Raw genomic sequence first — 56,042 nt, forward strand, 5'->3', positions numbered from 1 at the left:
ATGCGGAGATGGGCGTTGCCCCGGCGCGAGGGAAGCGCCATTCACTCCGCCATGGAGATTCCCACGGACATTCCCCGCGCCGCGCTGGTGACGGGCGGCGCGAAGCGGCTCGGCCGGACGATGGCGCTGGCGTTGGCGCAGGCGGGGTTCGACCTCGCGATCCATTGCGCGACGAGCGTGGACGATGCCGAGGCGACGCTGGACGAGATCCGCGCGCTGGGTCGGCGTGCGGTGGTGCTGCGTGCCGCGCTGGGCGCGGAGGCGGAGGTCGATCGGCTGGTGCCTGATGCGACGGCGGCGCTCGGGCCGATCGGCGTGCTGGTGAACAACGCGTCCACCTTCGAGCGCGACGAATGGTACGATGCAACGCGCGAGAGCTGGGACCGCCACATCGAGCCCAATCTGCGGGCGCCCTTCGTCCTAACGCAGGCTTTCGCGCGGGCGCTGCCGGCCGATGCGGCGGGCGTGGTGGTGAACATGCTCGACCAGCGGGTCTGGTCGCTGACGCCGCATTTCGTGTCCTACACGGTCTCGAAGGCAGGGCTGTGGACGTTGACGCAATCCCTGGCGCTGGCGCTGGCGCCCCGCATCCGCGTCAATGCCATTGGTCCGGGACCGACGCTGCCGAGTCCCCGCCAGTCTCAGGACCAGTTCGACCGCCAGGCGCGATCGGTGCCGCTGCGGCGCGCCACGTCGCCGGATGAAGTCGCCCGGGCCCTGCTGGCAATTCTCGCCTTGCCGTCCATGACGGGGCAGATGATCGCGCTCGATGGCGGCCAGCACATGCAGTGGTCGCCCGGCCGGGGCGGGGAGCCCGAAGAATGACGATCCAGCCCGACGCTGCCGCCGGCATCCGCCACGTCTTCGTCCGCGGCCTGACGGTGCAAGCCCGGTTGGGCGTGCATGCGCACGAGAAAGCACAACCACAGAGGGTCATTCTGGGAGTCGATCTCGCGGTGCGCGATCCGTACGCACCAGCCGCGGAAGGACCCGATGAACTTTCACGGGTTGTCGACTACGGCGCGGTCGCGGAAACCGCGAGGCGCATCGCATGCGCGGGACACGTTCGTCTGGCGGAGACCCTCGCTGAACGCATTGCGCTCGCAATGCTCGATGATGATCGCGTAGTGCGTGTGCGGGTCTCAGTGGAGAAGCCGGACGTGCTGCGCGATGTGACCAGCGTCGGCGTTGTCGTTGAAAGGACGCGATTTTGAAATGGATCGCTGGCGGATTTTGTCCACTGCCCGGCCGACACAAAATGGAGGGAAGGCAGGTCAAGCGAAGAATCCGTCTTGACGCCATCCAAGCTGAGGGGCCTCCGATTTTATCTTTTAATATCAGACAGATAAACTCTCAGATCGGAACCGCCTAAATCCAGGGCAGCTCGATGAAACCCTTTTGTAACCACGTACCGAACGCATTCGCCGGGCTTTCACCCACAGAGTTATCCACAAGACTCGTGGACAATCATCCGCCCTGTGCCCGTCCATTGGTCGAACCATGACGCAGGTCAACGAACCTCCCGCGCCGATCGATGGGTTGACGGTCATCGAGGCCGCCCTGCCGACTCTGCCGCTCGCTCCTGGTGTCTATCGGATGCTCGATGCCCGGGGAGATGCCCTGTATGTCGGAAAGGCGCGGTCGCTGCGGCGGCGCGTCACCTCCTACACCCAGCTGCCGCGCCTGTCGGAACGACTTCGGCGCATGGTGTTCGAGACCCGCAGCCTCGAAATCGTGACCACGGCGTCTGAGGCCGAGGCGCTGCTGCTTGAAGCGAACTTCATCAAGCGCCTGCGGCCACGCTTCAACATCGTCCTGCGGGACGACAAATCCTATCCGTGGCTGCTGGTCTCCGACGACCATCCCTATCCGCAGATCGCCAAGCATCGCGGCGAACGACGCAAGGGCGCATCCTATTACGGTCCCTTTGCCTCCGCCTGGGCAGTGAACCAGACCATCACCGCTCTCCAGCGCGTCTTTCTGTTGCGGTCGTGCCGCGACACCGTGTTCGACAGCCGCACGCGGCCCTGCCTGCTGTTCCAGATCAAGCGCTGCTCCGCACCCTGCGTCGAGCGCGTCAGCAAGGACGACTACGCCGCGCTCGTGCGCGAAGCGAAGGAGTTCCTGTCGGGCGGCACGCCAACCATCCAGAAGCGCCTCGCCGCGGAAATGGAGGAGGCAGCGGCGAATCTCGAGTTCGAGCGCGCCGCCGCGCTGCGCGACCGCATCCGTGGCCTGACGCATGTGCAGGGAACGGATCGCGTCAACCTAGACGGCGTGGGTGATGCGGACGTCGTCGCGCTGCACCAGGCGGCGGGGCAGACTTGCGTGCAGGTCTTCTTCTTCCGCGGGGGGCGCAACAACGGCAATCGTCCGTACTTCCTCAGCCACGGAAAGCAGGACCAGTCGCCGGAGGAGGTGATGGGTACTTTCCTCGCGCAGCTCTATGACGACCTGCCGCCGCCGCCGTTGGTGCTGCTCTCGCACGACCCGCCGGAATCGGCGCTGATCGCAGAGGCGCTGTCGCTCAAGGCCGGCCGCCGGGTGGAATTGCACCGCCCCCAACGGGGCGACAAGAAGGATGCGGTCCAGCACGCGGCGACTAATGCACGGGAGGCGCTGGAACGGCGCCTCGCCGAAGGCACCGCGCAGGCGCAGCTGCTCGACGGCGTTGCGTCGCTGTTCAACCTGCCGGCACCGCCGGAGCGCATCGAGGTGTACGACAACAGCCACATCCAGGGCGCCAATCCCTATGGGGTGATGGTCGTCGCCGGGCCATCGGGCTTCATGAAGCAGGCCTACCGCAAATTCTCGATCAAGGTGGCGGCGGGCAATGACGACTTCGCGATGATGCGCGAGGTCTTCGAGCGCCGCTTCGGCCGCGCCCTGCGCGAGGATCCGGGGCGCGAATCGGACACCTGGCCGGACCTGGTCCTGATCGATGGCGGCGCCGGCCAGCTTTCGGCCGCGCGCGAGGTCATGGCCGAACTGGGTGTCGAGGATGTGCCCCTCGTCGCCGTCGCCAAGGGCCCCGATCGGGACGCCGGCCGCGAATGGTTCCACATGGCCGGACGCGAACCGATCCAACTGCCCCCGCGCGACGCGGTGCTCTATTACCTGCAGCGCCTGCGCGACGAGGCGCATCGCTTTGCCATCTCGACCCACCGCGCCGGCCGGTCGAAGTCGCTGACGAAATCGGAACTGGATGACATTCCCGGCGTGGGCACGGCGATCAAGCGGCGGCTGCTCAACCATTTCGGCTCGGCACGCGGGGTGCGGAATGCGGCGCTGACGGACTTGGCCGCGGCACCCGGCATCGGCCCCGCGGTCGCGCGGCGCATCCATGAGCATTTCCACCCCGGCGCCGCTGTGGCCCCGCGCGATGGGACAGGGTAATCAGGCCACGCATGCCGACCGACCTGCCAAACCTGCTGACACTGTCCCGCATCGCGGCAATCCCCGTGCTTGTTGCCTTTGCGGCGATCGGCACGCCCTGGGGCGACATGGTGGCCTGCGTCATCTTCTCCGCGGCCGCCATCACCGACTATTTCGACGGCAAGATCGCGCGGGACCGCGGGGTCACCTCCTCCTTCGGCCGCATGCTGGACCCGATCGCGGACAAGCTGCTGGTCGGCGCGGCGCTCATGCTCCTCGCAGGGCTCAACCGCCTGTCCGATGCCGCGCTGTTTCCCGCCATCGTCATCATGCTGCGCGAGATCATGGTCTCCGGCTTGCGGGAGTACCTCGCGGAGCTTCGCGTCGGCCTGCCGGTGACGAGGCTCGCCAAGTGGAAGACGGGGTTCCAGATGGGCGCGCTCGGCACGCTGCTCGCCGGCGATACCGGCGCCTCGGTGATCGGCCTCGGCGCGCTCCCGGTGTCGCTGATCGGGGAGCTTTTGCTCTGGGCCGCGGCGGCGCTGACGCTCGCCACCGGCTGGGACTATCTGCAGGCGGGGCTGCGCCATGCGGGCCAGGCGGATGCCGCCAATGGCCACGGCGCCGGCCCTGGCGACAATACCGTCGCTCGCCCTTGAGCGCGGCGGGCGGCGAGCGCATCTTCCCCCCATGATCGCGGAGCGAAACACGATGCGGCGCGCATCCCGACAAGGCGGTGTCCTGCTGGCGACGGCCCTCCTGGCCGGCTGCGGCCCGGATTGGCAGCCTTCCTGGAACATGGCCAGCACGCCGACGGTCGAAGGGGACAGCCTGACCATCCGTCGCGTGACCGGTGAGGAAGCCGAATTCACCCCGCTGCAATCCGAGAGCATCGCCGGCTTGCGACAGGCGGTGGGCACGCTGCTGAACCGCGCGCCGGAAAGCCCCTCCGCTGCCGTCACCGGCGTGCCGGATTATCGCCCGGTACCGCGCCCGGAAGTCGATGCGGCGACCCGCCGTGGATCCTCCACGCCGCCCGACGTGGTGGCGGTGCCGGAACCGCAGCCGACGCCGAACCCCCGGCGCCCCGTGCCGCAACCCGTCCCGATGCCCCCACCGCGCGCGGTCGAAGGCACGCCCGTCCCGCTGCCCGGCCAGCCCGGCGGCACCGTCACCGGCGGCACCGGACGGGTGCAGACCTTCAGCCAGCCGAACGACCCGGCCGGCGGCGTGATCGTGCGGGACGGCGGCACCACCACAGTCATCCAGCCGGGCGGCCGCGTGACGACCATCCCGACACCGCGCTGATCCCATGCGGGTGCTCTACTTCGCCTGGCTGCGCCAGAAGGTCGGCATCGCCGAGGAGGATGTTGCGCCCCCCGCCGAGGTGCGCGACGTCGCTGGCCTGATCCGCTGGCTCGCCGCGCGATCCGCAGCGCATGCGAATGCATTCGCCGACCCCCGCCAGGTTCGCGCCGCGGTGAATCAGGATTTTGCGACGCCCGAGCATCCTGTCGCGGCGAATGACGAGGTCGCCTTCTTCCCCCCGGTCACCGGGGGCTGACGATGGCCAGGATCCTGGTGCAGGACGCGGCCTTCGATCTGGCCGCCGAGACCGCGTCGCTGAGCGCCGGTCGCATCGATGTCGGCGCCGTCGCATCCTTCCTCGGTATATGCCGCGGCGACGACGGCCTGACGGCCTTGGTGCTGGAGCATTATCCCGGCATGACCGAGCGCGCGATCGGCCGCATCGCCGACGAGGCCGAAAGGCGCTGGCCGCTGACCGGCTGCACGGTCATCCACCGCACCGGCCGCATCCTGCCCGGCGAACCGATCGTGCTGGTCCTCACCGCCTCCGCCCACCGCGCCGCCGCACTCGAGGCCTGTGCATTCCTGATCGACTGGCTCAAGACCAAGGCGCCCTTCTGGAAGCGCGAGGAATTCGCCGGCGGCAGCCATCGCTGGGTCGAAGCCAAGGGTGAGGACGACCTCGCCGCATCCCGCTGGACCGGCGCCGCGTGACGACGACACCCCCACATCTCGATGCCGTGGTGATCCCGTGCCGCGACATCGCCCGCCAGCGCGGCTTCTATGAGCGCATCCTGGAAGGCGCATCCGTGGAGGCCGGAAGCGGCTGGCTACGCTTCGACCTCGGCCATGTCAGCCTGGCGCTGCGATCCCGCGGCGACGCGCTGTTCCCGCGCGAGGGGCAACCGGGTGTGATGCTCGCCCTCCGGCTGGAATCGCGCGACGAGGTCGAACGCTGGCACCGGCGGCTGCTGATGGCGCAGGTCGCCGTGCTGGATCCGCCCCGGCCGCTGCCGTCCGGGGAGCTGGCCCTTCACGCGGCGGACCCGGAAGGGAATGTGCTGTGCCTGTTCGCGGCGTAAGGACGCGTGCATCGATCGTGGCCGGCGCGTAGCAGGAGCATGCTGCTACGTGGATCGCTGGCGGTGGGGGACCGGAGAGGGGCGTCGCCCCTCTCCGGACCTCACCCCACCAAAGGCCGAAGGGCCTTTGGAAACCTCGAATTGGCATCGGGCACCAGCGCTCGGCGTTCAGGGCTGCGTGGTCCGGGCGCTGCGGAGGCGTCCGGCGGGGCCGGGTGTCAGATACCGGCTTTCAAGGGTTTTGCGGGATGCGGGTCGTGGAGGGGCAAAGCCGCTTTCCGGCCTGCGCTGGAGCTTCGCGCGTGAAAATCTGCGAGCTCACCAATGTCGACTTCTCCCTGCGCCACTTCCTGTTGCCGCTGATGCGCGGGCTGCGCGACCGGGGGCATGAGGTCGTCGGCGTCTGCGCCGAAGGCCCGCTGCTCGATGCGCCGCGGGCCGAAGGATTCCGAATCGAGGCGATGCCGCTCGCGCGCAGCCTCAATCCCGTACCGCAGGCGCGGGCCTTCAAGGCGCTGTACGACTTCTTCCGGCGCGAGAAGTTCGACCTCGTCCATGCGCACATGCCGATCAGCGGGCTGCTGGCGCGGCTGGCGGCGAAGGCGGCGGGCGTGCCGCGCGTCGCCTATACCTGCCACGGCTTCCTGTTCAACCAGCCTGGACCCCGGTGGCGGCGGTCGCTGTCGCTGCGGATGGAACGGCTCGGCGGGCGGATGACCGACGTGTTCCTCACGGTCAGCGAGGAGGAGGCCGAAGATGCGCGGCGGCTGGGCATCCATGCCGGCGCCATTCCCGTCCTGAACGGCCGCAGCCCGGCTGTGTTCCATCCCGATCCGTCCGCGCGTGCGGTGCTGCGGGCTGAATTCGGGGTGCAGGAAACGGATTGCGTCGTCACCGTCGTCTCCCGCCTCGTGCGGCACAAGGGGCACCCGGAACTGCTGCGCGCCATGGAGGCGACGCCGAACAACGCCGTGTTGTGGGTGGTGGGGGAACGGCTGACGAGCGACCACGGGGAGTCGCTGGACCCGCATTTCGCCCGCGCCGAGGCGGTGCTTGGGCGGCGCGTGAAGCGCCTGGGCTACCGTCACGACATTCCGGCGATCCTCGCGGCCTCGGACGTGTTTTGCCTGCCGTCGCATTTCGAGGGGCTGCCGATGTCCATCATCGAGGCGATGCTGACAGGGCTGCCGGTGGTCGCAACGGATATCCGCGGGCCGCGCGAGCAGGTGCGGGACGGCGAGACCGGGCTGCTGGTGCCCCCGATGACCGATGGGCCGCTGGCGGCGGCATTGTCGCGCCTGGCCGAGGACCCGGCGCTGCGCGCGCGCATGGGCGCCGCGGCCCGGGCGATGGCGTTGGAGAAGTTCGACGAAGCGAAGGTGGTCGGACGGACGATGGACCTGCTGGGGGCGTAGGCCGGCGCGGCGGTGCCGCCGCGCCGGTGCGTGCTTCAGCGCCAGCCCAGCGCCGGCGCGACGTTCTTCAGGATGCCCTCGATGACATGGGCGCAGTAGTCGACGCCGAGCTGGTTCGGAATGGTCAGCAGCAGCGTGTCGGCCTCGGCGATCCCTTCGTCGGCGCGGAGTTCCTCAATCAGCCGTTCGGGCTCGGCGGCGTAGCCGCGGCCGAAGATGGCGCGCGTCTTCTCGTCGATGAAGCCGATCTGGTCCTCCTCCTTGCCGCGGCCGAAATAGCTACGGTCGCGGTCGTCCAGCAGCGGGAAGATGCTGCGGCTGACGGAGACGCGCGGCGTGCGGTCGTGGCCGGCTTCCGCCCAGGCCTCGCGATAGGCACGGATCTGCTTTGCCTGCTGGATGTGGAACGGCTCGCCCGTCTCATCGTCCTTCAGGGTGGAGCTTTGCAGGTTCATGCCCTTCTGCGCCGCCCAGATGGACGTCGCGTTCGAGCTGGAGCCCCACCAGATGCGCTCGCGCAGGCCTTCGGCATGCGGTTCGGGCCGCAGCAGGCCCGGCGGGTTGGGAAACATCGGGCGGGGGTTGGGCCTGGCGAAGCCCTCGCCGCGCAGCACGTCGAGGAACACCTCGGCATGGCGCCGGCCCATATCCGCGTCCGTTTCGCCTTCCGCCGGGGCGTAGCCGAAATAGCGCCAGCCATCGATCACCTGCTCGGGCGAGCCACGACTGAGGCCGAGCTGCAGGCGGCCGCCGCTGATGAGGTCCGCCGCGCCGGCGTCCTCCGCCATGTAGAGCGGATTCTCGTACCGCATGTCGATGACGGCGGTGCCGAGCTCGATCCGCTTCGTCTTCGCCCCCATCGCCGCAAGCAGCGGAAAGGGTGCCGCGAGCTGCCGGGCGAAATGATGGACGCGGACATAGGCCCCGTCGGCGCCCAGTTCCTCTGCCGCAACGGCGAGGTCGATGGATTGCAGCAGGGCGTCACCGGCCGAGCGCGTGCCGGAATGGGGCGAAGGCGCCCAATGGCCGAAGGAAAGGAATCCGATCTTCTTCATGGTGAAAGCTGGTCCGTGCTGGCGGGTTGGAAGACCCCGCCGGAGAGGTGGGGCGACCCGATCGGGTCACCATGTTGCCCGCTGATATGGCATCGGCCCCGGCGGCGCCCCAATCACCGGGACGGATGATGGTCATGGACGGAGCGGCGCATCTGGCTGGATGCCGAGGCGACGAGCCGTGTCCGAGGACCCCGGCCCCCTTTCAGTGCAGCCCCGCTCCCCTCGCCTGGATTCGCTATCCCCGCCGGTGGCATGCCACGAAGTGTCCGGCCCGCGCCTCGCGCAGCGGCGGCGAGACCTCGCGGCACATGCCGGTATCCGCGATCGGGCAGCGCGTATGGAAGTGACAGCCGGAGGGTGGGTTCAGCGGGCTCGGCACGTCGCCCTTCAGGCGGATGCGCTGGCGTTTCACCGTCGGGTCCGGGATGGGCACGGCCGAGAGCAGCGCCTCGGTATAGGGATGCAGCGGCGTGGTGTAGAGCTCGCGCGACGACGCGATCTCGACGATGCGGCCGAGATACATCACCGCGACGCGGTCGGAGATGTGCTCCACCACCGACAGGTCATGGGCGATGAACAGGAAGGTGAGGCCGAACTTCGCCTGAAGGTCCTCGAGCAGGTTCACCACCTGCGCCTGGATGGAGACGTCCAGCGCCGACACCGGCTCGTCGCAGATGATGAGCTTCGGCGAGACGGCGAGCGCGCGAGCAATGCCGATGCGCTGCCGCTGGCCGCCGGAGAATTCATGCGGGAAGCGCCGCATGTGGTCGGCGTTCAGCCCGACGGTTTCCAGCAGCTCGACGACACGCTCCTCGCGCTCGCGCGCGTTCTTCGCGAGGCCATGGATGATCAGCGCCTCCGCGATGATGTCCCGCACCGTCATCCGTGGGTTCAGGGAAGCGAAGGGGTCCTGGAAGATGATCTGCATGTCGCGCCTGAGCGCGATCATCTGCCGTTCAGTCAGCGCCGTGATGTCCTGGCCGTCGAACCAGACCTGTCCCGAGGTCGGTTCGATCAGCCGCAGGATCAGGCGGCCCGTGGTGGACTTGCCGCAGCCGGACTCCCCGACAAGACCCAGCGTCTCGCCGGCAGCGAGGTCGAAGGACACGCCGGAGACGGCATGAACCTCGTTCACCGTGCGCCGCAGGATGCCGCCCTTCACCGGAAAGCGCTTCACCAGATCCTGCACGCGCAGCAGCGGCTCGGTCATGCGGCGATGGCCTCGGCGTGGATGCAGGCGACCTTGTGGCCCGGCGAGAGCTCGCGCAGCGCCGGTTCCGCCGCCCGGCATTCCTCGGTGGCGTGGCGGCAGCGCGCGGCGAAGCGGCATCCGGGCGGCGGGTGCAGCAGGGACGGCACGGTGCCGGGGATGGCCTCCAGCCGCTGATGTTCCGTCGCCGCGAGGTCGAGCCGCGGGATCGAGCGGATCAGCCCCTGGGTGTAGGGATGCAGCGGCGTGGCGAAGAGCGGGCCGACCGGCGCTTCCTCCACCACCTTGCCGGCGTACATGACGATGACGCGCTGCGCGTTCTCGGCCACGACCCCCATGGCGTGGGTGATCAGCAGCACCGCCATGCCGATGCGCTGCTTCATCTCCGCCAGCAGATCGAGGATCTGCGCCTGGATCGTGACGTCTAGCGCGGTCGTCGGTTCATCCGCGATGACCAGCTTCGGGTTGCAGGCCAACGCCATGGCGATCATCACGCGCTGGCGCATGCCGCCGGAGAACTGGTGCGGATAGTCATGCACGCGGCTCGCCGGGTTCGGGATGTTCACGAGCGCAAGCATTTCCGCCGCGCGATCCATCGCCGCGCGGCGCGACAGGCCCTCATGCTGGCGGACGGATTCCGCGATCTGCTCGCCCACCGTGTAGACCGGATTCAGCGAGGTCATCGGCTCCTGGAAGATGAAGCCGATCTCCTTGGCGCGGATGGCGCGCATCTGGGCGGGCGTTGCCGGCACCAGGTCGCGTCCCTGCCAGACGATCGATCCCGCGACGATCTTCCCCGGCGGCATGTCGATCAGCTTCAGCACGGTCTTGGCGGTGACGGTCTTGCCGCAGCCGGATTCACCGACGATCGAGACCGTCTCCCCGCGATCCACGCCGATATCGACGCCGTCCACGGCGCGAACCCAGCCGTCATCGGTGCGGAAATGCACCTTGAGGCCGGAGATATCGAGGATGCGGCTCACTGCACGCGCCTCGGGTCCAGCGCGTCGCGCAACCCGTCACCGACGAAGTTGATCGAAACGACGGTGAGGAAGATCGCGATGCCCGGCGCCAGCGCCCAATGCGGCGCGAAATCCAGATTGTCCTTCGCATCGAACAGCAGCCGTCCCCAGGTCGGGACATCGGGCGGAAAGCCGAGGCCGAGGAAGGACAGCGTGCTTTCCGCGATGATCGCCGCCGCGATGTCGATGGTGGCGGCGACGATCACCGGCCCCAGCGCATTCGGCAGGATATGGCGGATGATGAGGCGCGACCGGGATGCGCCGAGCGCCCGCGCCGCCTCGACGAACTCCTTCTCCCGCAGCGAGAAGAACTGCGCGCGAACCAGCCGCGCCACCGGCATCCAGTTGAACGCGCCGATCACCGAGACGATGAGGATGAACACCCCCATCTCCAGCCCGACCACATCGGTGAGCGACTGGCGGAACAGGTAGATGATCAGCAGCAGCAGCGGGAGCTGCGGCAGGGACAGGAACAGATCCGTCACCCACATCAACGCCGCGTCCGTCTTGCCGCCAGCCATCCCCGCCGTGCTGCCGACCAGGATGCCGAGCCCGACCGCGACCATCATCGCCGTGAACCCGACGGCAAGCGAGATGCGCCCGCCATAGAGGATGCGCGCCAGCAGATCCTGCCCGAGATCGTCCGTGCCGAGCGGATGGGCGAGTGACGGCCCCTGCAACGTCGCCGAGAAGTCGATCTCGTCGATCGGCAGCGTCCAGAAGAACGGGCCGATCAGCACGCCGAGGATCAGCATCAGCAGCACGACGGCGCTTGCCACCGCCAGCTTGTGCTTGCGGAAGCGCCGCCAGGCCTCCTGCCACGGCCCGACATGCGGGCGACGGGCGGGGCTAGCGGTAGCTGATACGGGGATCGAGCCAGCCATACAGGATGTCCGCCACCAGGTTGAAGAAGATGACCAGGCAGGCGAAGACGAAGGTCACGCCCATGATCACCGGTGTGTCGTTCGCGAGGATCGCGCTGATCAGCAGGGAGCCGATGCCTGGCACGCGGAAGATCTGCTCGGTGACGATGGCGCCGCCGAACACCGCGGGCATCTGGAGCGCAACGAGCGTCACCACCGGGATCATCGCGTTGCGCACGACATGCCGGATGGTGATCCGCCGTTCGGGCAGGCCCTTCGATCGCGCCGTCGTCACATGGTCCAGCCGGATCACGTCGAGCACGGCGGAGCGCACGTAGCGCGTCCAGGCCGCGCCCTGGAACAGGCCCAGCACCATGATCGGCATGATCGACTGCTTGAACATCTCCCACCACCAGCGCCAGCCGGTCGCCTCGATATCCGACCGGAACACGAAGGGCAGCCAGCCGAGATGGATGGAGAACAGCAGGATCAGCAGCAGCCCGGTGAAGAAGGTGGGCAGGGAGAAGCCAACGAAGGCAAGCGTGTTCGCCACCTGGTCGAACACCGAATAGGGTCGCGTCGCCGCATACACCCCGACCGGCAACGCGATGCACAGGGCGAGGATCTGTGAGGTGCCGATCACCGCGACCGTCGTCGGCAGCCGTTGGAGGATGAGCTGATCGACCGGGATGCGGCTGACGAAGGAATACCCCCATTCGCCGCGGAGCATGGAACTCAGCCAGGCGAAATAGCGGATGTGGACGGGGTCATCCATGCCGAGGCTCGCGCGCAGATGCGCGCGGACATCGGGCGGGATGGCCGGATTGGTCGCCAGCTCCTCGAACGGGTCTCCGGGCGCGAGCGCCAGGACGGTGAAGAGGATCACGCTGATCCCGAGCAGGCTCGGGATCGCGATCAGCAGGCGGCGGATAAGGTACTGGGTCACGCCAGAGGAATCAGGTCTGGCGCCACCAGTCGCGCAGCAGCCAGGTCGTGCCGTCCCAGGCGGACAGGACGTGGTGCAGGTTGTTGAGGCTCGCGCTCACGGTCGGGCGCTTGACCAGCGGGATGATGTGGTTGCTGGACACCACCAGGTCGTTCATGCGGATGAACATCGCGGCGCGCTTGATCGGATCGAGCTCACCCTGCGCCTGGCGGTACAGGGTGTCATACTCGTCATTGCGGTACCGGACGATGTTGCGCCCCTGCCAGTTGTTGGCCTTGGCGGAGCATTCCCACGACACGTACTGGTTCATGAACCGCTCGGGGTCCGCCTGCGGCATGGTCGTCGTGTACATCTGCATGTCGGCATAGAGCTTGACGTAGGTGTCGGGATTGCCGACGTCGGAGGAGAAGAACACCGACCCGTTGACCGACTTGAGTTCCAGGTCGATGCCGGCCCGCTGCGCCGCCTGCTTGTACACGGCCTGCGTGCGTTGGCGCGGCGCGTTGACCGAGGTCTGGAACACGAACTTCAACCGCACGTCGCCCTTGGCGCGGATGTTGTCGCGGCCGCGCGCCCAGCCGGCGCGGTCGAGTATTTCGTTCGCCTTCTGGATGTTGAATTCCCAGCGCATGTTGGGCGAGACGAAGCGCGGCGGGTTGTTCAGGAAGTTCGCCGTCGCCGGACCACCGCGCCCGTAGATGTGCTGTTCGAGCGCATTGCGGTCGATCAGCAGCGCCATCGCCTCGCGCACCGCGGGGTCGCGGAAGGCGGGGTGTTCGGTCTTGATCGAGGACCGCTCGCCATCGACCTCGCGGTTCGGATCAGTGGTGTTGAGCTGCACGAATTCGATGGCACCGCCATCGACGATGTTCACCTTGCCGCGCCCGGCTTCCTCGAGGCGCTTCAGGATCGCGTCCTCGACCTGCATGTTCCAGGCATAGTCGAAATCGGCCGTCTGCAGCACGGCGCGCGCCGCCGAGACGGCATCCCCGCCGCCCTTGATCTCGAGCGTGTCGAAATACGGGCGGTTGTCGAGGTAGTAGTTCGGATTCAGCTCAGCGCGCAGATTGTCGCCCGGCGCGAAGGACACGAACTTGTAAGCGCTGGTGCCGACCGGACGCAGGTTGTTTGGCGCGTCGCGCGCATTCGCGCCCGCATAGTCCTTGAACAGGTGCTTCGGGATGATCTGCCCGATCGCGGCGACGAAGGCATCGGCCCAGAACGGCGTCGGCTGGTTGAACTCAACCCGCACGGTGAAGTCGTCCACCTTCACCACGTTGACGTCGCGATAGGAGCCCGATGTGACCGCCGCGACGGCCGGGTTCTTCGCGAATTCCCAGTTGAAGACGACGTCGTCGGCCGAGAATTGCTGGCCGTCGTGCCACTTCGCATCCCGCCGCAGCTTCCAGGTGACGGACCGCCCGTCCTCCGCGAGGCCGCGGTTCTCGACCGAGGGAATTTCCGCGGCGAGGATCGGATGCAGCGTACCGTCGGACGCCCAGCCGGCGAGGGGCTCGTAGAAGACGCGGCTGGCATCGGCATTGGTGGTGCCGGACCCGAAATGCGGGTTCAGCAGCGTCGCCGCCTGCCAGTACAGGATCTTCAGCGCGCCGCCGCCGCCCCGCCGCGCCGGACCGTAATTCGGCACGGATTGCGCCGAGGCCGGGCTCGCCACGCCGGCGATGGCCAGAAGCTGGGTGGCCATTGGCGCGGTTAGGCCGACAGCAGCCATGCGCCTCACGAAGCCGCGTCGCGACAGGGTGCCGCGCTGCACGCGGCCGATCATCTGACGCAGGTCGTCGTCGCTCATCGCTTGTCTCCCAGTTCTGTAACAGGCGATGATTCACCGGCCTCCCTGCGGCCCGGTGCCATCGCCATTCATTCGGTCGTCAAAAACGCTACATGATTGGCCGCCACCGTCACTACGGGATTTTTGCCCTTCGGCCGTCTCAGGCGCGGCCGCTGCCCATTTCCTGCTCGACCACGCTCACCCAATAGGCGACGCCGAGCGGGATGATGTCGTCGTTGAAGTCGTACAGCGGCGTGTGGACCTCAGGCGAAGTGCCGTCAGGCCCCTTGCCGCCGCCAAGGAAGATGAAGGCGCCGGGCCGTGCTTCGAGCATGAGTGCGAAATCCTCCGCGCCGGTGATCGGTGGGATGGTGGCGACTTCGCCTTCGCTCAGCACCGCATTCGCGGCATGGCGCGCGACCTCCGTCTGCTCCGCGTGGTTCACCAGCGCGGGTACGCCGCGGCGATAGACGGCCTCGGCGGTGCACCCGTAGGACGCGGCGAGGCCGTTCGCGAGTTCGATGACGCGCTTCTCCAGCGTGTCGCGCACGGCCGGAAGATAGCTGCGCGCCGTGCCGGTTATGGTAATTTCCGCCGGCATCACGTTGGGCGAGACCGGTGATCCGCCCTGGATCGACCCGACGCTGAGCACCGCCGCTTCGATCGCCGGCACGTTGCGACCGATGATGGTCTGCAGCGCCAACACGAAATGCGCCTGGACCACCGTCACGTCGGTCGCGAGATGCGGCGAGGAACCGCCATGCCCCCCCGTGCCGCGGAAGGTGACGAAGAAGCGGTCCGAGGCCGCGAGTGCGGGCCCGGGCCGGATGCCGAAGACGCCCGCGGGCATGGTCGGTGCGTTGTGCAGGCCATAGACGGCATCGCAGGGGAAGCGGTCGAACAGCCCGTCCGCGATCATCGCCTTGGCGCCGCCGCGACCTTCCTCGGCGGGCTGGAAGATGAGATGGACGGTGCCGGCAAAGTCGCGATGCTGCGACAGCCAGCGCGCCGCGCCGAGCAGCATCGTCGTGTGGCCGTCATGCCCGCAGGCATGCATCACGCCGATATTCGTCGACGCATAGGGCTTGCCGGTCTGTTCGGTGATCTGCAGCGCGTCCATGTCGGCGCGCAGCCCGATGACGCGCTGGCCCGGCCTGATGCCCTTGATGGTGCCGACGACGCCGAGCTTGCCGACGCCTTCCGTCACCTCGATGCCCAGCGCGCGGAGTTCCCGCGCCACCAGCGCGGCGGTGCGCGTCTCCTCCATGCCGAGTTCGGGATGGGCGTGGATGTCCTGGCGGATGGCAGCGAGGTCCGGCAGCCACGCCTTCACGCCATCGATCACGGGGTTGGTCATCGGGCGGGCCCTTTCCATGGCGGCTGCCGTGATGAAAGGCGCAACCGGCGGGCAGGGCAAGCGGTTGCCGAACGCGCCGGGACAGCGCAGGCTTTGGTCCGTCCCAAGAACGAGGCGAGGTCCATGGCCGATCCCATCCTGTTCCCCGGCGCCGTCGAATGGTCGGGCGAGAACCCCGGTATTTCCCTGAAGGAGGACCCGGCGGGAGCCTTCACGACGCTTGCTTCCTTCTTTCGCGTCGTGCTGTCGCCGCATGGTCGAGGCCACGCGCTGGTGCTGCTGCAATCGCCCGGTGAGACGGCGCCGCCCGCCGATCGCGCCAATCTGTGCCTGACGGACAATGAGCGGCTCGCCCGCTGGCTGGTCGCCGACTACGTTTCCCATTTCGGGGCGTGGCGGGGGCTGCCGGGGCTGTCCGGGCTGCAGTACCGTCGGCTCGACAGCGTCACCCCGGCTGGCAACGCCATCACGAGCTACAGCGAAACGGTGCGCGCCGGGGATACGACGGTGGCGCTCGCCTGGTCCGGCCTAGGCACGCCGTTCTGCTTCGCGTTGACGCCCGGAAACTCCGCCACCGGCAAGCACCACATGCCGAGCCTCTTCGTCGGCTGCGACAAGGCGACGGTGACCGTGAACGGTCGCGAGCGTCCGGGCGCGCCGATTCCGCGCGACATCGCGGGGCAGCGGATCTCGACGGCGATGCTGGCCTTCTCGGAGACCTGGATCCGCGCCTGAGTTCAATGCAGGAGGTGTTCGTACAGGATTGCGCTGCCCAGCGCGATCAGCGCGACGCCGCCAACACCTTCGGCGATGCGGCCGAAGCGGGCGCCGACGATGCGGCCGACCAGCGTTCCGCAGGTTGCCATGACGAAGGTTGCCAGCCCGACCGCCGCCGCGATGATCCAGATGTTTGCATCGATGAAGGCGAGCGACACGCCGACGGCCATCGCGTCGAGGCTGGTGCCGATCGCGGTTGCGACCAGGCCCCAGGAGGAGCGTGGGGCGGGCATCTCATCCTCCCGTCGCCGTGACGCCTCCAGGATCATCCGCCCGCCGACGAGGCCGAGCAGGGCGAAGGCGATCCAGTGATCGACCGCGGTCACGAAGCCTGCGGCGAGCACGCCGGCCCCCCAGCCGATGACGGGTGTGATTGCTTCGATGGCGCCGAACACGGCGCCGGAGCGCAGTGCCTCAGTTACCCGAACGCGATCGCTGGTGGCGCCGCGTGCGAGGGCGGCGGCGAAGGCATCGACGGACATGCTGATGGCCAGCACGGTGATGGCGATCGGGGACATGGGCTGGCACTCCGGTGAACCGGCGTCCGGTCCTCGGACTCAGGCGCCGTTTCGGTCTCGCCGGGCCGCGGTGGCGGCACGCCGGGCCACGCGCCGACAGCGCGAGTGTGTTGACCCGGTTCCGCCGGAGGGCGGTGGCTACTCCCCGATGCGCGTGCCGTAGGCCGGCACGTGATTCGGGTCAATTTCTCTTTCTGAATCAGATATTTATAGGAGTGCCTAATGAATTGAGCGCATGCTGAATTATGGAGCGCGCGGCACGGCGCGCGGACACGCACGTCCATCGGGGCGATGCGCTCGTGAAACAGTCTTGGCAATGTCGGAATATGGCTCGCGGGCGGTGGTGGAGCTGAGGGGAATCGAACCCCTGACCTCCTCATTGCGAACGAGGCGCTCTCCCATCTGAGCTACAGCCCCGCCGCGCGAGGCGCGCTGAGTGCCCCAGGCTGCGGGGGAAGTCAAGGCGCCTTCCATCCGCTTGTCCGCGCCCCGCCCGCTCACTAGGTTGCCCCCGCGTTCGAGGAGGGCCCATGCGCGCGCTGTTCTGGCTGCTGGATACCGCGATCAGCCTCTATGTCTGGGCGCTGATCATCGCGGCGGTGCTGTCGCTGCTGCTTGCCTTCAACATCCTCGACAGCCGCAACCGGCTGGTCTGGACCATCTCCGACTTCTTCTATCGCGTGACGGAACCCGCGCTGCGCCCGATCCGACGCTTCCTGCCGGATCTGGGCGGCATCGACCTGTCGCCGCTCGTGCTGATCCTGCTGTTGCAGGCGCTGCGCATCCTGTTGGGTGAGGTCTATGTCGGGATGCTCACCAGCGGCTATGGCTGATGTCCTTCTGGCGGGCCGAGCATGACGCCGTGCTGGTGCGGGTGAAGGTGCAGCCGAAGTCGCGCCGCCCGGGGCTCGGCGGGGTGAAGCCGGCCGCCGACGGGCCCCGCCTTTCCATCGCGGTCGCCGAGGCGCCGGAGGACGGCCGCGCCACCCGTGCCGCTTGCGAAACGCTGGCCCGCGCCCTCGGCGTCGCCGCGTCGACGGTGGCACTCGCGCAGGGGGCCGCCAGCCGAGAGAAGATCCTGCGCGTTGCCGGCGACCCTGCCGCCCTCGCGCCCGGCCTGGAGGCCCTTGCATGACTGCCCGCATTCTCGACGGCAAGGCCATCGCCGCCGGGCTCCGCGCTCGCCTGGCCGAGCGTGTCGCCACATTGCCGTTCAGCCCCGGCCTGCGCGTCGTGCGGGTGGGGGAGGACCCCGCTTCCGGTGTCTATGTCCGCAACAAGGACAAGGCGGCGACGGCGGCCGGCTTCGACAGCGCGACCATCCACCTGCCCGCCGACACGTCCGAGGCGCAACTGCTCGCCACCATCGCGCAGTTGAACGCCGATCCGGCAGTGGATGGCATCCTCGTGCAACTGCCGCTGCCGCCGCAGATCCGCACCGAGGCCGCGATCGCTGCCGTCGATCCGGCCAAGGACGTGGATGGCTTCCACCCGCTGAATGCCGGGCTTCTGGCCGCCGGGCAGCCGCGGCTGGTGCCCTGCACGCCGCGCGGGGTGATGCACATTCTTGCCGAGGCGGGCGTGCCGTTGCGCGGGGCGAGGGCCGTGGTGCTCGGCCGATCGCAGATCGTCGGCCGGCCGATGGCGCAGCTTCTGCTGGGTGCGGACTGCACCGTGACCATTGCGCATTCCCGCACGCGGGACCTGCCGGCCGAATGCCGCCGAGCCGATATCCTCGTCGCGGCGGTGGGCCGGCCGGAAATGGTGCGCCGCGACTGGATCGCGCCGGGCGCGACCGTCATCGATGTCGGCATCAACCGCCGGCCGGATGGAAAGCTGGTCGGCGACGTAGCCTATGCCGAGGCCGCCGAGGTCGCAGGCGCCATAACGCCGGTGCCAGGCGGGGTGGGGCCCATGACGATCGCGTGCCTGCTGGAGAACACGCTGGACGCCGCCATCGCGCGCAGGGGGGCGGCATGATCCTCGTTCGGATACTGCAGGCGGTCGGCGTCGCCGGCCTGCTCGCCTGCGCCAACCTCGCTTGGGAATCGACGCCCTGGGGCGGGGAGGCCTGGAACCGCAACCGGATGCTCTATGCCTGGGCGGGGGCGATTCCGGCGCTGGCGCTGCTCGGCATCGCCTCGATGATCGCCACGCTGCGGCGGCAGACTGCCGAGATCGCTGCACTCAGGGAAACGCTCGCCCGGATCGAAGGGCGCCTCGGCGCGTGAACCTCGGAACGCTCGGCCTCGCCGGGCTGTTCGTCGTGATCTGGGCGTCGGCCTTCAACGCGGCGCGCGTCATTGCCTTGGAATGGCCGCCGCTGATGGCGCTGTCCCTGCGCTTCGCGATCGGCGTGCCGGTCCTGGCGGCCGTCGCTTGGCTGATGCGCGCGCCGCCGCCGGCGCGCGCCGACCTGTCCCGCGTCGCCGCGATGGGTGCCTTCGGGATGGGCGGCTATCTCGGGTGCGCCTGGGCCGCCTCGGCGCTGATCCCCTCTGGTCTGGTCGCGCTGCTGTCGGCGACGGCGCCGCTGTTCGTGGCGCTGGGGGAGACACTGCTGTTCGGCCGCCGCCTGCCGGCGCGGGCCTGGACCGGCTTGGGGCTCGGCTGGGCCGGCGTTGCGATGCTTGGCCTGCCACGCGCCGCCCCAGGACTGGAGGCCGCGGCGATGGGCGGCATCGTGCTGGCGCTACTTGGCGCCCTGTCTCAGGCCGGCGGGCTGCTGGCCTTCGCGCCGGCACGGGCGCGGCTCAGCCCCTGGACGTCGAATCTGGGGCAGACCATGGTCGCCGCCCTGGCGGTCGCACCCTTTGCCTTGGTTCTCGAGCCGCTGCCCGTGACGCTGCCGGGCTGGACCGGCGCGGCTGCGCTCGCCTGGTCGATCCTGGTCGTGGGGCTGGGCGGCTACGCGATGTATTTCGTGTTGCTGCGGCGGTTGCCGGCCTCTTCGGCCGCGGCGCTGCAGTTGCTAGCGCCGCCGGTTGCGGCGTTGATTGGCTGGGCAATTCTGGACGAGCGGCTGATGCCGACCGATTTGGTGGGCGGCGCCGTCACCCTCGCCGGGCTTGCCTTGCTGCTGCGTTCGCCTCGCTGATCAGAGCGAACGCATCGCTTCGGCCACCGCGCGATCCGCCGGGTCCTCGCTGGCGGAAAGCCCGGTCACCACGCCTTCGCGATCCGGCTCGGCGCGGTTCTGGCTCAGCTTGCGCTTGCCGATCAGCGTCTCGATCCGCAGCACGACCCCGACAATGCCCTTGAGCTGCGCGGCGACGAAGGCATCCGGCGCATCGGTCACCGCCCATGGCGCTGCGCGCGGCGTCTCGTGCCGCTCGGTCAGACTGGTGACGATGCCGCGCAGCCGGTCCGCATCCTCGACAATCTCGACCGGCCCGATCGCGTGCACGGCGACGTAATTCCAGGTCGGCACCACGCGGCCATGATCCTGCTTCGAGGGGTACAGCGACGGCGAGATGTAGGCCTCCGGCCCGGTGAAGATCGCGCGGGCGACGCCAGCCGCGGCGAGCCCGCGCCATTGCGGATTGGCCCTGGCGACATGGCCGTACAGCGTGCCATGCGGACCTTCCGCCACCAGTGTCATCGGCAGGTGCGTCGCCTCCGGCACGCCGCCATCCGCCGCGGCGCTGACCAGGACCGCCAGACGGGCAGCGCGGATGAGCTCCGCCAGGATCTCGGGGTTCTCCTCGCGGAAGGCGGGTGGGTTGTACATCGTGCGATGCTCCTGTCGTTCACAGCGTAGCGGGATGTGGAGCGCCGCAGAACGGTGATCCGCGACCGGGAGCCATGTCCGGAACGACGGCGCACGGCATTGCCAAGCGGGGCCTGGCGCGCTGCATTCGCACCATCACACGAGCGACGAGAACGATGTCCGGAAATTCCCTGATCCAACTGACCGCCACCGAAGCCGTCGCGAAGCTGCGCGCCGGGGAGGTCTCCCCGCTCGAGATGATCGACGCCGCGGCGGAGCGTATCGCCGCCGTGGAGCCGGCGGTGAATGCGCTGCCGACGCTTTGCCTTGAACGCGCGCGGGACCACGCGAAGGCGCTGCAGAACGGCAAGCGGCGCGAGGCGGAGAACGAGCCTGGCTGGCTCGCCGGCCTGCCCGTTGCCATCAAGGACCTGACCGAAGTCGCGGGTGTCCGCACCACCTTCGGCAGCCCGATCTTCGCGGACTACGTTCCCGACCGCAGCCACCCGATCGTCGAGCGCATCGAGCGCCGCGGCGGCATCGTCATCGCGAAGTCCAACACCCCGGAATTCGGTGCCGGCGGCTCGACCTTCAACGAGGTGTTCGGGCGCACGTGCAACCCGTGGAACACGTCGCTGACCTGCGGCGGATCGACCGGCGGCGGCGCGGTGGCGCTCGCGACCGGTGAGGTCTGGCTGGCCCATGGGTCCGACCATGGCGGCTCGCTGCGTCGTCCCGCGACCTATTGTTCCGTCGTCGGGCTGCGGCCCTCGCCGGGCCGCGTGACGCGCGGCGCGCAGGAGGATCTGTGGTCGCCGCTGTCGGTGCAGGGGCCGATGGCGCGCAATATCCCGGACCTGGCGCTGTTCCTCGACACGATGGCGGGCTGGGACATCGACGACCCGATGACCTATGACGCGCCGGCGCGCAGCTATGTTGACGCCGTCGCGGCGGCGGAGCGTGAGAAGCCGTTGCGCGTCGCCTTCGCCACCGATTTCGGCGGCACGATGCCGATGGACCGCGAGACGGCGGCGATCTGCGCGAAGGAGGTCCGTCGCCTCGAAGCGCTGGGCATCGGGGTCGAGGACGCCTTCCCCGATCTCGGAGCGCTGAACGAGGCGTTCCTGATCCTGCGCAGCCAGCATTTCGTGGTGGACCGCGAGGAACTGCTGGCGACCAAGCGCGACCTGCTGAAGCCCGACATCATCTGGCAGACCGAGCGCGGGCTGTCGGAGACGCCGTCGCGCCTGGCCTGGGCGGAGCATGAGCGCGCGCGCTTCTTCCGCTCCATGCGCGACATCTTCGCGCGCTGCGACGTGCTGATCACGCCGGGCGCATCCACCCCTGCCTTCGACGTGAACCTGCGCGCGCCGGAGAAGATCGGCGGCCAGGTGCTGGAGAACTACATGGGCGGGTCGCTGATCAATGCCTTCGCGACGCTGGCGAGCTGCCCCGCCGTCGCGGTGCCCTGCGGCTTCGACCAGCATGGGCGGCCGGTCGGGCTGCAAGTGGTCGCGCCGCCGCGGCAGGATGCGCGGGCGCTGCAGGTGGCGGCGTTGTTCGAAAAGACGATGGGCCTGGACCGGATGCTGCCGATCGATCCGCGCTCGGGAACGGTGCCGGGGTACGAATGAGGGGCACCGTTGCCCCTTTATCACTTTAGGATTTTACGACTTTAAGTCGTTATCGCGGAGTTTCGGGGCGCAATTCTCCCCGATGTCGAATCGAACATAGCCGGAACATTCGGGCCGGTCCAGGCGGAGGTGAGAGGATTGGTCCCGCCGGCGCTGCAAGCCTTTTTGCAACGCGCGATCGGCGGTGGACCCTTCTCACGAGCAGGCCGGACCGCCTATCCGCGAAGGCCGGCATCGGCGGGTGAGACGGACCTATCGGGCCCGGCGCCAATTGATTGCGGTCCAGGTGGCCCAGCCACCTGGCGGGGTGGTTCGGAGGGGCGGCGCCCCTCCGATCTCCGAAGCGCTCCCATCCGGGTCCAGCAGCCGAGCCGTTCCTGTTCGGCGCACCGGAACACCTCCAGCCTGTTGTCTTCGCGCGTATCTTGACCCGGGCGGGTGAATTCTACCTGTGCAGGATCCGGTCTAACGCTGAGCGCCCGTCGGGATCAGCACCACGTCGGAGGCCGTCGTTTCCGGCTGCCGCACCCGCACGGCCACGGAGCTTGCCACGCCATCCGCATCCAGCACCGTCACGCGGTAGAAGCCCGGCCCTGGTGGTGTCCAGGCGACTTCGCGGCGGGCGGGTTCGGCGGGCAGGGGCGCGCCGTCCACCAGGAAGGTCAGGGGGCGTTGGCCGCCCGCGGCGCGGAGCGTGACGGGTCCGGCGCCTTCTGCCAGCGAGGCGCCCGGCGGCGGGAATAGCAGCCTCAGACGATCGGCGGGTGCCTGCCGACGGGGCGCGTCGGCAACCACGCGCATGCCCTGGCGCGGCGCCTCGGGCAGCAGTGCGAAGACGCGGGCGAGCACCGGAAGCGCCGCGTGCCGCCCGGTCGCGCCCGGCATGGCCGTGCCGTCGGGCCGGCCGATCCAGACGCCGGCGACGTGCCGCGCATCGAAGCCCATCGCCCAGGAATCGCGCCCGCCCCAGGAGGTGCCGGTCTTCCATGCCACCCCGGCCGGCCCGCCGCCGGGGAAACGCTGCACCAGGATGGCGGCCACTGCCTGCGCGGCGCGGCGTTCGACCGCCTGCTGCGCGTCATCCGTGGCGTCACCCGGCAGCAGGCGCAGCGGCAGCGACCGACCTTCATCGGCGAGCGTCGCGTAGAGCGCCGTCATGTCCCGCAGCGTCGTGCCGGCTCCACCGAGTGCGAGTGGCAGCGACGCATCGGCCCCGCGCGGCAGCCGCGGCGGCGCGCCGGCCAGCTTCAGCGCGGACGCGAAGCGCAGCGCCCCGAGCTGATCGAGCAGCGCGACCGCCGGCAGGTTCAGCGACATCCGCAGCGCATCCGCCGCCGTCACGCGCCCGGCGAAGTCGCGCGAGAAATTCTCCGGCGCATAGGCGCCGAAATGCCGCGGCAGGTCGGCGATCAGCGTGGAGGGCGTGACGATCCCGCGCTCGAAGGCCATGGCGTAGAGGAACGGCTTCAGCGCCGACCCCGGCGACCGCACCGCGCGCGACAGGTCGAGCGCGCCGGCACGGGATTCCGACCCCCACTCGCCGCCGATCAGCGCGCGGATCTCACGCGTGCGGATATCCGCGATGACGATCGACAGCGCGGCGCGGTCGGGGAGGGTCGTCAGCACCTCCTCCGCCAATCGCTCCGTCGCACGTTGCAGACCGGCATCGAGAGTGAGCGTGACGGGACCCGTCGCGCCGCGCGCCATTTCCCGCGACAGGTGCGGCGCAAGCCGCGGCATGGCGTGCCGCCGATCCGGCATCGCCGCGGCCACCGCCAATTCCCGATCCGCCGCCGACATGCCCGCCGCGGGCCCGCCCCGCCGCGCCAGCACAGCATCCCGCGCGCGCCGCGCTGCGTCGGGATGCCGATCCGGCCTCAGGGTCGAAGGCCGCCGCGCCAGCGCGATCAGCAACGCCGATTCCGCCGCATCCAGCCGCGTCGCCGGCCGCCCGAACCAGGCAAGGCTGCCGGCCCGGATGCCCTCGATATTGCCGCCCTGGGGCGCGAGGGTCAGCCAGATGCCGAGGATCTCATCCTTGCTGAACCGGGCCTCGAGCTGGAAGGCGCGGAAGATCTCGATGAGCTTGGACCGCAGGTTGCGTGGCCGAGGCTCCAGCAGGCGCGCGGCCTGCATGGTCAGCGTCGATCCACCCGACACCACCCGACCCGCACGGACCCATTGGACGGCCGCCCTCGTCAGCGCGACAGGATCGACGCCCGGATGCTGGTGGAAGCGGCGATCCTCGGCCGCGATGAGGAGGTCCGTGAGACTGCCCGGCACATCGGCGGTGTTCGTGCGAAGCCGCCAGGTGCCGCCGGGGACGGGCAAGACCGACAGCGTGCGGCCTTCGCGATCCAGCACCTCCGCACCCGTGGCGGTGAGGCGCGTGAGATCGATCGGGAAGGCGCGGTCCAGGATGAACGGCGTCGCGACGAGCGCGGCGAGGAACGCCGCGGCGGCGGCGAGTTTCAGGCGCATCGGGCGCGACGGTCGAAGGAGGGCTCCGCCCTCCTCCGAGCCTCCTCCCGCCAGGTGGCTGGGCCACCTGGACCGCAATCTGTTGGTGCCGGGCGCCGTGGTCGCATTGCCGCCGCAACGAACACGCTTCGGCCGCGAAAGCTGGTCTTGACGCCATTTCCGGTCGTCGCGCGCGGCGCAGAGGCGGGGCCTCCAGACACTCTTCGGACATTGCCCGAGAAGGGATCGGGACGCGGCTCAACCGATCGCCTTGGCCAATCCTGCCGTCTGTCAGGCGACGCCTTGCGGGCATCTACGGCGGACGTAGCGTGGCTATCGACTGACGTGGAACGCCATGCGTGCGCCAAGTAGCCAAAACCGCGTCGGCCAGGGCGCCATGAGAATTCCCTGGGCGCCGCGCAGGACGCGACGGCACCCACTATCGCGCCACCGCAGCGCCCAACACCAAATCGAGGTTTCCAAAGGCCTTTCGGCCTTTGGTGGGGTGAGGTTTGGAGAGGGGCAAAGCCCCTCTCCAAGGCCGCGCGCGCCCTCACGGCTGGATCGTGATCCGCCCCGTATTCTGGCGTGCGAAGATCCCCGGCCGGTACATGTCCTGCGCTTCCGCGCCCGGCAGTTCGAACGTCCCGGGGGTCACCGCGCGCAGCCGCACGGCAACGCGGGCGAAGGGCCGGGACTGCGTGATCGTCACCGCTGCCGCGTAGCGGTCGTCGAGCGCCGGCTGGCTGTCCACTTCGGTCAGCGTGCCGAGCCACGGCATGCCGGCGATATCGCCGGCCGGCAGGCGGGAGGCGATTTCCCAGCCTGCGGGCAGGCCCTGGGTCAGCATGGCTTCGTGCCGTTCGTTGGTTTCGGAGCGCAGTTCCATCAGCAGGATGAAGGAGGTGTTCTGCGACACCGCGTCGAGGTTCAGCGGTTCGCCGTTCAGCGCGAAGAAGCGGCGGGTGACGCGGAAGCCTTCGCGGCCGGCGGGGAGCGGCTGGCGCGGGATGCCGGTGATCGACACGGCCTGCCACACAGGCGCGGCGCCGATGTTGCGCGCGGTGCCGGAGGCGGTGAGCGGTGTGACCACCACCGCCTGCGGCGGCAGGGCGGACCCGTTCACCGCGACGTTGGCGGCGCGCATGCCCTGGCCGAGCACCTGGGCGGCGAGCACCGCCCAGGCCTGTTCCTGCGTGCTGGTGCGGTTCGGCGTGAAGTCGGCGCCGGGCAGCACGGACATGGCCTGGGTCATGCGGCCCGGCAGCAGCCCGCTTTCGCGCAGCATCATCGTGGTGGCCAGCGCGTCGCGGGGGGCGTTGCCGTAGTCGAAGGACCAGAAGCGCCGGCCGGTCGCGGCGAGGGCGGCGGTGAAGGCCTGCTCGGCGCGGGCGTTGTCGCCGCCGCGGGCGAAGGTGGCGGCGAGTTGCGCGCGGGAGAGCTGCGTCGGCATGTCGTTCAGCACTTCAACGAGCCGGCGCGCGGCGCCGAGGCGCGGCTGGCCGGCCAGTGCCATCGCGTACAGGCGATAGGCCTGGGAGGCGCGTTCCTCCGGCGTCTCGGTGCTGGTGTCCTCGATGGCGTCATCGAGGAAGCGCAGCGCCTCGCGCATCGCGCCTTCCGGCACGGTGGCGCCGGCGGTGCGGGCGCGGAGCAGCGCCTCGACGGCATAGGGCGTCAGCCATTGCTGGGTCTCGCCGCTGGCGCTCCACATGGCGAAGGAGCCGTCATAGCGCTGGCGGTCGAGGATGGCGTCCACCGCGCGTTGCAGGCGGATGGCGCGTTCCGGGTCGGCCTCGCCGGCGAGGCCCGCCGAGAGGGCGAGGGCGCGGGAGGCGGATTGCTCGAGGCAGGCGAGCGGGAAGTCCTCGACCGCGCGCAGCATCGCCGCCGGGTCGAAGCGCACCGCCGCGCCGAAGGACGCGCTGGCCCGCCAAGCGCCGGTGACGTAGCGGTCGGCCGGGACGGTCAGCGGCAGCTCGACGCCGGGCGGGAGTTCCGCACCCGCCACTTCCGTCGTGCGCGGGCGGGAGGAGCGGATGGTGATCCGGCTCTCGCGTTCGACACGGAAGTTGTTCGGGCCGGTGACGGCGAGGCGCAGGACGCCCTCGCCCCCTTCCGTCGCGCGCAGCGTGGTGAAGGGCTGGGCGCGCGCGCCGGTCGCGAGCGTTGCCGCGAGGCGCGACGGGCCGTCGATGGCGATGCCGCCGGCGGCCGTCAGCTGCGCGACGATCTCGCCGGCGGGCAGCTCGATGTTGTGCAGCAGGACGGAGAGCCGGGCTTCGTCGCCGGGCGCGAGGAAGCGGGGCAGCAGCGCTTCCGCCACCACCTGATCGCGCACCGTCAGCGCGCGGGCGGCCGCGCCGACGCGGGTGCCTTCCCAGGCGACCACCATCAGCCGCAGCTCGCCCGCGAAGTCGGGAATGTCGAGCGGCACCATGGCAACGCCGTCCGGCCCCGCGCGCACCACGCCGGAGAACAGCGAGACGAGGCGCTGCGGCGGCTGGATGGAATCCGCCCCGTCGCTCTCGTCGCCGCCCTGGCGCAACAGGGCGAGTTCACCCTCGGCCGGGGCGATCAGCCGGCCGTAGTCGTCGCGGATATCGACGCCAAGCCGGCGGCGGCCGAGGAAATGCGCCATCGGGTCGGGGTTGGCGAAGTTGGTCAGGCGCAGAATGCCCTCATCCACCGCGGCGAGGGTGAGCTGCACCGGCCCGGCCGCGTTGGTGACGCGGACCGGGATCTCGACGCGCTGGCGCGGGCGGACCAGCGCTGGCGTGTCGATGGCGACGCCGAGGGTGCGCGGTGCCGGGTCGATGCCGATCCAGGCGAGGCCGAGGCCACGGCCGGGCTGGCCCTGCCGCGTTTCGCCAGGGCGGAAGACGGTGACGGCGACATAGGCGCCGGGCCCCCAGGAGGCATCGACCGGCACCTCGATCTCGGTGCCGCCCTCGGCGACGGTGATGTCGCGCAGGGAGATAAGCCGATCGGTCATGACCGTCACGCTGGCGCGGCCGGCGAAGGGCGGGGTGATGCGGATGCGCGCCGTGTCGCCGGGCATGTAGCTGCGGCGGTCGGCCGCGACGTCCACGCGGTCGGGCACTTCCGCGCTCTCGGTGCCGGCCCAGCCGGAGCGGAAGCGGATCGAGGTGATGCCGAGCCCGTTGGCGTCCGTGACCTCCAGCCGGTAGCGGCCGAATTGCAGGTTGCGGGCGAAGCGGGCGGGCCGCTGGGCGGTGACGCGGATTTCCTGCGCGTCGACCGGCTCGTCGCGCCACACGGTTTCCCACCGCGCGATCGACCCGCGCACCACGATGCGCCAGTTCGGTCGTTCGCGGACGAGGCGGACGCGCAGCGTGGCCGGCACGGCCTGACCTGCGGGGGAGACGGCGGCGATGTCGAACGCGGCTTCGGTGCCGGCATCGATCGCGTCGTTCTCGAAGGCGGGGCGGACGGCGAGCATCGTGCCGCGGGCTCGCACGGGCACGGAGAAGCGCGTGCGCGTCTCGCGGCCGCCGGGCTCGCTGACCGACACCGTCACCTCGCCCTTCACCGGGCGCGTGGTGTCGGGCGCCTGCGCCAGGTCGAGCATCAGGGTCGTGCGGCCCTGGTCGTCCGTCTCCGGGATCTCGAAGGTCAGGAGGTCGGGGGCGAATTGCTCCTGCGCGAGGCCGAAGCGCCAGCCGCGCCAGGCCTCGAAGGGCTCGGGATCGGTCAGCAGGCGCATCTCGGCCTGACCTGACAGGCCCGTGCCGGGCGCGCCGTAGAGGAAGCGCGCGGTCACGGGCACCGGCAGGTTCTGGCCCGGCACCAGCGGACCCGGCGCGGGGCCGGCCTCGACGGCGAGGCGCTCGGGCAGGAAGGCCTCGACGCGGAAGGTGGTGCGGCCGACCGGCGGCGCGTCAGGGTCGGTCAGCGCTTCCAGCGTCCAGACGCCGAAGGTGGCACCGGCGGACAGGCGCACCGGCCAGTAGATGGCGCCGCCATCCTGGCGCGGCGGGACGTATTCGGCGGCGACCTGCCCGTTCGGACGGCGCAGGCGCAGGCGCACCGGCAGGTCGAGCGGGCGGCCGGCGGGATCGCGGATCAGGGCGGCGGCGTTCACCGTCTCGCCGGGGCGGAAGATGCCGCGGTCGAGCCACAGGAAGGCGTCCACCGGGCCCGGCTGCGGCAGGCCGGTGGCGCCGCGGTCGGACAGGTCGAAGGACGCGGCTTCGAGCGAAAGGGAGGCGAGGTCGTCCGCCGTCTCGGCATGCACGGCGACAGGGGCGAGCGGGCCGGTGCCACGGGTGATGGCGGCGGGGAAGCGCGCCAGCCCGTCGGCGTCGGTGCGCGCCTCGGCCAGGATGTCGTTGTTGCGCGCCATCAGCATCACGCGCAGCCCTTCGGTGGCTGCGGCGGACTGGAAGGACCGCGCCTGCACGGCGATGCCGTCGGCGCCGCGCCAGGCGGTCAGGCCGATATCGGTGACGAAGAAGGGCAGTACCGCGCCATCGCCGCCGCCGCGGCGGGCGTCGGCGTTGCGCACGATCAGCATGTAGGCGCCGGGGCTGGCGTTGCGGAGCACATCCGGCAGCGGCAGGGCGGAGCGCAAGGTCCGGTTTGGCTGTACGCCGCGCAGCTCGGCGCGGCCGTCCCACATGACGCGGCCCCATTCGTCGGTGGTCGATGTGGCGGACCAGGAGTCGACGGACTCGCCGGGGCGCCATTCGCGGCCGAGGGCGACGAGGTTGCGCTCCCCGATGCGCACCACGCGCATCGTCATGTTGGTGACGTTGATGGTGGCGATGCCGATGCGCGGGTCCTGGCCGCGGGGGAGGATGAAGCTGCTGGTGTCGAAGGCGATGCGCGGGTCGCGGTTCGGCATGGCGACGTTGACCGTCGTTTCCTGCCGCAGGTTCTGGCGGTCCTCCCCGGGCAAGCCGGCGCGCAGGATCAGCCGGGTGGTCGCACCCCAGGGCAGGCCGGCCACACAGAGCTGGTCGCCTTCGCGCTCCACCGCCAGGGACGGAACCGGCGGGTCGGCACGGATCCAGTCGGCGGGGTTCCAGTCGGTGCGCCGCGCCGGCGGGTTGGTGAAGGTGAGGCAGGCGCGGGCCGGTTCGGCTTCCGCCTCCGGCGCCACGCGGCGGACCAGCATGCCGGCGGCGCGGCGCGCGGCTTCGAGCTGTTGGCGGTGCTCGGGGCTGTCGAGGCGCTCGAGCACGGCCTCCAGCGCCTCGATCTGCTGGACCGGGCGGTCCATGCGCCGCAGCGCCGCCGCAATCACGAGGAGGGCCGGAATCTCGGGCTGGCCATAGGGGGCGAGCTGGAAGGCGCGCCACGCGGCCTGAAGCGCGCGCTGGTTGTTGGGCGGCGCGCGGTTGAGCTGCGACTGGGCAAGCCCGAGCCAATGGGTACCGTTGGCCTGGCTGAGGCCGATCCGTTCCTCCAGCGCCGCGGCGGCGGCGGCGAAGTCGCGACGCCCGAGGGCCTCGGCGGCCCGTTGCTCGGCGGCGGCGCGCTGCTGTGACGAACCGCCCGCGGGGAAGCGCGTCTGCATCTCCCGCTGATACGCGCCCGCATCACGACTGAGCCCAGGCAGGTCGAAGGATTGCGCCACAGCGACTGTCGGGAAGGCGAGTGCCAGCACGAGGAGCAGGCGGATCAATCGCATGGCGGGGCGTTCCGGTCGTTATTTAAGGCGGCGGGATCATGGCACGCGCCGGCATGGCGCGCACGCGGGCAGGGGGCGCCAGGGCGGTGAGCTGCATCACCTGCCGCGGCATCACCGGGATAGCCCCGGCTGCGTTGCGGGAAGCATCGACACGTCCTGCAGCACGAGGCGCTCACCATCGATGGCGAGGCGAGCCTCCCCGCGACCCGCAGGCGTATCGCCGCGGAACAGGCGGAAAGTCGCGACCATGCGTTCGGGGTCGAGGGCGGTGACGCCGTTTTCCAGGCCGAGCGGCAGGCGCGGTGGCAGCGTGGCGAGCCAGACCTCGGCGTCGATGTCCTGCCATATGCGGAAAGTCGCGGGGCCGGCGCGGCGATAGAGCAGCGGGATCGGCCCGCCGGCGGTGCCGGTTTCCGCGCATGGCAGGTAGAGCAGCGTGTCCTGGCCGTGGCGGACCAGCCGCGGGCGCATACAACTCGCTTCGGTCAGGCGCTCCGCGACATCGACGGTCCATTCGCCCGGCTGGCCGCCGGAGAATACGAGCACCGCGGTCTCGTGCGGGATCTCGCCGGTCGGGTCGGGCGGGTACTCATAGAGTGCAAAGGCGAAGCGACGGCCATCGACGGTGCCGAGGGTGCCAAACTCAGCCACCCGGCAGGACCGGCGCTGGGCAGCGGCGCCGTCCGAGGAGGGCAGGGCGAGGCAGGTGCTGCGGAGGCGGCGCTCCGGCGCTTCCTCGAGCCCATGGGTCGAGAACCAGCCATTCTCCGTGCGCAGCGCGGCAAGGCGCGCCTGCAGTCCCTGGCGGATCGCCGCCGGGTTCTGGCCGGCGTCCCGCCTCAGCCGTGCCATGGCGGCGTCGTCCCGCTCACGCAGCCCGCGGCGCCAGGCGATGCCCGTCATGGTGCTGCGATAGGCGTCGACCTCGGCGGCGAGAGCGGACAGGCCAGGATCTGAGCAGACGGTGCGGTCGAAGGCATCGGCCGGGGCGCGGCAGTCGATGGCGGCGTGGGCAGCGTTCGGCAGCAGCGCGACGAGGCCGAGCGCCGCCGCGACGGCGGCTCCACGGATGACGGAAGCAACGGGGATCACGGGTCGGTCAGGCCCCTCGGATGGACATGGCGTGGCCGCCGAGTTGGCCCAGGCATCGCGGCAGCGTCTACGAAACCCTGCATGCGGCGCGATGACATCGTCGCGACGACGCGAAGTCATTGCTGCGACGTCCTGCGGTGATCCAGGATACCGGCAATCCCCGCGACACAGGCGGGGAATGGGAGGATGCGATGCCGATCACCACGCCTCTGCGGCGTCGGCCGCTGCTGGCCGCCGCCACCGCGCTCGCCACGCCCCGTGCCCTGCATGCCCAGGGAAGCTGGCCCAACCGGCCGATCACCATGGTCGCGCCCTATCCGCCCGGCGGTACGACCGATCTTTCCATCCGGCCCATCACGGAACCGATGCAGCGCATCCTGGGCCAGCCCATCGTCATCGAGAATCGCGCCGGCGCCGGCGGGACGATCGGCGCGCAGTACGTCGCGCAGGCGCGGGACGGGCACACCTTCCTCGCCTTCCCCTGCGCGGTGATGGTGATCGCGCAGCACGTGATGAACCTGTCCTTCGATCCATCGACCGCCTTCACGCCGGTGGCGATGACCTGCTTCGCCTATGGCGTGGTCGCGGCAAATCCATCCGTGCCGTTCCGCGACGTCGCCGGGCTGATCGCCCACGCCAAGGCGAACCCGGGCGCCCTGCGCTTCGGCTCCGCGGGGAACGGCACGATCACGCAGCTCAGCGGCGAGCTGTTCGCCGAGCAGACCGGCATCCGCCTGGAACACGTGCCCTATCGAGGCTCCGCCCCGTCGCTCGTCGACCTGCTGGGCGGGCGCGTGCAACTGCTGTTCGACGCCGTAGCACTGCCGGCGGTGCGGGAAGGTCGGGCCGTGCCGATCGCCACCCTCGCCGAACGACGCAACCCCGACCTGCCCGATGTGCCGACGCTGGCCGATGCAGGCCACCCGAACGCGCTCGCCGTGCCGTGGTACGGGGTGATGGCGCCGGCCGGGACACCGATGGAGCACGTGGACCGGCTGGCCTCCGCGATCGGCGAGTCCCTCGGCCAGCCCGCCACCGCGCAGGGGATGGCGCTGATGAGCATGGCGCCGACCTTCGAACGGGGGGAAGTCTTCGCGAACCGGTTGGCTCGGGAGCGGGACGTGTATGGCGGGCTGGTGCGGCGGATCGGGATACAGCCGTCGTAGTTGGGGCTGGTGGGGAGTTGGGATCGGAGAGGGGCGCCGCCCCTCTCCGAACCTCACCCCGCCAGGCCATGGATGGCCTGGACCGCCGTTACTTGGCGCTGGGCGCGGAGGTCGCGCCCTGATCCCCCCAAGCCCTGTTATGCGCAGAGCCGTAGTAGGACGACGGTCGTACGCGCTGCGCGCAGTGCCAGATTGAGGTTTGCAAAGGCCCTTCGGCCTTTGCCGGGGTAGGGTTCGGGAAGGGGCAGAGCCCCTTCCTGATCCGACCGCCGCCAATCCTCGCGTTGCGAGCCAACGTGAAGCGGGCTCGCGTCGGTGCAGTCGGAGATAGGCAACGCCCTCCCGGTCTCTCGTTATCGCGCCGGTAGCGTTCGAGAGATCCCACGGCGACGGCCAGGGCGCTACCGCGCTGCCGGTCGCAATGCCCGCCAGCCGAGCCACACCACTAGCGTCGCGACGAGCACCGTCAGGAACGCCACGCCGAGCACAACGAGGGATTCGAAGTCGGCGAAGGATTCGCAGCAGCCGCCGGTGCCGTACCAGTCCAGCAACGTCGTGCGCACTGCGTCGGGCAGGGGTGGGAAGCTATCCGGGTTGCGCATCCACCAGAAAGCGAGGCCGACCGATCCGAGGACGAGCCAGAGCCACAGAAGGGCGTAGCGCAGGACGGGTCGCAACGCGGGCTACTCCTGCCCGCAGCGCACGGTGACGCTGCCATAGGCCGTCAGCGCGCTGCCCGGCACGGGCTGTGGCGTCTCGCTGAGCAGCAGGTTGCGCACCCGCTGGAAGTCGTTCCAGTTCTCGACGGTGATGCAGCCCTGGCTGATGCCGAGCGGCCCCTTGGGGTGCAGGCGGAAATTGCCGCGGCTGACCTCGTCGCACAGCATGGCGTCGTCGAGGCTGCCATCATCGGCGAAAAGGGCGAACCATTCGCTCTTGCCGCTCCACCAGTCGCGCACGCCGCCGAGGATGCCGCCGGTAGGGCGATCGACGATGTGGTAGGTGCCGGGCGGGATTGGCCCCTGGTTCACAAAGCAGGCGGAGGCGCAGCGATTCACATTGTCGCTGAGGCCGGAGAAGGCCGGGACGGAGAGATCGCTGCGGACCAGGGTGCTCATCGGTTGGTCGTTCAGCACGAACTGCCAGGCGGACATGCGGGAGGCTCCGTTGAGATGTCGGGAACAGGCCTACCGCCCCGGATCGAAAGAACTACTGACAGCTCCGTGTCGGCTGGATGACGGTCTGAACCGCTTCGCAGCGCCGCGCTGTGCTGCCCGCGTCGCGACGACGAGGGCGGAACGGCGGAGGGCCGCCGCTGCCGCGCGCGATCCGGTCGCCATGCGGTGATGCGCGGCGGCGGGGCTCCCGATCTTTTGTTCGGATGATTCCCGCTAGGTGCCGAGTTCGGCCAGGACCTCCGCCGTGTGTTCGCCGAGCGCGGGTGCGAGCGCGGTCCAGTGGCCGAGGCCGGGCAGCATGGGCAGCGGCACCTCGCCGAGCTGCGGCTGCTGCATGCGCGTCACCGCGCCATGGCCGAGGACGTGTTCGTTCGACAGCCAGTCGAGCGGCGTGTTGACGCGGTCCGCGAGCAGACGAGCGCCCTGCAGCATTTGCACCCATTCCGTCGAAGGCCGTTTCGCGAAGGCTTCGCGGACGATTGCATAGAGCGCGTCCCGATGTTCCCAGCGCAGCGGGAAGCTGGCGAAGCGCGGATCGCGCGCGGCTTCCTGGATGCCGAGCACCTCGGCGATGGCGAGCCATTCGGCCTCGCGCACCAGGGTGATCATGACCCAGGCGCCGTCCGAGGCGCGATACGCGCCGGCCGGTGCGTTGGGGGGCGCGGCGGGCTTGCCCTGCACGCCCCATTCGCCGATCTGGTGCGTCAGCAGATTGGACGTCGCGGCCATCAGCGACAGGTCGATCAGGCGGCGGCGCGGTGTCGTGTCCTGCGCGCGCGCCGCCAGCGCCACCTGCACGGCGGAAAAGGCGTAGATGCCCGTCGCCATGTCCGAGACGAAGGCGCCGACCTTGTGTGGCGCGCCATCCGCGCCCTCGTTCAGGGCGACGATGCCGGAGAAGGCCTGCGCGACGGAATCCGTGCAGGGCCGTTCGGAATATGGGCCGCTCTGGCCGAAGCCGGAAATCGACAGGCAGACGGCATCGGGCTTCGCATTCTCCGGCCCGAGGCCGATGCGCGCGGCGACGCCGGGGCGGAACGCCTCGATCAGCACGTCGGCGGAGGCGGCGAGCTTCGCGGTCGCGGCGCGGCCTTCCTCGGATTTCAGGTCGAGCACGACGGAGCGCTTGCCGCGGTTGAAGCAGACGGTCATCACCGAGACGGTGTCGTTGGCGGTGCCGAGCGCGCGCGACCAGTCGCCTTCCGCGGGTTCGAGCTTGATGACGTCGGCCCCGCAGGCGGCGAGCATCATGCCGCAATAGGGGGCGGCGATACCCTGCCCCGCATCCAGCACGCGAATGCCCCGATAGGGCCGCATGGCCTCGTTCATCGCATTTCCTCCGTCTCGGTCCGGGCCTATCCTGACGCGAAGCGGGACGATGGGAAGGGGACGCCATGAGGATCGGTCGCAGGACGATCATGGGGCTGGTGGTGGCGCCGGTGGCAGCGCCGGCGCTCGCGCAGGACTGGCCGGCCCGGCCGGTGCGCGTCGTCCTGCCCTATCCGCCCGGCGGGCCGACCGACCTGATCGGACGGGTGGTGGCGATGCGGGCGCAGCACGAACTCGGGCAGCCGCTGGTGATCGAGAACAGGCCCGGCGCCTCGGGGACGATCGGCGCGGCCGAGGTCTCTCGCGCTGCGCCGGACGGGCAGGTGTTCCTGATGAACGCCTCGATCCATGTGATCATCCCGCATCTCAACCGGAACATGCCCTTCGACGCGCTCGCCGACTTCACGCCGGTGACGAACATGGCGATGGTGCCGCTTGTCGCGCTGGTGACGCCGTCCCTGCCGGTGCGGTCGCTGCGCGAATTGGCGGATCATGCGAAGGCCAATCCGGGGAAGCTTTCCTATGGCTCCTCCGGCATCGGCGCGGCGCAGCACCTGGCCGGCGAGATGTTCAAGCAGATCGCCGGCGTCGACATGACGCATGTGCCCTATCGCGGCGCGGGACCGGCGATCCAGGACCTGATCGCGGGCAACATCCAGGTGATGTTCGACAGCGTGCCGGCGGGCGCCGGCGCGGTGCGGCAGGGGCTGCTCCGGCCCCTGGCGACGACGACGGCGCAGCGGATCGCCGCATACCCCGACCTGCCGACCACGGCCGAGGCCGGCTTTCCGGACCTGGTGATCTCCACCTGGTATGGCGTGTGGGCGCCGCCGCGCCTGCCGGGGGCGATCGCGGAACGGATGCAGCGTGCGGTGGCCGTGGCCGTCCGGGACAGCGATGTGCAGGCGCGGATGGCGACGCTCGGCGCCGATCCGGTGGCTGACAGTCCGGCCGATTTCGCGGCCTTCTGCCGAAGCGAGTATGAGAAGTTCGGTGCCATCGTGCGCACCGCCAACATCCGGATGGAATGATGCGCGCGATCGTCTGCGAGTCCTGGCGGCCCTTCGATGCGCTGGAGCTGAAGGAAGTCCCGCCGCCGCCGATGCGCCCGCGCGGCGTGCGCATCCGCATCGCGGCGGCCGGCGTGTCCTTCGCGACGCAGCTCGTCGTCGAGGGGAAGTACCAGCGCAAGCCGCCGCTGCCCTTCATTCCGGGCACCGAGGTGGTCGGCACCGTCATCGAGGCCGCGCCGGATGCGGAAGCGCCGCCGCCGGGCGCGCGCGTCTTCGCCGTACTCGACTGGGGTGGCTACGCGGAGGAGGTGGTGGCAGACGACATCCATGTCGTCGTGATCCCGGAAGGGCTGCCTGCGGAGGCGGCGGTGGCCTTCCCGATCTCCTACCCCACGGCCGGCGCCGGGCTGCTGTGGCGGGCGCAGCTGTCGCCGGGCGACTGGGTGCTGGTGCATGGCGCGGCGGGCGGCGTCGGCCTCGCGGGTGTCGAGATCGCGAAGGCGATGGGTGCGCGCGTCATCGCCCGCGCGGGCGCGCCCAAGCACGCCATGCTGCGCGACCGCGGCGCCGAGGCGGTGCTGGACAGCGCCGCGCCCTTCCGCGACGCGGTGCGCGAGGCGACGGGCGGCCAGGGCGTGGCCTGCGTGCTCGACACCATCGGCGGGCTGGCCTTCGACGAGTCGCTGCGCTGCCTCGGCGATGGCGGCACGCTGGTGGTGATCGGCTTCGCCGGCGGTGGCATCCCGACGGTCGCGGCAAACATCCTGCTGCTGAAGAACATCGGCGTGGCCGGGGTGAATTGGGGCACCTATGTCGGCTGGTCGCCCGGCGACAACCGCCGCCTGTACGCGCCGCGCGCCAGGGAGCTGTGGGCGCAGCTCACGACCTGGTGGCAGCAGGGCGCGTTGCGGCCCGAGGTGCATGCGGGCTTTCCGCTTGAACAATTCCGGGAGGCGATGGCCGAGGTGAGCAGCCGGCGCAGCGCCGGGCGCGTGGTGCTGCGACCGTGAGGGGAGCGATGTTCCGGCGGGTGCGCACCGCATGACCCGGGTGCACGACCACCGGCACGTCGCACTGATCGTCGCCTCGGCGCTGTTCATGCAGAACCTGGACAGCGCGGTGCTGGCCACCGCGCTGCCGGCGATGGCGCGGGATCTGGGTGAGGACCCGTCGCGGCTCGGCGCGGCGATCACCTCCTACCTCGTCGCGCTGACCGTCTTCATCCCGTTCTCCTCCTGGATCGCCGATCGCTTCGGGGCGAAGCGCGTCTTCATGCTGGCGATCCTGGTCTTCGTCTTTTCCTCCGTGCTGTGCGGACAGTCGCAGGGCCTCGGCGAGCTGATCGCCTTCCGCATCCTCCAGGGGCTGGGCGGGGCGATGATGGTGCCCGTCGGGCGGCTGCTGCTGCTGCGCGAGGTGCCGAAGAAGGACATGCTGTCGGCCATGGCCTGGCTGACCATGCCGGCGCTGCTGGGGCCGGTGACCGGGCCGCCGCTTGGCGGTGTACTGACCGACCTGTGGTCCTGGCGGGCCGTGTTCTGGATCAATGTCCCCATCGGGATCATGGGCTTCCTGCTGGTGGCCTGGAAGATTCCGCCGGTGGCGCCGACCAGGCCGGGGCCCCCGGATGTGGTGGGGCTGGCGCTGACAGGCGCAGCGCTGGCCCTGGTGATGTTCGGGCTGGAGACGGTCGGCCGGCATGTGGTGCCGGAGGCGGTGTCCTGGGCGGGGCTTGCGCTGGGGCTCGTGGCAGGGTTCTTCGCGGTGCGGCATTGCCTGCGCGTGCCGCGGCCCGCGGTGGACATCTCGCTGCTGTCCGTCGCGACCTTCCGGGATGCGACCGTGGCCGGCAGCCTGTTCCGCACCGGCGCGGGGGCGGTGCCCTTCCTCATCCCGGTGATGCTCCAGATCGGTTTCGGCATGAGCGCAGCGCAAAGCGGCTTCGTGTCATTCGCCACGGCGCTCGGCGCCTTCGCGATGAAGCCGCTGGTGCGGCCGGTGCTGAAGCGGACGGGATTCCGCGGCGCGCTGGTGGCGAACGGCGTTCTGGCGGCGATCGGCATCGCCGCGCTGTCGCTGGTCGGGCCCAACTGGCCATCGGCGGCGATCTTCGTGCTGCTGGCGATCGGCGGCCTCGCGCGCAGCCTGCAGTTCACCTCCCTGAACACGCTGGCCTTCGCGGATGTACCGACCGAACGGATGTCGGCCGCGACGGCGTTCTACGGCACGGTGCAGCAGTTGACGCCGGCGCTCGGCGTCGTGCTGGCGACAGCGGCGCTGGAGGTGTCGTCATCCATGGCGGGGCGGGCCGACCTGATGCCGGTGGATTTCTCTCGCGGGTTTCTCGTGGCGGCGGCAGTGGTGCTGCTGTCGGTGCCGCTGCATGCACGGCTGGCGGCGGATGCGGGGGAGGAAGTGTCGGGGCACAAGCGGTAGCCAGGGTCTGCTGCTGTACCTGACACGCGGGCGAGCGATTCAACCCACGCGATGTTGATGGCCCCGCTGTCCTGGCCTATAGCGCTTCCTGACCGGACGGTCAGTCCGTCGCTGACAAAGAAGACTGCATGCGCGGCGGGGCTCACGGCGCTGCCAGGGATGAAAGAACGCCAGAAATGCGACTTGCCCATATTTCTCGTCGTGCGATCCGTGCTGCCGCCCTCATGGCTGCCACGCTCTGCGCCATGCCGGCGCCGGTCACAGCCCAATCCTATCCTGACCGACCGATCAGGCTCGTTGTGCCCTTCCCGCCGGGCGGGTCGTCCGATGTCAGCGCGAGGTTGCTGGCGCAGCAGCTGGGCGAGCGGCTCGGCCGTCCGATCGTGACCGAGAACCGGCCCGGCGCCGGCACCATGATCGGCAATGAGATCGTGATGCGCGCCCCGGCCGACGGCTACACGCTGCTCTACGCCGCTTCCTCGATCACGATCACCCCCAACATCAACCCGTCGCTGCGCTTCGATCCGCGCCGCGATCTCGCGGCCATCTCGCTGTACATCGATGCGCCGCTGGTGCTGGTCGCCAATACCGCCGTGCCTTTCCAGAGCCTGACCGGCCTGGTCGACTACGCGAAAGCGAATCCGGGGCGGCTGAACATTGCCTATCCCGGCATGGGGACCACCAATCACCTGGCTGCGGCACTGCTGAACCATCGCGCCGGCCTCGACATCGTGCTCGTGCCTTTCGCCGGCAATGCGGCAGGCCTGACCGCGCTGATGCGCAACGACGTCCAGCTCGCGGTCGATTCCCTCGCTTCAGCGACCGGCTTCATCCGCGAAGGTCAGATCCGCGCCCTGGGTGTGACGGGCGAGCAGCGCGCGGCATCCCTACCTGACGTTCCGGCGATCGCCGAGGCACTGCCGGGGTTCGAGACGACCTTCTGGTTCGGTCTGATGGCGCCCGCCGGGACGCCCCAGCCGATCATCGACCGGCTGTCGGCGGAGACCATGGCGGCCGTGCGGGAGCCGACCGTCGTGACGCGGCTGCACGACCTGGGCTTCGAGGCCCGGGCGGACGGGCCCGCCGCCTTCGCCGCGCGGATCGAGCGCGATTTCACCAAATGGGGCGAGCTGGTGCGCGCCGCGAACATCCGCATCGACTGAGCGGGCGGGAGAGGAGCACGACGGCCATGGCGTTCGATCCGACCACGCGCGACTTCCCGCCGCCGCATGTCCCCGTGCGCGAGGACTGGCTCGCGCAGACGCACGAACCGGTGCTCGATCCGACACTGCCCATCATCGATCCGCATCATCATCTGTGGCACCGGCCGGCAGAACGCTATCTGGCGGAGGAGCTGCTTGCCGATCTTGGCGACGGGCATGATGTTCGCGCCACGGTCTTTGTGCAGTGCCGTTCCTACTATCGCGAGGACGGCCCGGCGCCGATGCGCCCGGTCGGCGAGACCGAATTCGTGCAGCGTGTGGCCGAAGCGGCGGATCCCGCGGGGCCGCGGATCGCCGCCGGCATCGTCTGCATGGCGGATCTGATGCTGGGCGACGCCGTGCGGCCGGTGCTGGAAGCGCATCTGGCGGCAGCGCCGACGCGGTTGCGCGGTGTGCGCAACATGACCACGTCGCATCCGAGCATCGTGTCGAGCTTCGGGCGCATTCCGGCGCAGCGCCTGCTCGATCCGGCGTTCCGGACCGGCTTCGCGCATCTCGCGCCGCTCGGCCTGTCCTATGACGTCTGGGCATATCACACGCAGCTCGACGAGGTCGCCGATCTGGCGCGCGCCTTCCCGCAGACGCAGATCATCGTCAATCACCTCGGCGGCCCGTTGGGCATTGGGCCGTTCGCCTCGCGCCGCGCCGAGGTGTTCGAGGCTTGGCGGCCAGCTATCCGTGCGCTCGCCGCGGTGCCGAACCTGTCGATGAAGCTGGGCGGCGGCGGGATGCACCTGCTGGGCTTGGACTTCCACCATGGCGCGGCGCCACCGTCCTCCGAGGCGCTGGCGCTGGCCTTCCGGCCCTATGTGGAGACCTGCATCGAGGCCTTCGGCGCCGAGCGCTGCATGTTCGAGAGTAACTTTCCCGTGGACAAGGGAATGTTCGGCTACCGGATCCTGTGGAACGCCTTCAAGCGCCTCGCGGCGGGTGCGAGCGAGGTCGAGCGCAGCGCGCTGTTCAGCGGCACGGCGGCGCGCATCTATCGGCTGGAACCGATCGCCGCCTGAACGGCGTGGCAGGGGCAGCATCAAGAGGGGATGACAGGCGATGAGTAACAAGCGGACCGCGATCATCACCGGTGCGGCGCGTGGCATGGGCCAGGCCATTGCGCGCCGGTTGGGCAAGGCCGGGCACCATGTCGTGCTGCTGGATGTGCTGGAGCGCGAGGTGGAGGAGGCGGCCGCCGAGATCCGTGCCGAGGGCGCAAGTGCGGTGGGCCTGGCCCTCGATCTCGCGGATGAGGGGGCGGTCTCGGCCTTGCCGGAACGCCTTGGTGCGGACTTCGACAGGGTGGGAATCCTGGTCAACAACGCCGCCATCTCACCGAAGCGCAACGGGCGCCGCGTGCCGGCCGCTGAGATTGAACTCAGCGAGTGGGAGAGCGTGCTGCGGATCAACCTGACGGCGCCGTTCCGCATGATTCAGCTTTGCCTGCCGCCGATGCGCGCGCAGCGCTGGGGCCGCATCGTGAACGTCGCGTCGCGCGCCGGCCGCTCGCCCGGCGGCGTGGCCGCGGCGCACTACGTGACGACGAAGACGGGGCTGCTTGGCCTGACGCGTGCCTTCGGGAAGGAAGTGGCGGGCGACGGCGTCACGGTGAACGCGATCGCGCCAGGCCGGATCGAGACGCCGATGACCCAGGGCTCGCCGCCGGAGGTTCTCAAGGGCGTGCTGGCCTCGATCCCCGTCGGCCGCTTCGGCACGACGGAGGAGATCGCGGCGCTGGCTGCCTTCCTGGCGGGCGAGGAGGCCGGCTTCATCACCGGCGCCACCATCGACATCAATGGCGGCGTGCTGATGATCTGACGCGGCGGCGTCAGAACAATTCCATCAGGCGCGCATGGTCGAGTTCGGCCGGCGCGCCCTCGAAGATGAACTTCCCCGACCGCATCACCAGCACGCGGTCGGAGACGGCGAAGGCTTCGCGCACATTCTGTTCCACCAGCAGGATCGACATGCCCCGCGACTCGCGCAGCGCGGCGATCGGGCGGATCAGATCCTGGAACAGTTTGGGTGCGAGGCCGATGGAAGGCTCGTCCAGCAGCAGCACCTTCGGGCGGGTCAGCAGGGCGCGGCCGATCGACACCATCTGCTGCTGGCCGCCGGAGAGTGTGCCGGCGCGACGGGTGCGGAATTCCTTGATGCGGGGCAGCACCTCGAGCACTTCGTCGATGCGTTCGCGCTGGCCGGATTTCGGTACCCCGGCCGACCACAAAGCGAGGCCGAAGATCTCCTCCACCGTCAGGTCGGGGAAGACGCCGCGGCCTTCCGGAACCAGCGCGACCCCGGCTGCGCCGAGCGCCGCCGGCGTGAACCCGGGCAACGTATCCCCGAAGATGCGGACGTTGCCGGCGGAAGGCCGATGCAGGCCGAACAGCACGCGCAGCAGCGTCGATTTGCCGGCACCGTTATGGCCGATCATGCACAGGATCTCGCCGGCGCGCAGGGTCAGCGAGACGTCCTGGAGCACCTCGCGCCCGCCATAGCCGGCAGACAGGCCAAGGGCCTCGATGGCGATGGGGGTCACGCGGCCTCCTGCGGGCGGTCGCCGAAATAGATGGCGGCGAGCGCCGGGTCCTTGAGGATGGCGTCGGGATCGCCCTCGGCCAGTACCTTGCCCTGGTCGAGGAAGGCGATGCGGTTCGACAGTTCCACGACGACGTCGAGATTGTGCTCGATCAGGCAGATCGCCACGCCACGCGCCTGCGCGTCCTTGAGCAACTGGCCGAAGCGCGTGCGGGAGGCGAGGTCGAGGCCGGAGGCGGGCTCATCGAGCAGCCAGATGTCGGCCTCGGCCGCGAGGATGCGGGCCATGGAGAGGAATTTGCGCTCGGCATAGGCGAGGTCGATCGCGCGGGCGCGCGCCAGGGCGGATAGGCCTGTCGCCTCCAGCGCCGCATCGGCGCGGGCCTCACGGGCGCGCCGCGCCGTGCTGCCGCCGGGCTGCCAGAACCAGGACGCCGTCTCGGTGGCGGCCAGCACGTTCTCCCGCACCGTCATGTGCGTGAACAGCCGCAGGTCCTGGAAGGACCGCGCGACGCCGAGGCGCGCCACCTGCCATGGCTTCAACCCCATGATCGGCTTGCCGCGGATGGCAGCCGTGCCGGAATCCGCGCGCAGATTGCCGGTGATGAGATTGAAGGTCGTCGTCTTGCCGGCGCCGTTGGGCCCGACCAGCGCCGTGACGGCACCGGCATGCAGCGTCAGCGACACGCCCGCCACCGCCTGCACGCCGCCGAAGGATCGGGAGAGGTTCTCCGTGCGAAGGACCTCGGTCGTCATGCCGTGGCCCTCCCCTTGGAGAGGTCGCCGACCAGGCCCGCGGGCCGGAAGATCATCAGCAGCGTCATGGCGAGGCCGTAGACGATCTGCTGCACCGCCCCGACCTCGGTCGGCGGAATGAAGGGAATGAAGGCGAGGCCGGAGGGCAGCGACAGCAGTATGATCGCACCGACCAGCGGCCCCCACAGCGTGCCCGTGCCGCCGATGATCACCATCGCCATCACCAGCACCGACTGGTCCATGGTGAAGGATTCGACGTTCACGAAGGACAGGTGCAGCGCGAACAGCGCACCGCCGATGCCCGCCCCGGCGCAGGCGAAGGCCATGGCGAGCGTCTTCGCCGCCGCGACATTCTTGCCGAGCGCCTCCGCCGCGCTCTCCGCATCGCGCAGCGCCTGCAGGGTGCGGCCGAAGGCGCCGCGCTGGAGCAGGGCGGTGGCGAGCAGGATCAGCGCGAGCGCGACCAGCGCGAGGGGCAGCACGCTGACCTCCACGCCGAACAGCGTCGGGCGGGGAATGTTGACCAGCCCGCCAATGCCACCCGTCAGCGGCTTGGCTTCCGAGAACAGCGTCACCGCCATCATCTGAAGCCCCATCGAGGCGGCGACGAAATACTCGCCACGCACGCGCAGCGCGGGCAAGGCGAGGCAGAGCGAAAGCCCGCCCGCCACGACAGCACCCGCGAGGCAGGCCAGCAGCGGATCCGGGATCAGCAGCAGCGCGACCTGCGCGCCGGCATAGGCGCCGAGCCCGAAGAACACCGCGTGGGCGACGGAGAAGATCCCCGCATAGCCGACGATGAAGTTCAGCGTCGCGGCGAGGATGGCGAAGATCGCGACGATGGTCGCGAGATTGGCAGCATAGGCGATCATCGCGTCTGGGCCACCCCGAAGATTCCGCTCGGGCGGAAGATGATGAACGCGAACAGGACGAGGAAGGACACGCCCTCGGCCCATTGCGTGTCGACGAACTGGAGTGCCACGGATTCCGCGACGCCCAGCATCAGTCCGGCCAGCGCCGCCCCGCGCAGCGACCCCACCCCGCCAACGATCGTCGCGGCCATCGAGATGAGCATGACGTGATGGCCCACCGCTTCGTTCAGGCCGGTGGTCATCGCGGTCAGGATCGCCGCTGGCGCCGCCATGGCCGAGCCCAGAGCGAAGGCCAGCATCGACAGCCGGTTGGAGGACAGGCCGTAAGCGCGCAGCAGGTCCGGATTCTGCGCCAGCGCGCGCAGCCCGACGCCCGCATGGGTGCGCGTCAGGAAGGCGGAGAGCGCCACGAACAGGACGATGGCGACGGCGATCGCGATCCAGAAGATCGGCGCCAGGAAGACGTCCGGCAGCACCTCATTCGCCATGGACAGCGGCGTATCGACCGAGGCGAAGCCGCGCCCCGCGATCATGCCGATCAGGTTCTGCACCACCACCGCGACGCCGAAGGCCGCGACGAAGACGGTGAAGAAGGATCCCTCGTGCCGCTGGATCGGCCGGTAGACGAAGCGTTCCATGCCGAGGCCGAAGACCACTGCGGCCGCGATGGCCGCGAGCGCGCCGGGCCAGGGCTGGCCGGCGTTCCAGAAATACAGGAACACATAGCCGGCGATGGCGAAGGTCGCGCCATGGGCGAAGTGGAAGATGCGGGTCGCGCCGAAGATCAGCGCGAAGCCCGCGGCGGTCAGCGCATACAGGGCCCCGGTCTGGAGGCCCTGCAGCAGAAGCTGGAGAAACAGCACGTCAGGCGATCGGGACGACGCGCCCGCCGCGGATCTCGTTCACCTGGATCTCCGCTGACATGTCGCCCTTGTCGTCGAAGGTGGCCTTGCCGCCGACCAGGTCGAATTCCCGCACGCGCAGCAGGGTGCGGCGCAGATTCTCGCCATTCACCTCGGCGCCCTCGGCCTCCAGCTCCTTCGCCAGCAGGGCGAACAGGCGGACCGCGTTGTAGTAGTTCGCGTTGTAGGTGCCGGGGTCCGACCCGTACTTCGCCTTGAAGTCGGTCGCGAAGCGGCGCGTGACCTCGGACCCGCCCGTGTAGTCGAACTTCTGGCTCGTGAAGATCACGCCTTCGGCTTCCGGCATGGCGGTCACGGTCGGGATCGACAGCGCGGAATAGCCGACCAGCGGCACGCGGATGCCGTTGTCGCGCATCCCCTTGATGATCTGCGCCTGCTGCGCGCCGAAGGACGCGATGTAGACCGCATCAGGCCGCGACTGGCGCACGCGGGCGGCGACCGGGCCGAATTGCTGCGCGGTGCGCGGGACGGAGAAGCTGCCGACGAGTTCCCCGCCCGCCTTGGGCAGTTCCGTGCGCAGCAGCCCGAGGATCGCGTCGCCCAGCGGGTCGTCCACATAGACCAGGGCGATGCGCTTGAGGTTGCGGCCCATCAGGAAGGGGATGAAGGCCTGCGTCTCGAGATGCGCGAGGGGGATGACGTTCCAGAAATAGGGCGACAGGCCCGACAGGTCCGGACCCACGGCGCCGCCGTTCACGGCGATGGTCTTCGCGCGGTCGGCCACGGGAGCGACGGCCTTGGACACGGCGGTGAAGCCGACCAGCACGTAATGCGCCTTGTCGACATTCACGAGCTTCGTCATGCCGATGACGCCCTGCTGCGGCAGGGCCTGCGTATCCTCGGCCTGGATGCGCATCGGGCGGCGCAGCATGTTGTCCGCGCGGGCGTGTTCGATGGCCAGCGCCGCGCCGTTGGTGAACAGCGTGCCGTATTCGGCGTTCGGGCCGCTCATCGGAAACAGCGTGCCGATCACATAGGGATCGGTGGCCTGGGCCAGCGACGGATGGGCGAAGGGCGCGGCAAGCGCCGTGCCCAACAGGGCGCGGCGCGCGATCTGCGGACCGGACATGAACGGAACTCCCGAGAAGGTTTGGCTTGTTAAGCCCAGCATTCCGTCCGGCTGCGGCGCCTGTCAACCGTGGGGAAGGCGGAGGCCCGGTTCGTCCCATTCCATCGCTACCAGCTTCCCGGTGGTCGACAGCGTGATGTAGGCGGTGCGCATGTCGGCGCCGCCGAAGCAGATGTTGGTCGGCATGCGTTCGGGCATCTTCACGACGCGGAGGATCTCGCCGGCGGGGGAAACGGTGGTGATCTCCCCGGCCACCAGAGTCGCGACGATGATGTTGCCGGAGGCGGCGATCGCCAGACTGTCGAGTCGGCGGAAGCCGGGGAACTGGCAGATCACGCGCCCCCCGGCGGTGGACGGCCATGCGGCCTTGGAGAGCTTACCGGGCGCTTCCACGTCCCATGCCCAGAGCCGGCCCGTCTCGGTCTCCGCCACATAGACCGTCTTGCCGTCAGGGCTGATGCCGATGCCGTTGGCGCCGCCGAAGATGGGGAAGGCGGCCTCGACCGCGCCGGAGCCATCCGCCTTCGCGTAGTAGGCGCCGCCATGGTCACGGTCGCGCGCGCGGACCTTGCCGAGGTCGGAGAACCAGAAGCCGCCATGGGCATCGAACATCAGGTCGTTCGGGCCGCGCAGGGGCCGGCCGTCGATGGCGCGGACCAGTGTCTCGACACCGCCCGATGCCGGGTCGATGCGTTCGATCCGCCCGCCCGAATAATCGGCCGACTGGAAGCCCGGGCGCAGCAGGCCCGGCTCCTCATGCCAGGAGAAGCCACCGTTGTTGCAGAGGTACAGCATGCCCTTCGGGCCGAGCGCGAGGCCGTTCGGCCCGCCGGTCACGGTGGCGATCGTGGTCTTCTCGCCCTTCTCGGTCACGCGGGTGATGCGGCGGGATTCGATCTCGACCAGGGCGATGGAGCCGTCCGGCATGCAGACCGGCCCTTCGGGGAAGCGCAGGCCGTCGGTGACGACGCGCAGATCGGGCGATTCGATGGTGGCGGCCATTGGCGGTTCCTTCCCCTTGCGGAGGGATGATGGCGCGGTCCGGCCACGCTGCGAAGCCTTGACGAAGTCGCCCTGTCACCGGAGCGTTCGGGGATGACCGCACCTGATCCCGTGACGCTCTCCGTCCTCGACAATCGATTTCGCGCCATCGTGGAGGAGATGGGGGAGGCGATGCTGCGCACCGCCTATTCCCAGATCCTGAACTCCTCGCGCGACTTCTCGATCGCGATCTGCGACGGCCAGGCGCGGCTGCTGGCGCAGGCGGACCACATCCCCATCCATGTCGGCGCCATGCCCTTCGCGGTGAAGGCGGTGCTGGATGCCTTCGGCGATTCCATCGTCGATGGCGACATCTACCTGCTGAACGATCCGTACCATGGCGGGTCGCATTTGCCTGACCTCACGATCATCGTGCCGGTCTTCGCGGATGGGCGGCCGATCTTCTATTCGGTGGTCCGCGCGCATCACACCGACATCGGCGGCGGCACGCATGGCGCCTACAACCCGGCGGCCACCGAGATTTTTCAGGAAGGGCTGCGCCTGCCGCCGATCCTGCTCGGGCAGGGGCGCGTCGCGCGGGCCGACCTGGTGCGGATGATCGTGACGAACACGCGCCTGCCGCGCGAAGTCCGCGGCGACCTGATGGCGATGATCGGCGCGGCGCATCTGGGCGAGAAGCGGCTGCTGTCGGTGCTGGACAAGCACGGCGCGACGGAGACGGAGGCCGCCGTCGCGGCGATCCTGTCGCTGTCGGAAGCGCATGCGCGGCGCATCATCGGAAGCTGGAAGGACGGGAGCTGGAAGGGCGAGGCCTTCCTCGACGATGACGGGTTCGGGCGGCAGGACATCGCCATTCGCGCGACGGTGACGAAGCAGAGTGACTCGATCGTCGTGGACCTGACGGAGTCCGATCCGCAGGTGCCGTCCTTCCTCAATTCCTCCTGGCCCAACACGGCGAGCGCGGTGCGGATGGCGATCGCCTTCCTGCTCGACCCCGAGGTCGCGAAGAACGACGGCTGCTTCCGGCCGATCGAGATCATCGCCAAGGAAGGCACCATCGTCCTGCCGCGCGACGGCGCGCCGGTTACGATGTGCACCTCCCACTGCTCGAACGAGATCTGCGAGGCGGTGGTCAAGGCGCTGGCGAATGCCTGCCCGGATCGCGCGATGGGCGGCTGGGGACGGCGGTATCGCATCGCCATCAAGGGCAGCGATGCACGGCGGCCGGGGCGGTCCTTCGTGTGGCACCTGTTCCACGCCCGGCCGGGCGGCGGCGGGTCCTCGCAGGGCGATGGGTGGTCGACGGCGGGCGAGTGGCATTCCGCCGGTGGGCTCAAGTTTGGCAGCGTCGAGATGGCCGAGGCGCGCTTCCCGCTGTTCTTCGCCAAGCACGAATTCCGGCCGGGAAGCGCCGGTGACGGCACGTTCCGCGGCGGCCTCGGCGGCGAGCTGCTGATGCGGCTGGAGACGGACGGGCCGGCGGTCGCGAACACCGCCGGCGACGGCGTGCGCTACGGAGCGGCGGGGATGCTCGGCGGCGAGGATGCGGCGCCACATCACTACACGCTGGACCGCGCGGACGGCACGTCGCGCGACCTGAAGACCAAGGAAGTCGGCATTCCGCTCGCGCCGGGTGACACGCTGCATGTGCGCGCGGGTGGCGGCGGTGGCTGGGGGCCGCCGGAGAAGCGCGATCCGGCCGCGCGGGCGCGCGATGCCGAGGAGGGGTTGCTGTGAGGGCGGGTGCAAAGGTCGGGGGGAGAGAACTCCCCCCGAACCCCCCTCCTTTTTTTGTCTATTGGCGCCCGGCCCCCGACGTCAGTCTCCAGCAGATAGAAAAAGGAGGGGGCTCGGGGGAGTTCTCTCCCCCGATCTTTCTTCCTTCAGGATATTGCGCATGACCTACCGTATCGGCGTCGATGTCGGCGGCACCTTCACCGATGTGGTCTGCGTGGCCGCGGATGGCGTGACGACGCTCGCCAAGGCGTCTTCCACGCCGGCTGACCAGAGCGAGGGCGTGGTGAATGGCCTCGCGGTGCTGGCGGAGCGGCTGGGGCTGGCGCTGCGGGATCTGCTCGCGCGCACCGAACGCATCGTCCATGGCACCACCGTCGCGACGAACGCCTTGCTGGAACGCAAGGGGGCGAAGGTCGCGATGTTGACCACCGAAGGGCATCGCGACGTCATCGAGATGCGCGAGGGGCTGAAGCCCGAGCGCTACGATTTGCGCCTGCCGGCCGCGCCCGCGCTGGTGCCGCGGCGGTTGCGCCTGCCGGTGGCGGAACGCATCCGCCCGGATGGCACGGTGGAGGCGGCGCTCGATCGTGCCTCGCTGGACGCGGCAATCGCGACGTTGAAGGCGGAGAATGTCGAGGCGGTCGCCGTCTGCTTCCTGCACGCCTGGCGCGACGACAGCCATGAGCGTGAGGCGGCGGAGGCGGTGCGCGCGGCGCTGCCGGGCGTGTTCGTCACGACTTCGGCGGAGGTGCTGCCGCAGATCAAGGAGTTCGAGCGCTTCTCGACCGCCTGCGTGAACGCCTATGTCGGGCCGATCGTGTCGCGGTATCTCGCGCGGCTGCGTGGGCGGCTCAGCGATGCGGGCTACAACGGGCCGGTCTTCGTCATCCTGTCGCATGGCGGCGTGGCGCCGGTCGAGGAAGCGGCGCGGCTGGCCGCGGGCACCGCGCTGTCGGGACCGGCGGGCGGTGTCGCGGCGGGCGTCGCGCTGGCGGAACGCGGGCTGGGGCAGGACCTCATCACCTTCGATGTCGGCGGCACCTCCACCGACATCGCGCTGATCCAGGATGGGGAGGCCGCGCTGGGTCGCGGCCGGACCGTGGCCGGGGAGAGGATCGCGCTGGAGAGCCTGGACATCGTGACGCTCGGCGCGGGCGGCGGGTCGATCGGGCATGTGGGCGCGAGCGGCACGCTGCAGGTCGGGCCGCGCAGCGCGGGCGCGGTGCCGGGGCCGGTTGCCTATGGGCAGGGCGGGACGGAACCGGCGGTGACGGACGCCAATCTCGTGCTTGGCTATCTCGACCCGGACAACTTCCTGGGCGGGGCGCGCAAGCTCGATCGGGACGGCGCGCTGGCGGCCTTCGGGCGGCTCGGCGGGACGCTCGGGCTTGATGCCATGGCGACGGCGGAGGGCGTGCATCGGCTCGCCAATATCCGCATGGCCGACGGCATCCGCGTCGCGACGGTGCGGCGGGGCGTCGATCCGCGCGACTTCACCCTGCTCGCCTTCGGGGGCGCGGCGGGACTGCATGCCTCGGCGGTGGCACGGGAACTCGGCATGCGGCGGGTTGCGGTGCCGGTCTTTGCGGCCGGGCTGTCCGCCTGGGGCATGCTGCACACCGATCTGCGCTACGAGATGGCGCGCAGCGAGATCAACACCGGTGGTGTGCCGGATGACACGACGCTCCACGCCATCTGGGCCGGGCTGGAATCGGAAGGCCGCGCCCGCGTCGCCTCCTGGTTCGGTGGCGAGGTCGAGACGAAGCGCGCCGCGGACATGCGCTATGGCGAGCAGGTCTTCGAGATCGCCGTGCCGCTGGAGGCCGTGGAGTGGGAGGCACCTGGCCTGACGGGCCGCGTGACCGACGCCTTCCATGCGCGCCATGAAACGCTGTTCACCTATGCCTTGCGGGAGGAGGAGGTTGTGCTGGTGAATGCCCGCCTCGCCGTCATCGGTCGTTTGCCGCCCATGGCGGCGCCCGAGGCGGCGGCGGCCGGCGCGGCCGCCTCGCCCTTCGCGACGCGCCAGGCGTGGATCGATGGGGTGGAGCAGGACCTGCCGGTGTTCGACTTCGGCGCCCTGACGCCGATGCAACAGGTGGCGGGGCCGGCGATCGTCGAGAGCGATACGACGACCGTGCTTCTGCTCGCGGGGGACACCGCGCGGATGAACGGGCAGGGGTGGCTGGACGTAACGGTCGGTTGAGGGTGCAAGGGGCGGCGGGAATGGAACGGGCTTTGCCCTCTCCAGGCATCGATATTTCCGCTGTCGAGTTGGAGGGGCTTTGCCCCCTCATAGTCCCCTTTACCGAACCGTTGGATACGGCGTTGATGAGATCGCGGCTAGTCTCATCGGCGCCGTTCGCGAAGGCGCCGCCCGCCTGGAGCATGGCCATGAGGTGGCCGACCAGTTCGATCCCGGGAGGGTAGTCCGGCCCGTCGCCTCGATGCCGTTGTGGGTGGCCCAGCGGGCGAAGCGCCAGAGGTTGAAATGCCGGTGCGCGCCCGCCTCCAGCATCCCGAGGACCGCGCGCCACGCCGCCGACGGCGCGAGGTTCAGCCGCCCCGGCACGGCGACGACGCCGGCCGATCGTTGGCTGAAGCTAAGTCGGCGCCCGCAACAACGTCGACGGCGCTATCCCGTACCGCGCCTTGAACAGAAGCGCGAAATGGCTGGCATTGGCATACCCGACATTGAGCGCGGCCTGCGCCACGGGCGTATTCCTCTCCACCAGCGCCCGGTGCGCCACGCGCAGCCGGATCACGGTCAGGTGCTCAATGACCGTCGTGCCGAACTGCGTCCTGAAGCCGCTCTTGAGCTTCCGTTCATTCAGCCCGACCCGCCGGGCGAGGTCGCGAATGCACCACGGTTCGGCCGGCGCCGCCTCCAGCAGGTCGCGCGCTTCTTCGACCCGCCGCCGGTCGCGTGCCGAGCAGCAGCAATCGGGGGGGCGGCGGATCGCCTCCAGGCTGGCCTCCAGGATCTCGACCGCGCCGCGCGCGGCCTGAAGCCGAGCCGCGCCGGACGACAGACCGGCGGCGAGCAGCCCCCCGGCGGTCCGCGCAAGCGATTCCGGCGTATGGAAGGCGCCGACCCAAAGGCCCGGCTGGCATTCGCGGCAGAGCCGGTGATCGCGGTCAGCGCCCCGCATCGACGCCAGCGCGTCGAGGCCGGCGAGACAATCCGGCGTGGCATGCAGTTCGACGGCGCGGAAGGGCTGGCCGACTGTCTCCCATAGGGTCCGGTCATGTTGCTGCCAGCGCAGCAGGGTGACCTGGCCGTGCGTCCGCGCAATGGGACAGCCGGCGTCGCACCCACTGCAGCGCTCGTTCCGCAGGCTGCCTGCGAGAAGGACCACGATGCCGAGCCCCGCCCGCCCCGTCATGATCCCCTCCGACGCATCATGAAGGGTCAGCGAGAACCCCGGATGAACGTCCAACCGGCGCATGGGCGCGGCCTCGGCGCGCGCGGCCAGTTGCCCCTGCCACGGAGGAGACCGCGAAGATTGGCCTGCAAGACACTCGATCGCCACTTGCACACCGCCTAAGTAAGAATGATTCGCAATACCACGATGTTACACCGCGTCCACCATCGAAGTTTGTCCGGATCCCAGCCAGGCCGGCACCGTTTCCGTTAGCGCACGCGCACGCGGTCCTGTCGCGTGGGTCCCACGATGCCAGCATCCGACGGCAGCGCCGCCCCGCACGCCGTGCCGATCAGCCTTCACTGGCGCTGGGCCGATGGGCGCAACGGCCGACCCTTCGACGCCCGATCCCTGACCGATGCCGAGCATGAGGCGGCAAACCGCTTTCGCCGCGCCGAGGACGCCGCGCTATGGCGCGAGAGCCGCTTCCTCATGCGTGTCGTGCTGGCTGACCGGATCGGCGTGTTGCCCTTGAGCCTACGCTTCGAGTCCGGCCCCCATGGCAAGCCGATGCTCCAAGGGGCGGGGCGCGAGCGATGGCGCTTCAACCTCGCGCATTCTCGCCAACTGGCCGTGCTTGCGGTGAGTGATGATCCGGCGGTGGATCTCGGCATTGACCTGGAATGGCTGCACCGGCGCGTGTCGTCAGACCTGATCCGCGGCGCGACCGCGGCGGAGGAACGGGCTTTCCTGGTCAACCTGCCGCCGGCAAGCCGCGCCGCATGGTTTCTCCGCCTGTGGACGCAGAAGGAGAGCGTCCTGAAGGCCGATGGCGCCGGGTTGTCGGTGCCGCCCGCCGAGGTCGTGTTCGACATGCCGCACGCCAGGCTGCGGCGACTGCCGAGCCGGTTAGGCAGCGCCGAGGCATTCGCCGTGCATGACGTGTCGGCTCCGCCCGGCCACGTTGCGACGCTGACGGTCCGGGACAGATGGCGACGACCGATTGCCGTCCGGTCTGCAACCGAATGAACAGCGCGGCCGGTAGGACCCGGGCGCTACGGTGCCCGAACCGCCCTGATCGCGGCCGATGGGGTGAGCCCGTAGCGCCGCCGGAACATCTCCGCGAAATGGCTGGGGTTGGCGTATCCCACGGCCAGCGCCGCCTCCGTCACGCTCGCGCCCTGCTGGGTCATCATGCGATAGGCGCGTTCCAGCCGGACCTCCTGCAGGAAGGCGTTGACCGAGGTGTTGAAGCGGGCCCGGAAACCGGCCTTCAGCCGCTTCTCCCCGATTCCTGCGCGCCGCGCGAGGGTCGCAATCGTCCACGGCTCGGCGGGCGACGACAGGATCAGCCGCCGCGCCTCGCGCAACGGCTCCAACTCCCGCTCCGGCACGCTGCGCTGATCGGGCGGCGTGCGGATCAGTTCGGCGGCGATGAACAGCATGTCGAGGGCCGCGCCCTCCAGCGCCAGGTCGCCTGCGACGGCGATGTCGGTCATGCGGCTGGCGGTCGCGGCCAGCATCGCGAGCCGCTCCGGGGTCCGCAACAGGCCGACCCAGGCGACGTCGAGCGCGACATGGCACAGCGGATGTTCGGCATCCGTCGCGCGGAGCGGCTCAAGCAGGCCGATCTCGGCAAGGAAGTCCGGCTCCATCCGCAGTTCGACCGCCCGGAAGCGGGAATGCGGCGGCAGGCGCGTCCGCCCCAGCACGGGCCCGTCGGAGAAGCAGAAATAGGTCATGCCCCCCGCATACGTGAGCGGACGCGCGGCGGCCGGTTCCGCCGGAAGATGCACCCAGCTCTGGCCCGCACCCTCCAGCAGCACCGTGGTGGTCAGGCCGGCCGGAACCTCCCCGGCTTCCGGCGATCCTTCGATAACCGTGATGTCATAGAGTCCGAGATAGAACCCCGGGCGGATGCACAGGCGCCGGCATTGCCCCGCCAGGACCTCCGAGCCGCGAAGCCGGTTCTCGATCTCGGCGCGCGCATCGGCGGACAGTTCCGCCGGTTGGGCATGGCGCAGGCCACGTTCCTCGATGGTGAGGGCGGACAGGTCGGGGCGATGGTTGGACATGCGATCACATAAATGAGAATGCGACGCATTATCAAATAGAGTTGTCGTGTGGCCGGCCCAGTTGGTTCGAATCCCGGTCATCGGCGGCCCGGCTTCCGGTGGTGGGCCGACGGACCCTCCCATAACCATCCGCTCCCACGACGGCGACTGATGGGAGAGTGGTGTGGTAGCGAAGCCCGCGGCAGGAGAGCCCGCTTCCCCGGCCGGGACAGCGGCGGGTGCCGGCATGCCGGCGCTGCTCCGCCTGGTTGCGCCGGTTCGCTGGCGGCTGGCCATCGCCTGCCTCCTCGCCATTGTCGGCACGATCTGCGCCGTCGCGCCGCTGCTGCTGCTGGCAGCCATGATCGCCGCGGCGGCGGCGGGCCAGGGCGATCACGTTCCGGCCCTCGCCATCGCCGCCTTCGTCGCGCTGCTGCTCCAGGGCCCCGCTCTGGGGGCCTCCACCGGCATCGCGCATCACGCCGCCTTCGACCTGCTGTTCGACCTGCGTCGGCGCCTGATGCGGCACCTCGCCACGCTTCCGTTGGGCTACTTCACCACGCGCCAGACCACCACCATCAAGCGCGTGCTGAACGAGGAGGTGGAGGCCGTCGAGTTGTTCGCCAGCCACCAATTGCCGGACGTGGTGTCCTCCGTCGCGACGATCCTCGCCTTGGCCGGCGTGATGTTCTGGGCCGACTGGCGCATGGCGCTCGCGGTGCTCGCCGTCATTCCGCTCGCGAGCCTCGCGCAGATGCTGATGATGCGGGGCCACGGCACCAAGATCGGAAGCTACTTCGGCCGCATCAGCAAGGTGAACGCGGCAGCCGTGGAGATGGTCCAGGGGCTCGAGACGCTGCGCACCGCGCGCGGCGCCGCGCTGATCCGCGACGGGATGCAGCGCCAGATCCGCGAACTCTACGAATTCTCCGAGGCCTGGCGGCGGGAATGGATGCCGCCCTGGATTTTCTACTCGGTGATCATCGGCGCGGCGCCGCTGTTCGCCCTGCCGCTCGGCCTGTGGCTGCACGCGGCAGGGCTGATCGACATCCCGACCTTCATCTTCTGCCTGCTCGCGGCGACCGGCTTCGGCCAACCCCTGCTGAAGCTCGCCCTCTACACCGAGATCCTCCTGCGCGTGCAGCAGGCCGAACGGAAGATCACGGCGCTGCTGGATGCGCCGGCGACCACCGCGCCTGCCGGACCGGCCGCGCTGCAGGCGGGCGACATCGTCTTCGAGGGCGTCGCGCTCGACCAGGGCGGTTGCCGCCTGCTGGACGGCATCGACCTGACCATTCCCGCAGGCGCTATCACCGCGATCGTCGGTCCGTCCGGCGCCGGGAAGACCAGCCTGGTGCGCCTGCTCGATCGCAGCCTCGACCCCAGCGCGGGTCGCATCACCATCGGTGGCGAGGACATCGCGGGGGCCGGGCCGGAGGCGGTCTCGCGGCTGGTCGGCGTGATGACGCAAACGATCTTCCTGTTCGACGACACGGTCCGCGAGAACATTCGCCTCGCCCGCGCCGGCGCAACGGATGCCGAGGTCGAGCAGGCCGCCCGTGCCGCCCATTGCGATGCCTTCGTGCGCGACCTGCCGCAGGGCTACGACACGCGCGTGGGCGAGGGCGGCACCCGCCTCAGTGGCGGCCAACGGCAGCGCATCGCCCTGGCGCGCACCCTGCTCGCCGGGTTGCCGATCCTGGTGCTGGACGAAGCGACGAGCTTCATCGACCCGCTGCATGAGGCGTCGCTGCAGGATGCGGTGGGCCGTCTGGTCGGCCCGCGCACGGTCGTCATCGTGTCCCACCGCCTGGACAGCGTGACGCAGTGCGACCGCATCGTGCTGGTCGAGGGTGGCCGCGTGCTGGGCGCCGGCACGCATGAGGAACTGCTCGCCACACTGCCGCGCTACGCCGCGCTGTGGCGCATCCAGCAGGCGAACCTTGCCTGGGAAGTAACCCCGGCCATGCCCGTGGGAGCCGAGCCATGAAGGCGATCCGCCAGCTCCTCCGCGTCGCCGGTGAAGAAGGCCCGGCGATCCGCCGCGCCATCCTGTGGCGACTGGCGGAGAATCTCTGCCTCGTACTGCCGATGGCGATGATCTTCGCCGCCCTGCTGCCCG

General features: G+C 69.9%; 51 protein-coding genes and 1 tRNA gene (1 of these 52 cut by a window edge). 28 read left to right on the forward strand and 24 right to left on the reverse strand.

What is annotated here, in order from left to right; translation table 11 throughout:
• Positions 1-51 precede the first annotated feature (51 nt).
• The 9 genes from GXW78_RS08935 (at position 52) to GXW78_RS08975 (ending at position 7,180) form a co-directional block, all read left to right on the forward strand.
• Positions 52-825, forward strand: a complete 774-nt coding sequence (locus tag GXW78_RS08935) for an SDR family oxidoreductase (RefSeq protein ID WP_211868006.1) — start codon at positions 52-54, stop codon at positions 823-825.
• The gene (locus GXW78_RS08940) at positions 822-1,214 is read left to right on the forward strand and encodes a dihydroneopterin aldolase (RefSeq protein ID WP_211868007.1); all 393 of its coding nucleotides are present in this window, start codon (positions 822-824) and stop codon (positions 1,212-1,214) included. The genes GXW78_RS08935 and GXW78_RS08940 overlap by 4 nt, the downstream gene beginning before the upstream one ends.
• 286 nt (positions 1,215-1,500) lie before the next feature.
• A complete protein-coding gene (uvrC, locus tag GXW78_RS08945; protein ID WP_211868008.1) occupies positions 1,501-3,396 on the forward strand; it encodes an excinuclease ABC subunit UvrC in 1,896 nt (631 codons plus the stop codon).
• An 11-nt stretch (positions 3,397-3,407) separates the two neighbouring features.
• Positions 3,408-4,034, forward strand: a complete 627-nt coding sequence (gene pgsA, locus GXW78_RS08950) for a CDP-diacylglycerol--glycerol-3-phosphate 3-phosphatidyltransferase (protein WP_211868009.1) — start codon at positions 3,408-3,410, stop codon at positions 4,032-4,034.
• 31 nt (positions 4,035-4,065) lie between these two features.
• Positions 4,066-4,683, forward strand: coding sequence for a hypothetical protein (locus GXW78_RS08955; protein WP_211868010.1), 618 nt, complete (start codon positions 4,066-4,068; stop codon positions 4,681-4,683).
• A 4-nt stretch (positions 4,684-4,687) separates the two neighbouring features.
• On the forward strand, positions 4,688-4,939 hold the full coding sequence (gene moaD, locus GXW78_RS08960) for a molybdopterin converting factor subunit 1 (RefSeq protein WP_211868011.1): 252 nt from the start codon (positions 4,688-4,690) through the stop codon (positions 4,937-4,939).
• 2 nt (positions 4,940-4,941) lie between these two features.
• Entirely contained in the window at positions 4,942-5,397 is a 456-nt protein-coding gene (locus GXW78_RS08965; protein WP_211868012.1) for a molybdenum cofactor biosynthesis protein MoaE, read from the forward strand.
• Positions 5,394-5,765, forward strand: a complete 372-nt coding sequence (locus tag GXW78_RS08970) for a VOC family protein (protein WP_211868013.1) — start codon at positions 5,394-5,396, stop codon at positions 5,763-5,765. The genes GXW78_RS08965 and GXW78_RS08970 overlap by 4 nt, the downstream gene beginning before the upstream one ends.
• Positions 5,766-6,067: 302 nt before the next feature.
• The gene (locus GXW78_RS08975) at positions 6,068-7,180 is read left to right on the forward strand and encodes a glycosyltransferase family 4 protein (protein ID WP_211868015.1); all 1,113 of its coding nucleotides are present in this window, start codon (positions 6,068-6,070) and stop codon (positions 7,178-7,180) included.
• A 35-nt stretch (positions 7,181-7,215) separates the two neighbouring features.
• Here the strand turns inward: GXW78_RS08975 and GXW78_RS08980 are convergent, their stop codons facing one another.
• The 7 genes from GXW78_RS08980 to GXW78_RS09010 all read right to left on the reverse strand — a co-directional run bounded on the left by GXW78_RS08980 (position 7,216) and on the right by GXW78_RS09010 (position 15,440).
• Positions 7,216-8,235: an LLM class flavin-dependent oxidoreductase gene (locus tag GXW78_RS08980; protein ID WP_211868016.1), complete on the reverse strand. Its 1,020-nt coding sequence runs from the start codon at positions 8,233-8,235 to the stop codon at positions 7,216-7,218.
• 235 nt (positions 8,236-8,470) lie between these two features.
• Complete coding sequence (locus GXW78_RS08985; protein WP_211868018.1) at positions 8,471-9,445, reverse strand: ABC transporter ATP-binding protein; 975 nt, start codon at positions 9,443-9,445, stop codon at positions 8,471-8,473.
• Positions 9,442-10,428: an ABC transporter ATP-binding protein gene (locus GXW78_RS08990; protein WP_211868020.1), complete on the reverse strand. Its 987-nt coding sequence runs from the start codon at positions 10,426-10,428 to the stop codon at positions 9,442-9,444. Before GXW78_RS08990 ends, GXW78_RS08985 begins: the two co-directional genes overlap by 4 nt.
• Positions 10,425-11,351, reverse strand: coding sequence for an ABC transporter permease (locus GXW78_RS08995; protein WP_211868022.1), 927 nt, complete (start codon positions 11,349-11,351; stop codon positions 10,425-10,427). Before GXW78_RS08995 ends, GXW78_RS08990 begins: the two co-directional genes overlap by 4 nt.
• Positions 11,317-12,276, reverse strand: coding sequence for an ABC transporter permease (locus tag GXW78_RS28455; protein WP_211868024.1), 960 nt, complete (start codon positions 12,274-12,276; stop codon positions 11,317-11,319). Before GXW78_RS28455 ends, GXW78_RS08995 begins: the two co-directional genes overlap by 35 nt.
• A 10-nt stretch (positions 12,277-12,286) precedes the next feature.
• Positions 12,287-14,086, reverse strand: a complete 1,800-nt coding sequence (locus tag GXW78_RS09005) for a peptide ABC transporter substrate-binding protein (RefSeq protein WP_211868026.1) — start codon at positions 14,084-14,086, stop codon at positions 12,287-12,289.
• Between the two features lie 139 nt (positions 14,087-14,225).
• Positions 14,226-15,440 carry a M20 aminoacylase family protein gene (locus tag GXW78_RS09010; RefSeq protein WP_408904173.1) on the reverse strand — a complete coding sequence of 405 codons (1,215 nt, stop codon included), beginning with the start codon at positions 15,438-15,440 and terminating at the stop codon, positions 14,226-14,228.
• Between the two features lie 105 nt (positions 15,441-15,545).
• On the opposite strand from GXW78_RS09010, the gene GXW78_RS09015 reads away from it, so the two are divergent.
• The gene (locus GXW78_RS09015; RefSeq protein ID WP_211868027.1) at positions 15,546-16,157 is read left to right on the forward strand and encodes a hypothetical protein; all 612 of its coding nucleotides are present in this window, start codon (positions 15,546-15,548) and stop codon (positions 16,155-16,157) included.
• A 2-nt stretch (positions 16,158-16,159) separates the two neighbouring features.
• Here the strand turns inward: GXW78_RS09015 and GXW78_RS09020 are convergent, their stop codons facing one another.
• Both GXW78_RS09020 and GXW78_RS09025 read right to left on the reverse strand, forming a co-directional pair.
• Positions 16,160-16,717, reverse strand: a complete 558-nt coding sequence (locus GXW78_RS09020) for a manganese efflux pump MntP (RefSeq protein WP_211868029.1) — start codon at positions 16,715-16,717, stop codon at positions 16,160-16,162.
• A gap of 341 nt (positions 16,718-17,058) precedes the next feature.
• A tRNA-Ala gene (locus GXW78_RS09025) sits at positions 17,059-17,134 on the reverse strand.
• A 113-nt stretch (positions 17,135-17,247) separates the two neighbouring features.
• Between GXW78_RS09025 and GXW78_RS09030 the strand changes: the two genes are divergently transcribed.
• The 5 genes from GXW78_RS09030 to GXW78_RS09050 are packed head-to-tail and all read left to right on the forward strand — an operon-like array spanning position 17,248 to position 19,814.
• A complete protein-coding gene (locus tag GXW78_RS09030; RefSeq protein ID WP_211868031.1) occupies positions 17,248-17,550 on the forward strand; it encodes a YggT family protein in 303 nt (100 codons plus the stop codon).
• Complete coding sequence (locus GXW78_RS09035; protein WP_211868033.1) at positions 17,550-17,852, forward strand: DUF167 domain-containing protein; 303 nt, start codon at positions 17,550-17,552, stop codon at positions 17,850-17,852. The genes GXW78_RS09030 and GXW78_RS09035 overlap by 1 nt, the downstream gene beginning before the upstream one ends.
• The gene (gene folD / locus GXW78_RS09040) at positions 17,849-18,697 is read left to right on the forward strand and encodes a bifunctional methylenetetrahydrofolate dehydrogenase/methenyltetrahydrofolate cyclohydrolase FolD (protein ID WP_211868035.1); all 849 of its coding nucleotides are present in this window, start codon (positions 17,849-17,851) and stop codon (positions 18,695-18,697) included. The genes GXW78_RS09035 and folD overlap by 4 nt, the downstream gene beginning before the upstream one ends.
• Positions 18,694-18,948: a hypothetical protein gene (locus GXW78_RS09045; RefSeq protein WP_211868037.1), complete on the forward strand. Its 255-nt coding sequence runs from the start codon at positions 18,694-18,696 to the stop codon at positions 18,946-18,948. Before folD ends, GXW78_RS09045 begins: the two co-directional genes overlap by 4 nt.
• On the forward strand, positions 18,945-19,814 hold the full coding sequence (locus GXW78_RS09050) for a DMT family transporter (protein WP_211868038.1): 870 nt from the start codon (positions 18,945-18,947) through the stop codon (positions 19,812-19,814). The genes GXW78_RS09045 and GXW78_RS09050 overlap by 4 nt, the downstream gene beginning before the upstream one ends.
• Here GXW78_RS09050 and GXW78_RS09055 read toward each other — a convergent pair whose 3' ends face one another.
• On the reverse strand, positions 19,815-20,447 hold the full coding sequence (locus GXW78_RS09055) for an FMN-binding negative transcriptional regulator (protein WP_211868040.1): 633 nt from the start codon (positions 20,445-20,447) through the stop codon (positions 19,815-19,817).
• Between the two features lie 155 nt (positions 20,448-20,602).
• Between GXW78_RS09055 and GXW78_RS09060 the strand changes: the two genes are divergently transcribed.
• Positions 20,603-22,060: an amidase gene (locus tag GXW78_RS09060; protein ID WP_211868042.1), complete on the forward strand. Its 1,458-nt coding sequence runs from the start codon at positions 20,603-20,605 to the stop codon at positions 22,058-22,060.
• Between the two features lie 465 nt (positions 22,061-22,525).
• On the opposite strand, the gene pbpC is transcribed toward GXW78_RS09060, so the two are convergent.
• The 3 genes from pbpC to GXW78_RS09075 form a co-directional block, all read right to left on the reverse strand.
• Positions 22,526-24,541, reverse strand: a complete 2,016-nt coding sequence (gene pbpC, locus GXW78_RS09065; protein WP_211868044.1) for a penicillin-binding protein 1C — start codon at positions 24,539-24,541, stop codon at positions 22,526-22,528.
• Between the two features lie 532 nt (positions 24,542-25,073).
• Complete coding sequence (locus GXW78_RS09070) at positions 25,074-30,176, reverse strand: alpha-2-macroglobulin family protein (protein WP_211868046.1); 5,103 nt, start codon at positions 30,174-30,176, stop codon at positions 25,074-25,076.
• Between the two features lie 111 nt (positions 30,177-30,287).
• Positions 30,288-31,268 carry a lysozyme inhibitor LprI family protein gene (locus GXW78_RS09075; RefSeq protein ID WP_211868048.1) on the reverse strand — a complete coding sequence of 327 codons (981 nt, stop codon included), beginning with the start codon at positions 31,266-31,268 and terminating at the stop codon, positions 30,288-30,290.
• Between the two features lie 137 nt (positions 31,269-31,405).
• Between GXW78_RS09075 and GXW78_RS09080 the strand changes: the two genes are divergently transcribed.
• A complete protein-coding gene (locus GXW78_RS09080) occupies positions 31,406-32,434 on the forward strand; it encodes a Bug family tripartite tricarboxylate transporter substrate binding protein (RefSeq protein ID WP_211868050.1) in 1,029 nt (342 codons plus the stop codon).
• 401 nt (positions 32,435-32,835) lie between these two features.
• On the opposite strand, the gene GXW78_RS09085 is transcribed toward GXW78_RS09080, so the two are convergent.
• From GXW78_RS09085 to GXW78_RS09095, 3 genes are all read right to left on the reverse strand, one after another.
• On the reverse strand, positions 32,836-33,111 hold the full coding sequence (locus GXW78_RS09085) for a hypothetical protein (RefSeq protein ID WP_211868052.1): 276 nt from the start codon (positions 33,109-33,111) through the stop codon (positions 32,836-32,838).
• A gap of 6 nt (positions 33,112-33,117) precedes the next feature.
• Positions 33,118-33,588, reverse strand: coding sequence for a DUF2778 domain-containing protein (locus GXW78_RS09090; protein ID WP_211868055.1), 471 nt, complete (start codon positions 33,586-33,588; stop codon positions 33,118-33,120).
• Between the two features lie 237 nt (positions 33,589-33,825).
• Positions 33,826-34,941, reverse strand: coding sequence for a CaiB/BaiF CoA transferase family protein (locus GXW78_RS09095; protein WP_211868057.1), 1,116 nt, complete (start codon positions 34,939-34,941; stop codon positions 33,826-33,828).
• 65 nt (positions 34,942-35,006) lie between these two features.
• Between GXW78_RS09095 and GXW78_RS09100 the strand changes: the two genes are divergently transcribed.
• The 6 genes from GXW78_RS09100 (at position 35,007) to GXW78_RS09125 (ending at position 41,422) form a co-directional block, all read left to right on the forward strand.
• Positions 35,007-35,972 (forward strand): Bug family tripartite tricarboxylate transporter substrate binding protein, encoded by a 966-nt coding sequence (locus GXW78_RS09100; RefSeq protein ID WP_211868059.1) that lies wholly within the window; start codon positions 35,007-35,009, stop codon positions 35,970-35,972.
• Entirely contained in the window at positions 35,972-36,964 is a 993-nt protein-coding gene (locus GXW78_RS09105; protein ID WP_211868061.1) for an NADPH:quinone oxidoreductase family protein, read from the forward strand. The genes GXW78_RS09100 and GXW78_RS09105 overlap by 1 nt, the downstream gene beginning before the upstream one ends.
• Positions 36,965-36,995: 31 nt before the next feature.
• Positions 36,996-38,390: an MDR family MFS transporter gene (locus GXW78_RS09110; RefSeq protein WP_211868063.1), complete on the forward strand. Its 1,395-nt coding sequence runs from the start codon at positions 36,996-36,998 to the stop codon at positions 38,388-38,390.
• A 224-nt stretch (positions 38,391-38,614) separates the two neighbouring features.
• Positions 38,615-39,553: a Bug family tripartite tricarboxylate transporter substrate binding protein gene (locus GXW78_RS09115; protein WP_211868065.1), complete on the forward strand. Its 939-nt coding sequence runs from the start codon at positions 38,615-38,617 to the stop codon at positions 39,551-39,553.
• Between the two features lie 26 nt (positions 39,554-39,579).
• Positions 39,580-40,623 carry an amidohydrolase family protein gene (locus GXW78_RS09120; protein ID WP_246521989.1) on the forward strand — a complete coding sequence of 348 codons (1,044 nt, stop codon included), beginning with the start codon at positions 39,580-39,582 and terminating at the stop codon, positions 40,621-40,623.
• A 40-nt stretch (positions 40,624-40,663) separates the two neighbouring features.
• Positions 40,664-41,422, forward strand: a complete 759-nt coding sequence (locus GXW78_RS09125) for an SDR family oxidoreductase (RefSeq protein WP_211868067.1) — start codon at positions 40,664-40,666, stop codon at positions 41,420-41,422.
• A 10-nt stretch (positions 41,423-41,432) separates the two neighbouring features.
• On the opposite strand, the gene GXW78_RS09130 is transcribed toward GXW78_RS09125, so the two are convergent.
• The 6 genes from GXW78_RS09130 to GXW78_RS09155 all read right to left on the reverse strand — a co-directional run bounded on the left by GXW78_RS09130 (position 41,433) and on the right by GXW78_RS09155 (position 46,764).
• Positions 41,433-42,143: a branched-chain amino acid ABC transporter ATP-binding protein gene (locus tag GXW78_RS09130; RefSeq protein WP_211868069.1), complete on the reverse strand. Its 711-nt coding sequence runs from the start codon at positions 42,141-42,143 to the stop codon at positions 41,433-41,435.
• Positions 42,140-42,898 carry an ABC transporter ATP-binding protein gene (locus GXW78_RS09135; RefSeq protein WP_211868071.1) on the reverse strand — a complete coding sequence of 253 codons (759 nt, stop codon included), beginning with the start codon at positions 42,896-42,898 and terminating at the stop codon, positions 42,140-42,142. Before GXW78_RS09135 ends, GXW78_RS09130 begins: the two co-directional genes overlap by 4 nt.
• A complete protein-coding gene (locus tag GXW78_RS09140) occupies positions 42,895-43,770 on the reverse strand; it encodes a branched-chain amino acid ABC transporter permease (RefSeq protein ID WP_211868073.1) in 876 nt (291 codons plus the stop codon). The genes GXW78_RS09135 and GXW78_RS09140 overlap by 4 nt, the downstream gene beginning before the upstream one ends.
• Positions 43,767-44,633, reverse strand: a complete 867-nt coding sequence (locus GXW78_RS09145) for a branched-chain amino acid ABC transporter permease (RefSeq protein ID WP_211868075.1) — start codon at positions 44,631-44,633, stop codon at positions 43,767-43,769. The genes GXW78_RS09140 and GXW78_RS09145 overlap by 4 nt, the downstream gene beginning before the upstream one ends.
• 1 nt (position 44,634) lies before the next feature.
• The gene (locus GXW78_RS09150; RefSeq protein WP_211868078.1) at positions 44,635-45,762 is read right to left on the reverse strand and encodes an ABC transporter substrate-binding protein; all 1,128 of its coding nucleotides are present in this window, start codon (positions 45,760-45,762) and stop codon (positions 44,635-44,637) included.
• 63 nt (positions 45,763-45,825) lie between these two features.
• Positions 45,826-46,764, reverse strand: coding sequence for an SMP-30/gluconolactonase/LRE family protein (locus GXW78_RS09155; protein ID WP_211868080.1), 939 nt, complete (start codon positions 46,762-46,764; stop codon positions 45,826-45,828).
• Positions 46,765-46,857: 93 nt separating this feature from the next.
• On the opposite strand from GXW78_RS09155, the gene GXW78_RS09160 reads away from it, so the two are divergent.
• Entirely contained in the window at positions 46,858-48,501 is a 1,644-nt protein-coding gene (locus GXW78_RS09160) for a hydantoinase B/oxoprolinase family protein (RefSeq protein WP_211868082.1), read from the forward strand.
• 160 nt (positions 48,502-48,661) lie between these two features.
• Positions 48,662-50,707, forward strand: a complete 2,046-nt coding sequence (locus tag GXW78_RS09165) for a hydantoinase/oxoprolinase family protein (RefSeq protein WP_211868084.1) — start codon at positions 48,662-48,664, stop codon at positions 50,705-50,707.
• 397 nt (positions 50,708-51,104) lie between these two features.
• Here the strand turns inward: GXW78_RS09165 and GXW78_RS28460 are convergent, their stop codons facing one another.
• Positions 51,105-52,040, reverse strand: a complete 936-nt coding sequence (locus GXW78_RS28460; RefSeq protein ID WP_211868086.1) for a helix-turn-helix transcriptional regulator — start codon at positions 52,038-52,040, stop codon at positions 51,105-51,107.
• 135 nt (positions 52,041-52,175) lie between these two features.
• On the opposite strand from GXW78_RS28460, the gene GXW78_RS09175 reads away from it, so the two are divergent.
• Entirely contained in the window at positions 52,176-52,895 is a 720-nt protein-coding gene (locus GXW78_RS09175; protein ID WP_408904174.1) for a 4'-phosphopantetheinyl transferase family protein, read from the forward strand.
• Between the two features lie 26 nt (positions 52,896-52,921).
• Here GXW78_RS09175 and GXW78_RS09180 read toward each other — a convergent pair whose 3' ends face one another.
• Positions 52,922-53,941: a helix-turn-helix transcriptional regulator gene (locus tag GXW78_RS09180; protein WP_211868090.1), complete on the reverse strand. Its 1,020-nt coding sequence runs from the start codon at positions 53,939-53,941 to the stop codon at positions 52,922-52,924.
• Positions 53,942-54,167: 226 nt separating this feature from the next.
• Here GXW78_RS09180 and GXW78_RS09185 point away from each other — a divergent pair, with 226 nt between their 5' ends.
• On the forward strand, positions 54,168-55,910 hold the full coding sequence (locus GXW78_RS09185; protein WP_211868092.1) for an ABC transporter ATP-binding protein: 1,743 nt from the start codon (positions 54,168-54,170) through the stop codon (positions 55,908-55,910).
• Positions 55,907-56,042, forward strand: partial view of an ABC transporter ATP-binding protein gene (locus GXW78_RS09190; protein ID WP_211868093.1) — the 5' portion only. The gene runs 1,661 nt beyond the window's last position; 136 of the gene's 1,797 nt are visible here — the first part of the coding sequence; it begins with the start codon at positions 55,907-55,909; the stop codon falls past the right edge of the window. Before GXW78_RS09185 ends, GXW78_RS09190 begins: the two co-directional genes overlap by 4 nt.

The organism is Neoroseomonas terrae, assembly GCF_018129025.1.
In the GTDB taxonomy this organism is placed as follows: domain Bacteria; phylum Pseudomonadota; class Alphaproteobacteria; order Acetobacterales; family Acetobacteraceae; genus Neoroseomonas; species Neoroseomonas terrae.

Bases quoted from the DNA above. Each gene is read 5' to 3' on its own strand.
- GXW78_RS08935 (WP_211868006.1), top strand. From the start codon at position 52: ATGGAGATTCCCACGGACATTCCCCGCGCCGCGCTGGTGACGGGCGGC.
- GXW78_RS08940 (WP_211868007.1), top strand. From the start codon at position 822: ATGACGATCCAGCCCGACGCTGCCGCCGGCATCCGCCACGTCTTCGTC.
- uvrC (WP_211868008.1), top strand. From the start codon at position 1,501: ATGACGCAGGTCAACGAACCTCCCGCGCCGATCGATGGGTTGACGGTC.
- pgsA (WP_211868009.1), top strand. From the start codon at position 3,408: ATGCCGACCGACCTGCCAAACCTGCTGACACTGTCCCGCATCGCGGCA.
- GXW78_RS08955 (WP_211868010.1), top strand. From the start codon at position 4,066: ATGATCGCGGAGCGAAACACGATGCGGCGCGCATCCCGACAAGGCGGT.
- moaD (WP_211868011.1), top strand. From the start codon at position 4,688: ATGCGGGTGCTCTACTTCGCCTGGCTGCGCCAGAAGGTCGGCATCGCC.
- GXW78_RS08965 (WP_211868012.1), top strand. From the start codon at position 4,942: ATGGCCAGGATCCTGGTGCAGGACGCGGCCTTCGATCTGGCCGCCGAG.
- GXW78_RS08980 (WP_211868016.1), bottom strand. From the start codon at position 8,235: ATGAAGAAGATCGGATTCCTTTCCTTCGGCCATTGGGCGCCTTCGCCC.
- GXW78_RS08985 (WP_211868018.1), bottom strand. From the start codon at position 9,445: ATGACCGAGCCGCTGCTGCGCGTGCAGGATCTGGTGAAGCGCTTTCCG.
- GXW78_RS08995 (WP_211868022.1), bottom strand. From the start codon at position 11,351: ATGGCTGGCTCGATCCCCGTATCAGCTACCGCTAGCCCCGCCCGTCGC.
- GXW78_RS09005 (WP_211868026.1), bottom strand. From the start codon at position 14,086: ATGAGCGACGACGACCTGCGTCAGATGATCGGCCGCGTGCAGCGCGGC.
- GXW78_RS09010 (WP_408904173.1), bottom strand. From the start codon at position 15,440: ATGGAAAGGGCCCGCCCGATGACCAACCCCGTGATCGATGGCGTGAAG.
- GXW78_RS09015 (WP_211868027.1), top strand. From the start codon at position 15,546: ATGGCCGATCCCATCCTGTTCCCCGGCGCCGTCGAATGGTCGGGCGAG.
- GXW78_RS09020 (WP_211868029.1), bottom strand. From the start codon at position 16,717: ATGTCCCCGATCGCCATCACCGTGCTGGCCATCAGCATGTCCGTCGAT.
- GXW78_RS09030 (WP_211868031.1), top strand. From the start codon at position 17,248: ATGCGCGCGCTGTTCTGGCTGCTGGATACCGCGATCAGCCTCTATGTC.
- GXW78_RS09035 (WP_211868033.1), top strand. From the start codon at position 17,550: ATGTCCTTCTGGCGGGCCGAGCATGACGCCGTGCTGGTGCGGGTGAAG.
- folD (WP_211868035.1), top strand. From the start codon at position 17,849: ATGACTGCCCGCATTCTCGACGGCAAGGCCATCGCCGCCGGGCTCCGC.
- GXW78_RS09045 (WP_211868037.1), top strand. From the start codon at position 18,694: ATGATCCTCGTTCGGATACTGCAGGCGGTCGGCGTCGCCGGCCTGCTC.
- GXW78_RS09055 (WP_211868040.1), bottom strand. From the start codon at position 20,447: ATGTACAACCCACCCGCCTTCCGCGAGGAGAACCCCGAGATCCTGGCG.
- GXW78_RS09060 (WP_211868042.1), top strand. From the start codon at position 20,603: ATGTCCGGAAATTCCCTGATCCAACTGACCGCCACCGAAGCCGTCGCG.
- pbpC (WP_211868044.1), bottom strand. From the start codon at position 24,541: ATGCGCCTGAAACTCGCCGCCGCCGCGGCGTTCCTCGCCGCGCTCGTC.
- GXW78_RS09070 (WP_211868046.1), bottom strand. From the start codon at position 30,176: ATGCGATTGATCCGCCTGCTCCTCGTGCTGGCACTCGCCTTCCCGACA.
- GXW78_RS09090 (WP_211868055.1), bottom strand. From the start codon at position 33,588: ATGTCCGCCTGGCAGTTCGTGCTGAACGACCAACCGATGAGCACCCTG.
- GXW78_RS09095 (WP_211868057.1), bottom strand. From the start codon at position 34,941: ATGAACGAGGCCATGCGGCCCTATCGGGGCATTCGCGTGCTGGATGCG.
- GXW78_RS09100 (WP_211868059.1), top strand. From the start codon at position 35,007: ATGAGGATCGGTCGCAGGACGATCATGGGGCTGGTGGTGGCGCCGGTG.
- GXW78_RS09105 (WP_211868061.1), top strand. From the start codon at position 35,972: ATGCGCGCGATCGTCTGCGAGTCCTGGCGGCCCTTCGATGCGCTGGAG.
- GXW78_RS09110 (WP_211868063.1), top strand. From the start codon at position 36,996: ATGACCCGGGTGCACGACCACCGGCACGTCGCACTGATCGTCGCCTCG.
- GXW78_RS09115 (WP_211868065.1), top strand. From the start codon at position 38,615: ATGGCTGCCACGCTCTGCGCCATGCCGGCGCCGGTCACAGCCCAATCC.
- GXW78_RS09120 (WP_246521989.1), top strand. From the start codon at position 39,580: ATGGCGTTCGATCCGACCACGCGCGACTTCCCGCCGCCGCATGTCCCC.
- GXW78_RS09125 (WP_211868067.1), top strand. From the start codon at position 40,664: ATGAGTAACAAGCGGACCGCGATCATCACCGGTGCGGCGCGTGGCATG.
- GXW78_RS09135 (WP_211868071.1), bottom strand. From the start codon at position 42,898: ATGACGACCGAGGTCCTTCGCACGGAGAACCTCTCCCGATCCTTCGGC.
- GXW78_RS09140 (WP_211868073.1), bottom strand. From the start codon at position 43,770: ATGATCGCCTATGCTGCCAATCTCGCGACCATCGTCGCGATCTTCGCC.
- GXW78_RS09150 (WP_211868078.1), bottom strand. From the start codon at position 45,762: ATGTCCGGTCCGCAGATCGCGCGCCGCGCCCTGTTGGGCACGGCGCTT.
- GXW78_RS09155 (WP_211868080.1), bottom strand. From the start codon at position 46,764: ATGGCCGCCACCATCGAATCGCCCGATCTGCGCGTCGTCACCGACGGC.
- GXW78_RS09160 (WP_211868082.1), top strand. From the start codon at position 46,858: ATGACCGCACCTGATCCCGTGACGCTCTCCGTCCTCGACAATCGATTT.
- GXW78_RS09165 (WP_211868084.1), top strand. From the start codon at position 48,662: ATGACCTACCGTATCGGCGTCGATGTCGGCGGCACCTTCACCGATGTG.
- GXW78_RS09175 (WP_408904174.1), top strand. From the start codon at position 52,176: ATGCCAGCATCCGACGGCAGCGCCGCCCCGCACGCCGTGCCGATCAGC.
- GXW78_RS09180 (WP_211868090.1), bottom strand. From the start codon at position 53,941: ATGTCCAACCATCGCCCCGACCTGTCCGCCCTCACCATCGAGGAACGT.
- GXW78_RS09185 (WP_211868092.1), top strand. From the start codon at position 54,168: ATGCCGGCGCTGCTCCGCCTGGTTGCGCCGGTTCGCTGGCGGCTGGCC.